Source organism: Celeribacter litoreus, assembly GCF_020165855.1.
Taxonomy (GTDB): domain Bacteria; phylum Pseudomonadota; class Alphaproteobacteria; order Rhodobacterales; family Rhodobacteraceae; genus Celeribacter; species Celeribacter litoreus.
This window is the reverse complement of sequence record NZ_JAIUFY010000005.1, coordinates 731243-786702: the sequence shown is the minus strand read 5'-3', so window position 1 is coordinate 786702 and position 55460 is coordinate 731243. Positions and strand designations below refer to the sequence as shown.

Annotated in this window: 55 protein-coding genes and 3 tRNA genes; 24 read left to right on the top strand and 34 right to left on the bottom strand. The window is 59.0% G+C overall.

Annotated features, from left to right (window positions below):
* Positions 1 to 83: 83 nt before the first annotated feature.
* Positions 84 to 935 (top strand): SDR family oxidoreductase, encoded by an 852-nt coding sequence (locus tag LA304_RS05890; protein WP_224502181.1) that lies wholly within the window; start codon positions 84 to 86, stop codon positions 933 to 935.
* Positions 936 to 995: 60 nt separating this feature from the next.
* Here LA304_RS05890 and LA304_RS05885 read toward each other — a convergent pair whose 3' ends face one another.
* The 4 genes from LA304_RS05885 to LA304_RS05870 form a co-directional block, all read right to left on the bottom strand.
* Complete coding sequence (locus tag LA304_RS05885) at positions 996 to 1289, bottom strand: HlyU family transcriptional regulator (protein ID WP_224502180.1); 294 nt, start codon at positions 1287 to 1289, stop codon at positions 996 to 998.
* A gap of 165 nt (positions 1290 to 1454) precedes the next feature.
* Complete coding sequence (gene rpoD / locus LA304_RS05880) at positions 1455 to 3455, bottom strand: RNA polymerase sigma factor RpoD (protein ID WP_224502179.1); 2001 nt, start codon at positions 3453 to 3455, stop codon at positions 1455 to 1457.
* Positions 3456 to 3717: 262 nt separating this feature from the next.
* Positions 3718 to 5670, bottom strand: a complete 1953-nt coding sequence (gene dnaG, locus LA304_RS05875) for a DNA primase (protein WP_224502178.1) — start codon at positions 5668 to 5670, stop codon at positions 3718 to 3720.
* Positions 5671 to 5743: 73 nt separating this feature from the next.
* The gene (locus LA304_RS05870; protein WP_224502177.1) at positions 5744 to 6226 is read right to left on the bottom strand and encodes a hypothetical protein; all 483 of its coding nucleotides are present in this window, start codon (positions 6224 to 6226) and stop codon (positions 5744 to 5746) included.
* A gap of 135 nt (positions 6227 to 6361) precedes the next feature.
* On the opposite strand from LA304_RS05870, the gene LA304_RS05865 reads away from it, so the two are divergent.
* From LA304_RS05865 to LA304_RS05820, 10 genes are all read left to right on the top strand, one after another.
* Positions 6362 to 6664 (top strand): hypothetical protein, encoded by a 303-nt coding sequence (locus tag LA304_RS05865; protein ID WP_224502176.1) that lies wholly within the window; start codon positions 6362 to 6364, stop codon positions 6662 to 6664.
* A 75-nt stretch (positions 6665 to 6739) separates the two neighbouring features.
* On the top strand, positions 6740 to 8050 hold the full coding sequence (locus LA304_RS05860; RefSeq protein ID WP_224502175.1) for a homoserine dehydrogenase: 1311 nt from the start codon (positions 6740 to 6742) through the stop codon (positions 8048 to 8050).
* 252 nt (positions 8051 to 8302) lie between these two features.
* Positions 8303 to 9274, top strand: a complete 972-nt coding sequence (gene glpX, locus LA304_RS05855; protein ID WP_224502174.1) for a class II fructose-bisphosphatase — start codon at positions 8303 to 8305, stop codon at positions 9272 to 9274.
* 116 nt (positions 9275 to 9390) lie between these two features.
* Positions 9391 to 11136 carry a single-stranded-DNA-specific exonuclease RecJ gene (recJ, locus tag LA304_RS05850; protein ID WP_224502173.1) on the top strand — a complete coding sequence of 582 codons (1746 nt, stop codon included), beginning with the start codon at positions 9391 to 9393 and terminating at the stop codon, positions 11134 to 11136.
* A 79-nt stretch (positions 11137 to 11215) separates the two neighbouring features.
* A tRNA-Glu gene (locus LA304_RS05845) sits at positions 11216 to 11290 on the top strand.
* Positions 11291 to 11596: 306 nt separating this feature from the next.
* Positions 11597 to 12904, top strand: coding sequence for an extracellular solute-binding protein (locus tag LA304_RS05840; RefSeq protein ID WP_224502172.1), 1308 nt, complete (start codon positions 11597 to 11599; stop codon positions 12902 to 12904).
* 70 nt (positions 12905 to 12974) lie between these two features.
* A complete protein-coding gene (locus LA304_RS05835; protein ID WP_224502171.1) occupies positions 12975 to 13856 on the top strand; it encodes an ABC transporter permease subunit in 882 nt (293 codons plus the stop codon).
* A gap of 11 nt (positions 13857 to 13867) precedes the next feature.
* On the top strand, positions 13868 to 14758 hold the full coding sequence (locus tag LA304_RS05830; protein WP_224502170.1) for an ABC transporter permease subunit: 891 nt from the start codon (positions 13868 to 13870) through the stop codon (positions 14756 to 14758).
* An 11-nt stretch (positions 14759 to 14769) separates the two neighbouring features.
* Positions 14770 to 15870: an ABC transporter ATP-binding protein gene (locus tag LA304_RS05825; protein ID WP_224502169.1), complete on the top strand. Its 1101-nt coding sequence runs from the start codon at positions 14770 to 14772 to the stop codon at positions 15868 to 15870.
* Positions 15871 to 15923: 53 nt separating this feature from the next.
* On the top strand, positions 15924 to 16874 hold the full coding sequence (locus LA304_RS05820) for an endonuclease/exonuclease/phosphatase family protein (RefSeq protein ID WP_224502168.1): 951 nt from the start codon (positions 15924 to 15926) through the stop codon (positions 16872 to 16874).
* Positions 16875 to 16935: 61 nt separating this feature from the next.
* Here the strand turns inward: LA304_RS05820 and LA304_RS05815 are convergent.
* The 5 genes from LA304_RS05815 to LA304_RS05795 all read right to left on the bottom strand — a co-directional run bounded on the left by LA304_RS05815 (position 16936) and on the right by LA304_RS05795 (position 19837).
* Positions 16936 to 17010 (bottom strand) — tRNA-Glu (locus LA304_RS05815).
* 124 nt (positions 17011 to 17134) lie between these two features.
* Positions 17135 to 18121 carry a GGDEF domain-containing protein gene (locus LA304_RS05810; protein WP_224502167.1) on the bottom strand — a complete coding sequence of 329 codons (987 nt, stop codon included), beginning with the start codon at positions 18119 to 18121 and terminating at the stop codon, positions 17135 to 17137.
* A gap of 3 nt (positions 18122 to 18124) precedes the next feature.
* Positions 18125 to 18709: a heme NO-binding domain-containing protein gene (locus tag LA304_RS05805; protein WP_318010678.1), complete on the bottom strand. Its 585-nt coding sequence runs from the start codon at positions 18707 to 18709 to the stop codon at positions 18125 to 18127.
* A gap of 119 nt (positions 18710 to 18828) precedes the next feature.
* A complete protein-coding gene (locus tag LA304_RS05800) occupies positions 18829 to 19551 on the bottom strand; it encodes an HAD family hydrolase (RefSeq protein WP_224502165.1) in 723 nt (240 codons plus the stop codon).
* Position 19552: 1 nt separating this feature from the next.
* Complete coding sequence (locus LA304_RS05795; RefSeq protein WP_224502164.1) at positions 19553 to 19837, bottom strand: DUF3572 domain-containing protein; 285 nt, start codon at positions 19835 to 19837, stop codon at positions 19553 to 19555.
* Positions 19838 to 19968: 131 nt separating this feature from the next.
* On the opposite strand from LA304_RS05795, the gene LA304_RS05790 reads away from it, so the two are divergent.
* A complete protein-coding gene (locus LA304_RS05790; protein WP_224502163.1) occupies positions 19969 to 21354 on the top strand; it encodes a diguanylate cyclase in 1386 nt (461 codons plus the stop codon).
* Positions 21355 to 21389: 35 nt separating this feature from the next.
* Here the strand turns inward: LA304_RS05790 and LA304_RS05785 are convergent, their stop codons facing one another.
* From LA304_RS05785 to LA304_RS05770, 4 genes are all read right to left on the bottom strand, one after another.
* A complete protein-coding gene (locus LA304_RS05785; RefSeq protein WP_224502162.1) occupies positions 21390 to 21917 on the bottom strand; it encodes a periplasmic heavy metal sensor in 528 nt (175 codons plus the stop codon).
* Between the two features lie 2 nt (positions 21918 to 21919).
* Positions 21920 to 22333: a hypothetical protein gene (locus LA304_RS05780; RefSeq protein ID WP_224502161.1), complete on the bottom strand. Its 414-nt coding sequence runs from the start codon at positions 22331 to 22333 to the stop codon at positions 21920 to 21922.
* Complete coding sequence (locus tag LA304_RS05775) at positions 22320 to 22910, bottom strand: RNA polymerase sigma factor (protein ID WP_224502160.1); 591 nt, start codon at positions 22908 to 22910, stop codon at positions 22320 to 22322. Before LA304_RS05775 ends, LA304_RS05780 begins: the two co-directional genes overlap by 14 nt.
* Before the next feature lie 85 nt (positions 22911 to 22995).
* Positions 22996 to 23748 (bottom strand): EF-hand domain-containing protein, encoded by a 753-nt coding sequence (locus tag LA304_RS05770; protein ID WP_224502159.1) that lies wholly within the window; start codon positions 23746 to 23748, stop codon positions 22996 to 22998.
* A 341-nt stretch (positions 23749 to 24089) separates the two neighbouring features.
* On the opposite strand from LA304_RS05770, the gene LA304_RS05765 reads away from it, so the two are divergent.
* Positions 24090 to 24512, top strand: a complete 423-nt coding sequence (locus LA304_RS05765; protein WP_224502487.1) for a DUF983 domain-containing protein — start codon at positions 24090 to 24092, stop codon at positions 24510 to 24512.
* On the opposite strand, the gene LA304_RS05760 is transcribed toward LA304_RS05765, so the two are convergent.
* Both LA304_RS05760 and ppk2 read right to left on the bottom strand, forming a co-directional pair.
* Complete coding sequence (locus LA304_RS05760) at positions 24507 to 24968, bottom strand: GNAT family N-acetyltransferase (RefSeq protein WP_224502158.1); 462 nt, start codon at positions 24966 to 24968, stop codon at positions 24507 to 24509. The genes LA304_RS05765 and LA304_RS05760 overlap by 6 nt on opposite strands.
* Positions 24969 to 25133: 165 nt before the next feature.
* Positions 25134 to 26138 (bottom strand): polyphosphate kinase 2, encoded by a 1005-nt coding sequence (gene ppk2 / locus LA304_RS05755; protein WP_224502157.1) that lies wholly within the window; start codon positions 26136 to 26138, stop codon positions 25134 to 25136.
* A 194-nt stretch (positions 26139 to 26332) separates the two neighbouring features.
* Between ppk2 and parE the strand changes: the two genes are divergently transcribed.
* The 3 genes from parE to LA304_RS05740 all read left to right on the top strand — a co-directional run bounded on the left by parE (position 26333) and on the right by LA304_RS05740 (position 29699).
* Complete coding sequence (parE, locus tag LA304_RS05750) at positions 26333 to 28288, top strand: DNA topoisomerase IV subunit B (protein WP_224502156.1); 1956 nt, start codon at positions 26333 to 26335, stop codon at positions 28286 to 28288.
* 99 nt (positions 28289 to 28387) lie between these two features.
* On the top strand, positions 28388 to 29122 hold the full coding sequence (locus tag LA304_RS05745) for an abortive infection family protein (RefSeq protein WP_224502155.1): 735 nt from the start codon (positions 28388 to 28390) through the stop codon (positions 29120 to 29122).
* Positions 29123 to 29261: 139 nt separating this feature from the next.
* The gene (locus LA304_RS05740) at positions 29262 to 29699 is read left to right on the top strand and encodes a hypothetical protein (protein WP_224502154.1); all 438 of its coding nucleotides are present in this window, start codon (positions 29262 to 29264) and stop codon (positions 29697 to 29699) included.
* A 69-nt stretch (positions 29700 to 29768) separates the two neighbouring features.
* On the opposite strand, the gene LA304_RS05735 is transcribed toward LA304_RS05740, so the two are convergent.
* From LA304_RS05735 to LA304_RS05725, 3 genes are all read right to left on the bottom strand, one after another.
* Positions 29769 to 30449, bottom strand: a complete 681-nt coding sequence (locus LA304_RS05735) for an ABC transporter ATP-binding protein (RefSeq protein WP_224502153.1) — start codon at positions 30447 to 30449, stop codon at positions 29769 to 29771.
* Positions 30442 to 31737 carry a lipoprotein-releasing ABC transporter permease subunit gene (locus tag LA304_RS05730; RefSeq protein WP_224502152.1) on the bottom strand — a complete coding sequence of 432 codons (1296 nt, stop codon included), beginning with the start codon at positions 31735 to 31737 and terminating at the stop codon, positions 30442 to 30444. Before LA304_RS05730 ends, LA304_RS05735 begins: the two co-directional genes overlap by 8 nt.
* Before the next feature lie 101 nt (positions 31738 to 31838).
* On the bottom strand, positions 31839 to 32345 hold the full coding sequence (locus LA304_RS05725; RefSeq protein WP_224502151.1) for a DUF2937 family protein: 507 nt from the start codon (positions 32343 to 32345) through the stop codon (positions 31839 to 31841).
* A gap of 240 nt (positions 32346 to 32585) precedes the next feature.
* Between LA304_RS05725 and LA304_RS05720 the strand changes: the two genes are divergently transcribed.
* Positions 32586 to 33101, top strand: a complete 516-nt coding sequence (locus LA304_RS05720) for a fasciclin domain-containing protein (RefSeq protein WP_224502150.1) — start codon at positions 32586 to 32588, stop codon at positions 33099 to 33101.
* A 76-nt stretch (positions 33102 to 33177) separates the two neighbouring features.
* Here LA304_RS05720 and proS read toward each other — a convergent pair whose 3' ends face one another.
* Positions 33178 to 34515: a proline--tRNA ligase gene (proS, locus tag LA304_RS05715; RefSeq protein WP_224502149.1), complete on the bottom strand. Its 1338-nt coding sequence runs from the start codon at positions 34513 to 34515 to the stop codon at positions 33178 to 33180.
* A 243-nt stretch (positions 34516 to 34758) separates the two neighbouring features.
* Here proS and LA304_RS05710 point away from each other — a divergent pair, with 243 nt between their 5' ends.
* From LA304_RS05710 to LA304_RS05700, 3 genes are all read left to right on the top strand, one after another.
* Positions 34759 to 35856, top strand: coding sequence for an AI-2E family transporter (locus tag LA304_RS05710; RefSeq protein ID WP_224502148.1), 1098 nt, complete (start codon positions 34759 to 34761; stop codon positions 35854 to 35856).
* Between the two features lie 3 nt (positions 35857 to 35859).
* Entirely contained in the window at positions 35860 to 36543 is a 684-nt protein-coding gene (locus tag LA304_RS05705) for a P-loop NTPase family protein (protein WP_224502147.1), read from the top strand.
* Between the two features lie 98 nt (positions 36544 to 36641).
* The gene (locus LA304_RS05700; RefSeq protein ID WP_224502146.1) at positions 36642 to 38201 is read left to right on the top strand and encodes a Ppx/GppA family phosphatase; all 1560 of its coding nucleotides are present in this window, start codon (positions 36642 to 36644) and stop codon (positions 38199 to 38201) included.
* On the opposite strand, the gene LA304_RS05695 is transcribed toward LA304_RS05700, so the two are convergent.
* The 5 genes from LA304_RS05695 to LA304_RS05675 all read right to left on the bottom strand — a co-directional run bounded on the left by LA304_RS05695 (position 38198) and on the right by LA304_RS05675 (position 41452).
* A complete protein-coding gene (locus tag LA304_RS05695) occupies positions 38198 to 38491 on the bottom strand; it encodes an AAA+ family ATPase (protein WP_224502145.1) in 294 nt (97 codons plus the stop codon). The genes LA304_RS05700 and LA304_RS05695 overlap by 4 nt on opposite strands.
* Before the next feature lie 31 nt (positions 38492 to 38522).
* The gene (locus LA304_RS05690; RefSeq protein WP_224502486.1) at positions 38523 to 39569 is read right to left on the bottom strand and encodes an endonuclease/exonuclease/phosphatase family protein; all 1047 of its coding nucleotides are present in this window, start codon (positions 39567 to 39569) and stop codon (positions 38523 to 38525) included.
* Positions 39569 to 40252 (bottom strand): molecular chaperone DjiA, encoded by a 684-nt coding sequence (locus LA304_RS05685; protein WP_224502144.1) that lies wholly within the window; start codon positions 40250 to 40252, stop codon positions 39569 to 39571. Before LA304_RS05685 ends, LA304_RS05690 begins: the two co-directional genes overlap by 1 nt.
* A 67-nt stretch (positions 40253 to 40319) precedes the next feature.
* The gene (locus LA304_RS05680; RefSeq protein ID WP_224502143.1) at positions 40320 to 40823 is read right to left on the bottom strand and encodes a GNAT family N-acetyltransferase; all 504 of its coding nucleotides are present in this window, start codon (positions 40821 to 40823) and stop codon (positions 40320 to 40322) included.
* Complete coding sequence (locus LA304_RS05675) at positions 40820 to 41452, bottom strand: VOC family protein (RefSeq protein ID WP_224502142.1); 633 nt, start codon at positions 41450 to 41452, stop codon at positions 40820 to 40822. The genes LA304_RS05680 and LA304_RS05675 overlap by 4 nt, the downstream gene beginning before the upstream one ends.
* Before the next feature lie 91 nt (positions 41453 to 41543).
* Here LA304_RS05675 and nhaA point away from each other — a divergent pair, with 91 nt between their 5' ends.
* Positions 41544 to 42776 (top strand): Na+/H+ antiporter NhaA, encoded by a 1233-nt coding sequence (gene nhaA, locus LA304_RS05670; protein WP_224502141.1) that lies wholly within the window; start codon positions 41544 to 41546, stop codon positions 42774 to 42776.
* A gap of 84 nt (positions 42777 to 42860) precedes the next feature.
* On the opposite strand, the gene scpA is transcribed toward nhaA, so the two are convergent.
* Positions 42861 to 44984: a methylmalonyl-CoA mutase gene (gene scpA, locus LA304_RS05665; protein WP_224502140.1), complete on the bottom strand. Its 2124-nt coding sequence runs from the start codon at positions 44982 to 44984 to the stop codon at positions 42861 to 42863.
* 107 nt (positions 44985 to 45091) lie between these two features.
* On the opposite strand from scpA, the gene LA304_RS05660 reads away from it, so the two are divergent.
* Complete coding sequence (locus LA304_RS05660; protein WP_224502139.1) at positions 45092 to 45526, top strand: DUF4174 domain-containing protein; 435 nt, start codon at positions 45092 to 45094, stop codon at positions 45524 to 45526.
* A gap of 132 nt (positions 45527 to 45658) precedes the next feature.
* Here the strand turns inward: LA304_RS05660 and LA304_RS05655 are convergent, their stop codons facing one another.
* The 7 genes from LA304_RS05655 to LA304_RS05625 all read right to left on the bottom strand — a co-directional run bounded on the left by LA304_RS05655 (position 45659) and on the right by LA304_RS05625 (position 51506).
* The gene (locus LA304_RS05655; protein WP_224502138.1) at positions 45659 to 47656 is read right to left on the bottom strand and encodes an acetyl-CoA carboxylase biotin carboxylase subunit; all 1998 of its coding nucleotides are present in this window, start codon (positions 47654 to 47656) and stop codon (positions 45659 to 45661) included.
* 160 nt (positions 47657 to 47816) lie between these two features.
* A complete protein-coding gene (locus LA304_RS05650) occupies positions 47817 to 48017 on the bottom strand; it encodes a hypothetical protein (RefSeq protein WP_224502137.1) in 201 nt (66 codons plus the stop codon).
* Between the two features lie 325 nt (positions 48018 to 48342).
* Positions 48343 to 48777, bottom strand: coding sequence for a hypothetical protein (locus tag LA304_RS05645; protein WP_396022173.1), 435 nt, complete (start codon positions 48775 to 48777; stop codon positions 48343 to 48345).
* A complete protein-coding gene (locus LA304_RS05640; RefSeq protein ID WP_224502136.1) occupies positions 48777 to 49184 on the bottom strand; it encodes a RidA family protein in 408 nt (135 codons plus the stop codon). Before LA304_RS05640 ends, LA304_RS05645 begins: the two co-directional genes overlap by 1 nt.
* 1 nt (position 49185) lies before the next feature.
* Positions 49186 to 49599, bottom strand: a complete 414-nt coding sequence (locus LA304_RS05635) for a DUF6497 family protein (protein ID WP_224502135.1) — start codon at positions 49597 to 49599, stop codon at positions 49186 to 49188.
* A complete protein-coding gene (locus tag LA304_RS05630; RefSeq protein ID WP_224502134.1) occupies positions 49596 to 49958 on the bottom strand; it encodes a hypothetical protein in 363 nt (120 codons plus the stop codon). The genes LA304_RS05635 and LA304_RS05630 overlap by 4 nt, the downstream gene beginning before the upstream one ends.
* Positions 49959 to 49973: 15 nt before the next feature.
* Complete coding sequence (locus LA304_RS05625) at positions 49974 to 51506, bottom strand: acyl-CoA carboxylase subunit beta (protein ID WP_224502133.1); 1533 nt, start codon at positions 51504 to 51506, stop codon at positions 49974 to 49976.
* Positions 51507 to 51737: 231 nt separating this feature from the next.
* Here LA304_RS05625 and LA304_RS05620 point away from each other — a divergent pair, with 231 nt between their 5' ends.
* Together LA304_RS05620 and LA304_RS05615 are read left to right on the top strand one after the other, a co-directional pair.
* Positions 51738 to 52958 carry a multidrug effflux MFS transporter gene (locus LA304_RS05620; RefSeq protein WP_224502132.1) on the top strand — a complete coding sequence of 407 codons (1221 nt, stop codon included), beginning with the start codon at positions 51738 to 51740 and terminating at the stop codon, positions 52956 to 52958.
* 78 nt (positions 52959 to 53036) lie between these two features.
* On the top strand, positions 53037 to 54434 hold the full coding sequence (locus LA304_RS05615) for a helix-turn-helix domain-containing protein (protein WP_224502131.1): 1398 nt from the start codon (positions 53037 to 53039) through the stop codon (positions 54432 to 54434).
* 4 nt (positions 54435 to 54438) lie between these two features.
* On the opposite strand, the gene LA304_RS05610 is transcribed toward LA304_RS05615, so the two are convergent.
* Positions 54439 to 55272 carry a DMT family transporter gene (locus LA304_RS05610; RefSeq protein WP_224502130.1) on the bottom strand — a complete coding sequence of 278 codons (834 nt, stop codon included), beginning with the start codon at positions 55270 to 55272 and terminating at the stop codon, positions 54439 to 54441.
* A gap of 111 nt (positions 55273 to 55383) precedes the next feature.
* Positions 55384 to 55460: transfer RNA gene (locus LA304_RS05605), tRNA-Asp, on the bottom strand.

The following is a 55460-nucleotide window of genomic DNA, read 5'->3' as shown; positions in this document are numbered from 1 at the left end:
ACGAAAAAGTGCCTCCTTTTCAGCAAAGCATAAAGTCTCTAAATGAGACCTATACGCGAAACGGAACCAAAAAGGAATACCCCATGGCGACCTATCTCATCACCGGCGCATCCGGCCAACTCGGCCAACTCGTCGTCGATCACCTCGCAACTCTCGTCGCAAAAGACGACATCATCGCCCTCGTCCGCTCCGACGCTGCCGCAGAGGCCTATGCAGCCAAAGGCATCGCAACACGTCGCGGCGACTATACAGACGCAGCCGCCCTCGAAGCCGCTTTCGCAGGTATTGACCGCCTCCTGCTCATCTCATCGTCCGAGGTTGGCCAGCGCGCAGTCCAGCACGGCAATGTCATCGACGCCGCCAAAGCCGCAGGCGTGGGCTTCATCGCTTACACCTCGATCCTGAATGCCGACACCGGCAACATGGCCCTCGCAGAAGAGCACCTCGCAACCGAAGCCAAACTCAATGAGAGCGGTATCCCCTTCACCCTCCTGCGCAACGGTTGGTATTCCGAGAACATCACCATGACGCTTGGTCAGGACCTCGAACTCGGCCAGCACTTTGGCGCCGCGAAAGACGGCAAACTCGCCACCGCATCCCGCAAGGACTTTGCAGAGGCAGCCGCCATCGTTCTCGCTGGTGGTCATGATGGGGAAGTGCTCGAGCTTGCAGGTGACGACGCCTACACCCTGACCGAATACGCGGCCCTCGTGTCCGAGCTGTCCGGCAAGCCTGTGAGCTACACCGATATGCCCGAAGCCGCCTTCACCGAAGCCCTCGTCGGCGCTGGCCTTCCGGAAGGTTTCGCAGCGGTCCTCGCAGACTCGGACGCGAAAGCCGCCGAAGGGTCGCTGTTCGATGATAGCAAAACGCTCTCGAACCTGATCGGCCGCCCGACCACGCCGATCGCGGACACGATCAAAGCCGGTCTTTAAGGCCTCTGATCCTCGCGATTTTCGCCCTGTCGCCTCTCGGCGGCGGGGCTTTTTCATACGTCAGTCGTTGAAAATCGCTTCACCCATCTGGTCGATAAAGATTTGCGCCTTGTGCAGACTCGCGACGCGCGCATCCTCCTCGGACGTAAACGTATCCGCACGGATCATGTGATGCTCTCGAGTGACACCGTCAAAATCCTTCTCGATCTTCGCGGCGACGCGATAACCGCTCGCCTCTTTGATAGGGTCGGGATAGATCAAGTAATCCGCGCCGTAGAGTTCGGGTTTCACATCAGAATTCGCAGCGGGCTTCGCGGCAGAGCCACCGCCGAAGAGTTTGGAGAAAAGGGACATAGGGGCCTCCTGTTTGGGAGGTAGTGTGAAGCGGGCTGAAGGAGAGTGCAAGCCGCGGATCGCCTGACCGAGGTATGGCGATGAGCGGCGACCTCTGGGCTTTTTCCGCGCTTTCTACAAGCCGTAGAACAAAAAACGCCCCCCTTTCGGGAGGCGCCTCTATCTTTACTGATCCAAGAAGCTTCTCAGTTTCCGCGACCGGCTTGGGTGCTTGAGCTTGCGCAGCGCCTTTGCCTCGATCTGACGGATACGTTCGCGAGTCACGGAGAACTGTTGACCCACCTCTTCGAGGGTGTGGTCGGTGTTCATCCCGATACCGAAGCGCATACGGAGCACGCGTTCTTCGCGGGGCGTGAGAGAGGCCAGCACGCGGGTGGTGGTCTCTTTGAGGTTCTCTTGGATGGCCGCGTCGAGGGGCAGAACCGCGTTCTTGTCCTCGATGAAATCGCCGAGTTGGCTGTCTTCCTCGTCGCCAATCGGCGTTTCGAGAGAGATAGGTTCCTTGGCGATTTTCATCACCTTGCGGACCTTCTCCAGCGGCATCTGCAGCTTTTCGGCCAATTCTTCCGGCGTCGGCTCGCGGCCGATTTCGTGAAGCATCTGACGACCTGTGCGGACCAGTTTGTTGATCGTCTCGATCATGTGGACCGGAATACGGATCGTGCGGGCCTGATCCGCGATGGAGCGCGTGATCGCCTGACGAATCCACCAAGTCGCATAGGTCGAGAATTTATAGCCGCGACGGTATTCGAATTTATCAACGGCCTTCATCAGGCCGATGTTGCCTTCCTGAATGAGGTCGAGGAATTGCAGACCGCGGTTGGTGTATTTCTTCGCGATGGAAATCACGAGACGCAGGTTGGCCTCGACCATTTCCTTCTTGGCCTGACGGGCCTCTTTTTCACCTTTTTGCACCTGTTGCACGATGCGGCGGAATTCGGAAATGTCGACACCGACATACTGACCCACCATAGCCATCTCGGCGCGCAGTTCTTCGACCTTGCCGGAGAAGCGCTCGGAGAACATCTGCCAGCCACGGCCCGGCTTTTCGGTCATCCGCTCCATCCACGTCGGATCGAGTTCCGATCCACGGTAGGCTTCGACGAATTCACGACGGTTGATGCGCGCCTGGTCGGCGAGCTTCACCATGGAGCTGTCGATCGACATGACGCGTTTATTGATGCCGTAGAGCTGGTCGATCAGGGCCTCGATCCGGTTGTTGTGGAGGTGAAGGGAGTTCACCAGCGTCACAATCTCGGAACGGAGCTTCTGATACTCGGCTTCATCGGCGTCAGAGAACGATCCGTCTTCATTGAGGGTCGCGGACATCCGCAAATCCTGCATTTCGGACAGGTTCGAGAAGTCATTGGAAATGCGCTCGAGGGTTTCGAGCACCTGCGGCTTCAGCGCAGCTTCCATCGCAGCGAGCGACATGTTGGCCTGATCATCCTCATCGTCATCATCATCAGACGAGATCGGATTGCCATCCGCGTCGTATTCCTGCTGCTTCTCTTTCGTTTCGCCGGAGTTGTTTTCGACGTTCAGACCGCCGACAACATTTTCCTCTTCCTCGTCATCATCGACACCGCCGCCAAAGGTCGCTTCGAGGTCGATCACGTCGCGAAGCAGAATGTCTTCGGACAGAAGTTCGTCGTGCCAGATCGTGATCGCCTGGAACGTCAGCGGGCTTTCACAGAGCCCGAGGATCATCGTGTTGCGACCGGCCTCAATCCGTTTCGCAATTGCAATCTCGCCCTCGCGGGAGAGCAGTTCGACAGAGCCCATCTCACGAAGATACATGCGGACAGGGTCATCGGTGCGGTCGAGTTTCTCGGTTTCGCCAGAGGAGGTCGCAAGTTCACGCGAGCCGCTCGTCGCGACGAGCTCACCGCCTTTGTCATCCGACTTCTGATCGTTGTCGTCATCTTCGACTTCTTCGTCTTCGATGACGTTAATGCCCATCTCGGAAAGCATAGACATCACATCTTCGATCTGCTCGGAGCTCACCTGCTCGGGCGGCAACACCTTATTGAGCTGATCGTAGGTGATGTAACCCTTCTCGCGCGCCTCGGCGATCATCTTCTTGACCGCTGCCTGGCTCACATCGAGCATTACGTCCTGGTCCTGATCGTCAGTCTTGGCGTCGTCGTTGTCCTTTGCGGCCATACGGCTCTCCCCTGATAGTCGGACCATGAGGCGAAATTTGCCTCGGGCCCGTTGAGCATCTGCTACCTCTCCGCCTGCACGGAGACTGGCATCCGAATCGTCTGCGCATTGCAGAGAATCGAATATCACTTCGAATCATGTCACGCGAATCGGCGATTCGCCACCCGATACCATTATTCCCGTCCGCTTAACTGCACCAGAGCCCAACGTACGCTGGGTTTCGCGCCACATACGCAACGGTTTCACCATCTACCTGATGTGCTTACTCCCTGTTCGGCGCAATCTTGTTCAGCAGTGCGCGGAACGCATCCCGTTCTGATCGGGACAACTCCAATCCATTTTCGGCCGTATCGAATTCGGTCCGGTCTTCGGCCTCGGCCTTGATGGCCCGATTACGGGCCTCTGCGGCGTGCTTGAGACGCCATGTAAGCTTTTCATCATCGGCGGCAAGAAGGTCGGCGACACTTTCGTCCACTTCGGCCTTCAAACCGCGCCGCGCCTTGAGCTTCGCCAATTCCTCGGTGAGGCACATCTGTGCCAAATCACTCTCGGGGCGTCGCACCGGCGGCGTAATTTGCACATGGGGATGCGCCATCAAACGATCAAGAGGGGCCGGGCCAATCATCGCAGAGATCTTTTCGCGCAAGGCGTCAGCCTCTTCCTCATCAACATGTGTCAGGAGCGCATGAAGGATCTGCCCGTGCTCTTCGGACTGCATGTGAAGCGCTTCGAGTTGCGACAAGAACTCGAGCGCAACGCCCGGGTTTGTCAGGCAAACAGCAAGGACGACGGCCTCTCGCATGAGATCTGCCTGAGTTTCGTCGCCGGACACGATGAGCGAGGCCTTCAAGCCTTCCGTCGGGATCGCTGGCATCTTGCCGAACTTGCCCCGTGCGGGACGCCATGCACGCCGCTCAACGGCTGCGGGGCGTTTGCCACGGAACAGCTCTCGCCGCATGTCATTCAGGATTTCGCCATAGTGGCGCTTGATCGACGGATCGGCGACAGTCTGGATCGAAGACTTCAGAGACTTATCGAGAGCGGCACGGCGCTCTGGGCTATCGAAAACTTTTCCCTCGGTCTCTCGTCGCCAAAGCAGTGCAACCATCGGGAGCGCCCCGTCGAGCACCTCTTGCATCGCCTCCGGTCCTTTGGCCTTGATCAGCTCATCAGGGTCCTGCCCTTCAGGCAAAATCGCAAACCGAAGCCCCTTGCCCGCCTCAAGCAACGGCATTGCGAGATCAATCAGACGGAACGCGGCGCGCAGGCCCGCCTTGTCGCCGTCCAGCGCGATCACAGGTTCATCCGACATCCGCCACATCAATTGCAGCTGTCGATCCGTGATTGCGGTCCCAAGCGGCGCAACCGTCGCCTCGAAGCCCGCCTCCGAGAGGGCGATCACATCCATATAGCCCTCGGCCACGACGAGCGTTTGACCGCGCCCGCACGCAGCTCGCGCAGGGCCGTGGTTGTAGAGCGCATTGCCCTTATCAAACAGGAGACGTTCGGGACCGTTGAGATATTTAGCCCGCGCATTCGGGTCCATTGCCCGCCCGCCGAACGAGATCAGCCGCCCCCGCGCATCGCGGATCGGAAAGACGATCCGGTCGCGGAAAAAGTCATAGGGCTCGCGGCCGTCATCTGGCTTGGCGGCGACACCGGCCTCAATCGCAGCTTCCGCACTGACGCCCTGATCCTTCAAGACACGAAGCAACGCATTCCCGGATGGCGCATAACCGATCTCGAACCGTTCTCGGGTCTCGGGCTTCATCCCCCGCTTGTCGAGATAGGCGCGCGCCTGTGCGCCGCCCTGTTGGCTCAGCGCCAAACGGAAAAAGCGGTTCGCGGCCTCATTGACGTCGGCGAGCTCTGCCCGCTTGTCCGATTTTTCTTGCGCGCGCGGATCACGTTTCGGAACGGGCATGCCCGCTTCCTGCGCGAGAATCTCAACTGCTTCCATGAAGCCGACATTCTCTGTCTCGCGCACGAAAGAAATGGCATCTCCCTTCGCGTGGCATCCGAAGCAGTAGTAATAGCCGTCCTTGTCATTCACGTGGAACGAAGCGGACTTTTCTTGGTGGAAAGGGCACGGGGCCCACATGTCGCCCTTGCCCTGATTGGACTTGCGCTGATCCCACATGACTTTTCGTCCGACGACATCGGTCAGCGACAAGCGCGTTCTAAGTTCATCCAAGAATCCGGGGGGCAGCGACATAAGGTCAATATTCTCCGAAACGCGTGGTCGCGTCTATAGCAAGTCGGCCTCTGTGCTGCCGCATTGGGCGCGATCAGGCGATACGGTCGCCACCTGCTACACGCGCGCCCAAAACATCAGCCATCGCTTTGCCCTCACCTGCCGGGGTGACGCCACCAACACCGATCCGCTTGCCAAAGCGCCACCAAAGTCCGGGAACCCAAGCACGCTGGCCCGACGTTTTGAGATGGATGACAAATCCGTTGGAGGGCTTGAAGGCAAACGTGCCGCGCTCAACCTTGGCAATGTCGGAGATACGGCAGATTTCGCGGCGGCTTCCGCCGTCTTCTTCTAGGAGCGCTTCTTCCGTCAGAACAAGGCGACGCGATGAGCCGCTCCAGACCATCCATGAGACAAAAAGCGATCCGCCCCCCAGAACCAACAGAAAAATGCGCCATCCGAATGTTGGCCCTTCCGGGCGTAACGCCACCCAGAGCACCAGAAGCCCGAGCACCCCCAACATCAGGGTCGCGGAGACGCGGCGCATTGCGGACGGGGTCAGGCTGAGTTCGGACATTGGGGTCTACCTCGGAGAAATGTGCTCCCTCCCCCTTTATCGCGCCCACCTCATGAGCGAAAGCCGCATTGTCCCGCGCGCCGCATCGGCGTAGACATGAACACCTATTCCGAGTGCGCCAGATCCGAGAGAGTAATGACGAAATCGATCCGCCATTTTGTTGCCGTCGCCCTGATGACTGGCGCTGCCGCTGTGAGCGGGTGTTCCCAAGAGCCGGACCTCACGAAACACATCTCCCACACAACAATCCAGAGCGAGTGGCCGGTCCTTTTGCCGCAAAGCGCGCTGCTTCCAGAGACCCCGGAGGCCCCGGAAACAACAGAACGGCGTCTGGAACTTTTGGCGCAGGCAGAGGTGCTTTTGTCGAAACCGGCACTGACTGCCTCAGAGCGTTCATGGCTCAGAGCCATATTGGCCGAACTCGAAGGCCTCTCCTGATCGATTCCCGCAGTTGCGCCGCTCGCGCATCAAGGCTATCAGGGCGTGCAAATCTGTTACCTGCGGAGCACCTCCATGTCCAAGTCACCGTCTTCCCAATCCCCCCTGCGCATCGGCATTGCAGGTCTGGGCACCGTTGGCACGGGTGTGATCAAAATCGTTCAGCGCAAAGCGAACCTCCTGGCACAACGCGCCGGTCGCCCGGTGGTGATTACGGCGGTTTCCGCACGGTCGCGTGACAAGGATCGCGGCGTCGATATTTCGGGTTTCGCTTGGGAAGATGATCCTGTTGCCCTCGCCGTCCGAGATGACGTTGATCTGTTCGTCGAGTTGATGGGCGGTTCTGATGGCCCTGCAAAAGCCGCGACCGAGGCCGCACTCGCGGCTGGCAAAGATGTCGTGACCGCGAACAAAGCCATGCTCGCCCATCACGGTCAGGCGCTCGCTGAAAAGGCAGAGGCCAAAGGAGCTGCGCTCCGGTTCGAAGCCGCTGTGGCAGGCGGCATCCCTGTGATCAAGGCTCTTACCGAGGGCCTCGCAGGCAACCGGATCGAGCGCATCATGGGCGTCATGAACGGCACCTGTAACTACATCCTGACCCGCATGGAAAACGAAGGCCTCGCCTACGAAGAAGTGTTTGAGGCCGCGAAAGCCCTCGGTTACCTTGAAGCCGATCCGACGCTCGACGTGGGCGGGATCGACGCGGGGCATAAGCTGGCCATTCTGGCGTCCATCGGCTTTGGCACGCAGGTCGATTTTGACAACATGGTGCTCGAAGGGATCGAGCGGATCACCATCGAAGACATTCGCCACGCCGCAGACATGGGCTACCGCATCAAGCTTCTTGGCGTTGCCCAGATGACCGGTCGCGGGCTGGAGCAGCGCATGACACCTTGCCTCGTTCCTGCGCTCTCGCCGCTTGGTCAGTTGGAAAACGCAACAAACATGACCGTGCTGGAAGGCGACGAAGTGGGTCAGATCGTTCTGCGCGGTGCAGGCGCTGGCGAAGGCCCGACTGCTTCCGCTGTGATGTCCGACGTCATGGACATCGCCCGCGGCATTCGCGTGCCGACCTTCGGCGTGCCTGCGGATGCACTCGAAAAAGCAACCCCCGCTGTCGCCGCGACCCCGGCGCCGTTCTACCTGCGCATGTCGCTGCTCGACAAACCGGGCGCTCTCGCAAAGATCGCAGCGGCTCTTGGTGATGCGGGCGTCTCTATCGACCGTATGCGCCAATACGGTCAGGACGCAGACCCCGATGTCGCACCGGTGCTGATCGTCACAGACGCCACATCGCGCGCCTCTCTGGATGCAGCGCTCGACGGAATGAAAGCGACGAACGTGCTTGCGTCCGAACCTGTTGCGATCCGCATTGAGCACGTCTGAGAAGACGCTCGAAATCACAAGATCAGAAAGAGCGCTGCCCCCAAAAGGAGCAGCGCTCTTTTCCTTTCCGAACAGCACAGTCCGATCCCGCGCCGAAACCAATTTGTTACAAATCCCTCAAATCACGCAATGTTAGCGCTAAAAAATTGATGTTAGCGCTGCGGCACCACCCTCACCCTTGCCCGAGCGCGGAACATATGGTCAGGAAGAGGGGTAATTACTTCCGTCCGCGCAAAAGGGACCAAAACTACCATGTCGCAAACGCCCACCTTCTACGATCGTATGCTCTCTCTCGGCCTCGCCCGTGTTGCAGAACAGGCCGCCATCGCCTCCGCCGACTACGTCGGCCACGGGGATGAGAAAGCCGCAGACCAGGCCGCTGTGAACGCAATGCGCGAACAGCTCAACTCTCTCGACATCCAAGGCGTTGTGGTGATCGGCGAAGGAGAACGCGACGAAGCTCCGATGCTCTACATCGGCGAGAACGTCGGCAACGGGAACGGTCCGGCTGTGGACATCGCACTTGACCCGCTCGAAGGCACGACCCTCACCGCGCTCGACATGCCGAACGCGCTGACCGTCATCGCAATGGCCCCACGCGGCACGCTCCTCCACGCACCGGACGTGTATATGGACAAACTCGCTATCGGCCCGGGCTACCCGACCGATGTCGTCTCCCTCGACATGACCCCGACCGAGCGCGTCGAAGCCCTCGCAAAGGCGAAAGGCGTTGCTCCGAAAGAAATCACTCTCTGCATCCTCGACCGTCCTCGCCATGAAGACATGATCGCGGAACTGCGCAAAACCGGCTGCGCGATCCGCCTCATCACTGACGGTGACGTGGCGGGCGTCATCCACTGCGCCGAAGCATCCACCGGCATCGACATGTACATGGGCTCCGGCGGTGCGCCTGAAGGCGTGCTCGCCGCATCCGCGCTCAAGTGCATGGGTGGCCAGATGTGGGGCCGCCTGTTGTTCCGCAACGACGACGAGCGTGGCCGCGCTGCGAAAGCCGGCATCACCGACCTCGACAAAATCTACTCCCGCGACGAACTCGTCACCTCAGACGTGATCTTTGCCGCAACCGGCGTGACCAACGGCTCCATCGTCGACGGCATCAAGCGTGAGCCGGGCTACCTGACGACGGAAACGATCCTTATGCGCTCCAAAACCGGCTCCATCCGTCGCATGACCTATCGCAACCCGACGAAGAAGAAAGCCTGATCCGCTTTCCAATAAAACGCTAAAGATATTAAGACGGCTCTCCACTCGGGGAGCCGTTTGCCATTTGAGGACCCAATTGAATTGCATCGACACCAAAGGTGAGAGATACATCTCCCATGCGTGATTTCCTCGATGTTTCCGCCTCTCTCACAGGTCGCCGATGGGTTGGCCCAAGCACTGACCTGATCCGTCAGGCCGAGTTCCTCGTCCAACAGACCGGTTTGCCTCTCGCACTCTGCCAAACGCTCGCGCGGCGGGGAGTAGAACCGTCGGAGGCAGAGAGCTTTCTCGAACCGAAGCTGAAAGACCTGTTGCCGGACCCGCTGTCGCTCAAGGACATGGGAACGGCGGCGGAGAGGTTTCTGCGCGGGGTTAAAGCCGGTGAAAAGATTGCTGTCTTCGCGGATTACGATGTCGATGGCGGCACCTCAGCGGCACTCCTGATCACATGGCTACGTCAGATGGGACGGCCCGCAACGCTCTACATTCCTGACCGGATTGATGAGGGCTACGGCCCCAACGAGCCCGCGATGGCGGATCTCGCAAAGGATCACGACCTGATTATCTGCGTTGACTGCGGGACGCTCTCACACGACGCAATTGCGGCCGCTGTCGGCGCCGATGTGATCGTTCTAGACCACCACCTCGGCGGCGAAACCCTGCCCGAGTGTGTCGCGGTTGTGAATCCAAACCGTCAGGACGAAAGCGGCGATCTCGCACACCTTTGCGCGGCCTCCGTCGTCTTCCTCATGCTCGTCGAAGCGGGACGCCAACTACGCGCGGAAGACGTGCGTGGGCCGGACCTGATGGCGATGCTCGATCTCGTCGCACTCGCGACAGTTGCGGACGTCGCACCCCTGATCGGCGTGAACCGCGCCCTCGTGCGTCAGGGTCTCAAGATCATGGCGCGTCGCGGCAGGATCGGCCTCCGTGCGCTGGCCGATGTCGCACGCATGGACACCGCCCCAACGTCCTATTCTCTCGGCTTCCTTCTTGGCCCACGCATCAATGCGGGCGGACGGATCGGGGCCGCTGACCTCGGCGCACGCCTCCTCTCGACCGAAGACCCGAATGAGGCGCAGGCCCTCGCGGAACGACTCGATGCGCTCAACACCGAACGGCGAGAGATTGAAAACAACGTGCGGGTCGAAGCACTCGCGCAGGCCGAATCCCTCGGAGAAAACGCACCGCTCATCTGGGCCGCTGGAGACGGCTGGCATCCCGGCGTTGTGGGCATCGTCGCTTCGCGTCTGAAAGAGGCCACGAACCGCCCGTCTGTTGTGATCGGCTTCGATGAAGACGGGATCGGGAAAGGATCCGGACGTTCCGTGTCCGGCGTTGATCTCGGCGCATCCATTCAAAGGCTCGCAGCTGAGGGACTTCTCGTCAAAGGCGGCGGCCACAAAATGGCCGCAGGCCTCACTGTGACGCGTGAGAACCTTGTCCCCGCGATGGATCGTCTCGCTGAACTCCTCGCAAAACAGGGCGCTGGAGAGATAGGGCCATCTGATCTCAAACTCGACGGGATGCTGATGCCGGGTGCCGCTCAGATCGACCTGATCAACCGCTTGGAAGCCGCTGGCCCGTTTGGCGCCTCCGCCCCCGCCCCGAGATTCGCTTTCCCCGATTGCGTGATCCATTTCGTGAAGCGTGTGGGCGAAAGCCATCTGAAAGTCAGCTTTTCTGACGGCACAGGTCCACGCATTGATGCAATCTGTTTCGGCGCATTCGATGGCCCTATCGGTCCAGCGATTGAGCGGCATGGCGGAAAGCGGTTCCATTTGGCGGGCCGTTTGGAGGTCAACATATGGGGCGGACGCCAGTCTCCCCAGCTCCGTCTCGAGGACGCGGCAGAGGCCTGACAAAAAATATTTCGAAACGCGCAGATTCCCCCTTGCGGAGGCGCGCGGGTTTTTCTACATACCCGCTCACACCAAGCGCGGTCCGTTCGTCTATCGGTTAGGACGCCAGGTTTTCAACCTGGAAAGAGGGGTTCGATTCCCCTACGGACTGCCACTTTTCCCTTACAATTATACGATATATACCCATTCGATTGCTCAGCAATTGCAGAGCGTTTTCTCGTGCTGTTTCGGCGGACGGCTCCGCCTTGCGTAGGTGGGCAGCTGTGAAAAAGATTGTCAGATCAGATTTTCAAGTTTTGTCTAACCGATAAAAAAACGTCACCTAACCATCACATATCTCCGGCATCAGGGCGCCAGTGTCGCCCGGCACAGCCTCAAAGCCATTGGGCTTTCTTGTCTCGGGCGGATGCAATCCAGACCCTTCGCCCGTTCACGGGCATGAGAAAAACCGGAGATACTGATGGATATGCTCAAATCCGCGGCCCTCACCGCCGCGTTCGCCCTCACGGGCACCACCGCATTTGCAGAAACCGAGATCACTTGGTGGCACGGCATGGGCGGTCACCTCGGTGACGTGGTCAACCAGATCGCAACCGACTTCAACGCCTCGCAAGACGATTACAAGATCACGCCGGTGTTCAAAGGCTCCTATGAGGAAACGCTGACCGCTGGTATCGCTGCGTTCCGCGCCAACGAACAGCCGAACATCATGCAAGTGTTCGACGCTGGCTCCGCAACTGTGATTGGTGCCAAAGGTGCGACCGTTCCGGTTCAGGATCTGCTCGTGGACAACGGCGTCGACTTTGACATCGAAGACTACATCTCCGGCGTTCGCTACTTCTACGCCGACAACAACGGCAAAATGATCGGCATGCCGTTCAACTCCTCCTCGCCGGTGATGTATTTCAACGAGCAAGCTCTCGAAGCCGCTGGTGTTGAAGCGCCAGTGACCTATGAAGAATTCGAAACCGTGACCGCTCCGGCTCTCAAAGCCGCTGGTTACGTGCCGCTCGTTCAGTCTCACCTGCCGTGGGAATTCTCCGAAAACTTCTTCAGCCGCCACAACCTGCCGTTCGCCACGAACGACAACGGCTATGCCGGCGCTGAAGGCACCAAGATCCTCGTGAACACCGAAGAGTTCGCGATGCACTGGACCCACGTCAAAGAGTGGCTCGACGAAGGCTACTTCGGCTACTACGGCACCGGTTGGAACGACAACCAGGCACAGTTCGAAGAAGGCAAAGTTGGCCTTTGGATCGGTTCTTCCGGCTCTTTCGGCGGCCTGATGGCGAAAGACCTGCCGTTCACCTTCTCCGCAACGAACTTGCCGTACTGGTCCTCCATCACCGAAGAGGGCTACCAGACTTTCATCGGCGGCGCGGCTCTGTTTGCAATGTCCGGAAAATCCGCTGAAGAAAACAAGGCGACTGCCGAGTTCTTCCGCTACCTGACCTCCTCGGAAGTCCAGTACATGTGGCACCGTGAAACCGGCTATGTGCCGATCACCGAAGCTGCTTACGAGATGGCAAAAGAAGACGGCCACTATGACCGCTTCCCGGCTGCTGAAACCGGCATCAAGCAGCTGATGCTCACCTCCGGCGAAAACACCCGCGGCTACCGCATGGGTTTCTACGTTCAGATCCGTGACATCGAGAACCGCGAATTCGGCCGCATCCTATCCGGCGAAACCTCCGTCGAAGACGCTCTCAAAGCGATCGAAACCGAAGGCAACGCACTTCTCGAGCGTTTCGCAAAAACCCAAGGCTAAACCCCTTGCATCGAACACCGCCAACGGCCGCCCTTTCGCGGCCGTTGGATCTTTTACGAAAGGCTGAATTATGAAACGTGCAGGTTTTTCCACGCGTTGGCTTCCGATCCTTCTGCTTGTGCCGCAGCTGTCGATCATTCTGTTGTTTTTCTACTGGCCCGCTGGTTACGCGATCAAATCGTCCTTCTATCTGCAGGATCCGTTTGGCTTCGGCCAAACCTTCGTCGGTCTGGAAAACTATACCTCGCTGACCGCTTCTTCTGAGTATCTCAAAGTCGCGCGTTTCACGTTGCTCTTCACGGTCCTCGTGACCTTCTTCTCCCTCGCGCTGGCGCTTCTGCTCGCTGTCAAAGCGGACAATGTCATCCGGGGCGCAAAGACTTACCGCACACTCCTCATGTGGGTCTACGCCGTCGCACCGCCCGTTGCGGGCTTCATCGGCCTGATGATGTTCAACCAGCGCTGGGGACCTTTGACCGAACTCTTCGGCGCACTCGGTTGGGATTACAATCTCGGCGTCGATTACTCTGATACGGCATTCGCGATGGTTCTCGTGTCCGTTTGGAAACAAGTGCCGGTGAATTTCATCTTCTTCCTCTCCGGCCTGCAAAGCATTCCCAAAGCTGTCCGAGAGGCCGCACTCATCGACAATCGCTCCGGCACGCGCCGCTTTTGGGATGTGACCTTCCCGCTGCTCGCGCCGACCGGTTTCTTCCTGCTGATCATCAACATCACCTATGCGCTCTTCGACACTTTCGGTGTGGTCGACACCCTCGTGAAGGGAGAGCCCGGCAACAACCCGATGACCCTCGTCTATAAGGTTTATGTCGACGGCTTCCGCGGCAATGACCTTGGCGGTTCGTCCGCGCAATCGGTCATCCTGATGATCCTCGTTCTCGCGCTTACGGTGTTCCAGTTCCGCATGGTCGAACGCCGCATCCACTACACCTGAGGCTGACACAGATGGCTGATATCACGTCTAAATTCACGCGCTCGCGGAGTCTTCCGCGCGTCAAGTGGTCCCAAGTTGTCGATCATGCGATCCTCATTGCAGGCGCGCTCTTTATGATCGTCCCGCTTCTCATGGTGCTCCAGACCACGACGACGAGCGACATCGAAACCATGCGCCATGGTCCGAGCCTCATGATCGGCACGGAGCTCGACGACAACTTCCGCAAAGCGATGTTCGAGGCCTCAGGCTTTTCCGGTGAGAATTCCGGCATGTCGATGCTCATGAACTCGCTGATCCTCGGGATCGGGTTCGCGGTCGGCAAGATCGTCATTGGCATGATGGCCGCCTACGCGATCGTCTATTTCCGTCTCCGGTTTGCGACCATGGCCTTCTGGCTCATCTTCACGACGCTCTTGCTGCCGCTCGAAGTGCGCATCCTGCCGTCCTACGAGATCACGCAGAAGCTCGGGTTGCTCAACACCTACACCGGCCTGATCGTGCCGCTCATCGCCTCCGCGACCGCAACGTTCTTCTTCCGTCAGTTCTTCCGTTCTGTGCCCGAGGAACTGGTCGAGGCCGCGCGCATCGACGGGGCGGGGCCGGTCAAATTCTTCATCGACGTTCTGGTGCCGCTCTCCCAAACCATGATCGCGGCCATGTTCATCATCATGTTCGTCTACGGCTGGAACCAATATCTCTGGCCGACAATGGTGACGACAGAAGAGAGCATGTACACGCTCGTGCGCGGCATCAAACAGATCGTCCAAGTTCTCGAAGGCAACGAAATCCCCCAATACGGGCGTGCGAACATGCTGGCGATCATCGCCGTCATCCCGCCGGTTGCCGTCGTCATTTTCTTCCAAAGCTGGTTCGTCAAGGGCCTGACAGACTCCGACAAGTAAGGAACACACACATGGCTCAAGTCACTTTGGACGCCGTCCGCAAAATCTACCCGAATGGCGTCGAAGCCGTCACACCCGCAAGTTTCACCATCGAAGACGGCGAGTTCGTCGTCCTCGTCGGCCCCTCAGGTTGCGGGAAATCCACTCTGCTGCGCATGATCGCGGGGCTTGAGGAAATCTCCGAGGGGGACCTCAGCATTGGCGACCGCATCGTCAACGATCTGGACCCCGCCGACCGCGACATCGCGATGGTGTTCCAGAACTACGCGCTCTACCCGCACATGACCGTGCGCAAGAACATCGGCTACGGCCTCAAAAACCGGAAGACACCGAAAGATGTGATCGAGGCGAAGGTTCAGGAGGCTGCAGCGATTTTGAACCTCACCGAGTATCTTGACCGCAAACCGGCTCAGCTCTCCGGCGGCCAGCGCCAGCGCGTTGCCATGGGCCGTGCCATCGTGCGCGACCCGGCTCTGTTCCTCTTTGATGAGCCGTTGTCGAACCTCGATGCGAAACTGCGCAACCAAATGCGCATTGAAATCAAGGCTCTCCAGCGTCGTCTTGGTGTGACCTCGATCTACGTCACCCACGATCAGGTTGAAGCCATGACCATGGCGGACCGGATCATCGTCCTGAACGGCGGCAAGATCGAACAGATCGGCACACCGTCCGAGATCTACCACGATCCGGCCTCGACCTTCGTGGCCTCTTTCATGGGCGCACCGCCGATGAACCTGCTGGCCGCTGAAATGATTGACCGTGTTCTGGTGTTCGCGGGACTCTCCGTTCCGATCTGGACGACCGCCCGTGGCCCCGTTCAACTCGGCATTCGTCCGGAAGACCTCCGCCTCGATCCCGAAGGACCGCTGCAGATGGAAGTTGATCTGGTCGAAGAGCTCGGCGCACACCGTCTGCTGCACGGTCACATTGATGATCAACGCCTCACCGTGCACCTCTCCGAAGACACCCCGGTCCAGACCGGCCCTATGCGCCTGTCCTGCCGCGTCGACAATCTCTGCCTGTTTGATCCTGAAACGGGACGTCGGCTCGTAACAGCGCTCCCTGACGCTGCAGAGAGCCCCGTAGAGGCCCAGAGCGAGACCGCGTGGTAATCCTGTCGGACTCTCAGCTCGCGCCCGTCACGGAGGCGCAACGGGCGCGGATCATGTCCGCGCCCAAGACGGCTGAGGCGCATCGCGAACTCTTGGCGGCTCTGCCCGCAATGAACGCAGTCCAAACAGGCGGCACGGCAAGTGCCGCCTCTCTTCCGGCTCAGATCCGTGCGGTTGCATGGAACGCTGAACGATGCCTTTTCCCAGAGGCCTCCGCCGCACTGCTCGCGGACTATCGCCCCGACGTCGTGCTTCTCTCCGAAGTGGACCACGGCATGGCGCGCACCGCTCAGCGGCATCCGACCGAGGTCATGGGGGCAGAGTTAGGTATGACCTACGCCTTCGGCGTCGAGTTTCACGAACTCGGGCTCGGCGGGCCGACCGAGCGCGGGTTTTGCACAGATGAATTCAATGAACTGGGCTGGCACGGGAACGCGATCCTGTCCAAAGTGCCCTTTGAGAAGGTGACGATGGTCCGGCTCGACGATCACGGGCATTGGTTCACACCGGAAAGCGGCGCCGCCGACCCAGAGCAGCCTCGCGTTGGCGGACGGATGGCGCTATTGGCGATCATACCGACCGAAACGGGCCGGATGTGCGTGGTGAGCACGCATCTCGAGAGCAACGCGGGCAGTGCGCATCGCGCAGAGCAGTTCAAACGCCTCCTCGATGCCATTGATGTCTTTGCACCGGACATGCCCGTCCTGATCGGCGGGGACTTGAACACCGGCAACCGACGGCCGCCCGACTTCGATTGGCAGAGCGAAGAGCTTTTCGAGAACGCAAAGGCCCGCGGCTACGACTGGTCCTCGACACCCGACGGCTTCACCACACGCCCGAGCCTGATTACCCCGCATCCAACGCGGAAGATGAAGCTCGACTGGTTTGCCACGCGCGATCTATCACCGGTCACGTCTGAACTCGTGTCCGCTCTTGATCCGGATGGAAAGCCCCTGTCCGACCATGATGCCGTTTCTTGCGAAGTCACAGTGCCGTCCGCATAAGGTCGGCACGAAGCACACAGGACATCTGTGAGCAGAGGAAGCACTTCAATGTCGGGGAAAGTGGCAGTCCGTAGGGGAATCGAACCCCTCTTTCCAGGTTGAAAACCTGGCGTCCTAACCGATAGACGAACGGACCGCGCTTGGTGTGAGCGGGTATTTATGAGATGCTGCGCCTACGCGCAAGCGGTTTTTCGATAAAAAAAATATTTCTGTCATGTGCGGGCTTCGGCGCAGCCGTTTCCTGCATCACTGGCGGCCTCCTAAACGCCGGAATGAAGCTCCGGATCAAACATGGTTGCCAGCGCGCGCCCTCCCCGCTTTGAGCTATAAAGCGCCAGATCGGCATCATGACTCATCTTCTCTGCCGTAGGATGGCGGTATTGCTCGGTTGTGGCGATGCCCACCGATCCGGAAATCCGGCAGAACGCATCATGGAACGGAATCGGCTCTTCAAGGCGTGCGATCAATCTCCTGGCCATGTTCAGAAGTCGGTCTGGCGACGTCAGGTTTTTCAAGAGAAAGACGAATTCATCTCCGCCGATCCTCGCGATGACATCTTCCTCGCGCGTCTCCTCATTCATGATCTTCGCGACTTCTCTTAGAACCGCATCCCCTGCCGCATGTCCGAGGCTGTCGTTCACGGATTTGAAGTAATCAAGATCAAGATGCATGAGCGCGAACGTTGTGCGACGGCGTAAGAATTCTTCAAACGCCTGATCAAACGCGCGCCGGTTTCTCAGTCCGGTCAACATATCTGTGCTCGCCTGTTCTTCAGCGGCGAAACGGGCGCTTTGAAGACGCAGGTTCAACTGCTTCGTTTCATGAAGGACTGCAGATTTCGCCTCGACAAGATACAGCATCTCGATCGCGAGATCGGTGTGCGCGAAATCCCCGGCCGTGAACCGATAATCCGCCACTGCGTCCACGATGGAGATACCGAACGAGAGATTCAAAACACTCAGGTCGGACTGCCGGACAGGCATCGCCATGCCTTTCAATTGCGTCGGGATACCCGTCCTGAATTTGATGTAGAGCTTCGCGTGGTGAGGCACCGGGCCCTCTCCCGTCCCGCGACCATCATCATGGATGGAAAAAATGTCGCTGAGAGAAGACCCCACGAACGGCACGCAGCGTCGCATCTTCTCCAACGTCGGCCCGATATGCAGAATTATGCCCTCAGAATCATAGAGCACATGCATCGGCATAAACGTGTCGAGAAATTCGGGCTGTAGGATCGTGTTGTTCATTGCTCAGCCCACCGCGCGACCGGCCAGTTCGAATTGGCGTCCCTCTGAATAGGTGGCCTCTAAAAGATTGATGGTGATGATCTCCTCGCCGGAATCCTTCCACCCCGCATGCTCCAGGAAGACCAACGCTCCGTAGTCATCTGCCATCGCGCGCATCACGCCGACCATGGCGTAGCCAACGCCCGGCATCGTGCCCATGCAGGTCATGCGAAAGGTTCCGTCCTTCAGATTCTCAACCTTGAGCGACGGAACTTCGAGGTCCGGCAGAGCGAGTTTCGCGCGACCTTCCAGATCATTTAGGGAGAAGAGAAATTCGACGAAGTTTTCGCCGCCAAAACGGAGCAATCTGCGAATGGCTTCAAGGTTGGGGTGGGAGACGAGATAGGTGCCCAGATCCTCGAAAAAGGTCTCGACCGGTTTTTTGAGTTCACGCGCAGCCTGACCAAGCACATCAAGCGTCAGTTGATCTCGATAATTGAGCATCGGCTCGAAGTTGGCAAACTCGAGCCCTGCGCTGTCGGTAACACGTTGCCAGGTCTGGACGCCGTAAGTGTCCGTCACAAAGCACTGAATCGCGCGATTTATCATCCCGTGCATATGCCCATCTCCCGTTCGCCGAGGACTGGAGTAGGCATATGGAATTAAAAAATTACCAACATTCCCAAAAGGCTCTAGAAATTTCCGCCAAAGCGCAACCAGAGCGAGTGTCAGTCGAGCGTGGACAACCAATCCGGCAACTCAGCAATGCTCTCAAGCACGACATCCGCATGCGCATCGAGATCGCCACGCGTCGCCACCCCCGTCAGAACACCGACGCACAGCATACCCGCCGCACGGCCCGCTTCGAGATCATGGAGGCTATCGCCCACCATCACGCAGGCTTCCGGCGCAATCCCTAGACGCGCCGCCGCGCCTCGGCACGGATCCGGCGCCGGTTTGCCACCGTAACCGCTATCGTAGCCGATCACTTCACGAAAATGCGTTTCGATCCCTATACTCACCAGCTGATCTTTCGCTGCAACTTCAAAGTCATTGGTCACAACAGCGAGCGACAGACCGCGGCCCGTGAGCCATTCGCACACTTCCGTGAGGCGCGGGACAGCGACAGGATTGAAATCCTCGGGCTGCGGCTCCAGCCACCGGAGAATTTCCGCGTCCGTCCTCTGAGGGAAACAGGGGGAAAGAAGCTCAAGCACGTCGTCGGGCGTCCCTGCGATCACACGGCTGTCCGCCAGAAAAGAGGCGTTCGCCATATCGACCCCGAGCACCTTTGCGACGCGCGTCTGGTGGTCGCGATCGTCTCCACACATGCGCTCGATTGCCTGCACGGCCCACGGCCCCCAGCTCGCCTGAAAATCGATGAGTGTTCCGTCTTTATCAAAGAGGATGGCTTGGATCGGCTGCTGCAATCCCGGGCGCGGATTTGACATATCAGGTCCAGTTAATCTCTGCTCCACCCGGCAGAGCCTGTCGCGCGCGCATCGGGTCTTCGGGCGCGAGACCAGTGTCTTCGGCACAGCTTTGAACCCATGCGTCATCCATCGTTACGAAATCGAGAACAGCGGAAAAGAGCTCTGTCTCCTGCGCCGCAAGACGCTCCCGCAACTCCTGCTCGGAAATTCCCGTGGACCCCATAAAAACAGGGAAAAGCTCATCCTTCGAGATGAGCCATGTCAGGACTTTGATACCGATGATTTCGGCGGTTTCTTGCTTCATGTCAGGGGGCCACTCGGTGCTTCGAAACAGTTTATTAACCTTTCTGGCCCAGTTTCTTAACCAAACGCAACAGCGTAACGCGAAAGTTGACAGTGGCGGGAACAGAGAACGACCGTTTCGGAGAGGACAGAATGGCTGGCAGGATCCTCATTGCAGATAATGTGCCAACGAACCGCATTATTCTGAAGGTAAAACTGGCTGCCGCGTTCTATGATGTGAGCCAGGCAGCGAGCGGCGCGGAAGTGATTGAGCGCGCCGAGAGCGAGCGCCCGAACCTCATCATTCTCGATCTGACGCTCGGTGACATGAGCGGTCTGGAGGCCTGCTCGCGTCTGAAATCAAACCCCGTCACCGCCCATATCCCTGTCGTCATCATCATCCCCGCCATCGACAGCGAAGCAAAGATTTCGGCCCTGAAAGCGGGCGCAGACGAATTCCTGATCAAACCGATTGACGACCTGACATTGACCGCCCGTGTGCGCGCGCTCGTGCGTGCCTCCGCGACGTCTGACGAACTCCGGCGCCGGATGGAGACCGCGCGCGCCCTCGGCTTTTCCGAAGCGCCGCGCGCGTTTGAGACGGCGGGTCGTATCATGCTCATCGGACATAATACCGAAGAGGCGATGATGTGGCGGGCTGGGCTGAAGGGGCTCATCCACGATGAAATTATCCTCGAGAAAGCAAATCGCGCGCTCGAGCGTGTTTCGAAAGGCGAAACAGCCGACGTCTATGTCATCTCTGCACGCGCGAGCCGGCGCGAGGGGTTGCGCCTGATCTCTGATCTGCGGGCCCGTGAGGCCGCGCGGAATGCGGGTATCATCGTGGTGCATGACCAAAGGCATCGTCGAGAAGCTCTCATGGCGCTTGATCTCGGAGCGAATGATCTGATCCCACACGGCGCCGATCCGGAAGAGATGGTGCTCCGCCTCCGGATGCAGCTTCGGCGCAAGCGGGAAAGCGATATGCTCCAACGGACGGTCGATGAGGGGCTGAAACTCGCGACGCAGGACAGCCTGACCGGCCTATCGAACCGTCGCTATGCGATGCCGCATCTGGAGCGGATCGCGCGCGAGGCACGGACACGAAATCAACCCTTCGCGCTCATGCTGATCGATCTGGACCGTTTCAAAAGCGTCAATGACAGATACGGACACAGCACCGGAGATGCCGTACTGATCGAGGTGGCGCATCGGCTCCGTGACAATCTGCGCGGCATGGATCTCATCGCACGTTTCGGCGGCGAAGAATTCCTCGTGTGTTTGCCCTGCACGACGTTAATGGAGGCCCGCGCCGTTGCTGAGCGGCTGCGCAATGAAATCTTCGCCATTCCTGTGGCCCACGCCCCCGACGGCACGCCTGTTTCCGTGTCGGCCTCAATTGGTCTGGTGATGGGGGACGCACTCCCGGACTCGTCGCCCGCCCCAATCGCTCACCTGATCGAAGTCGCGGATCGCGCGCTCTATGTGGCGAAAGCCGAGGGCCGCAATCAAGTGACCCTCGGCCCCTACGCCGCATAAGGTGAAAATCTTTCCACTGAGCGCCTCGACTTACCTCAGTCTCTTTCCGGCCCGTGATCTTTGTGGTCCCCTTTGAAAGAGGGCGCGCGCGGCGGACGTTTCAGGGCCTCATCGAGCCGGTCGGCATAGGCGCTCCGAGCTTCTGGTGTCATGTCCGAGATTTGCTCGGCCACCAGACGTGTGCCGATCTCCTGCCGGTCCGCGAAACCGGTCTGCAAGTCAAAGAGCAGCCCTTCGAATGCGCTCTGGTCAAACGGTTCGGTCCGCAGGACATCCAGCATTTCTTCGAAAAGCGCCTGCGCCTCTTGCCGCGCGGCGCGCGCGTCACCCGCGTTCCTTGCGAACGCGCGGCCAAGATCACGACGCTGTTCCGGATTGAAGGCGCCCATAAAGGGGCCGAAGCTCATATCGCGCACCTGAACCTCACGGGCGCGATCACGCCCCTCATCCCATCGCAGAGCTGCGCCACCGACGATCCCGAGGATCACGATGTTGAGGGCCAAAGAGCCAACCAGAACCACGCGGCTCCACCGGATGCCCGTTTTCTTCGTCTCATCCGTCATCATCATCCCTCCGCAGCGAGTTCATAGAAACTCGGAACCAGATCATCGAGACCATACCCGTTTACGGCCTCATCATAGACACTTGTCGTATCCGCATATCCTGTCGCGAGGCTCGTGACCGCTCCTGGTGCTCCGAGACCGATGGCGATGCCCGTGACACCTGCAGTTGCGAGGCCCGCAACGGCACGCCATCCGCCGAGCGCAGCCACCGCAGCCGCAATCAAAGGATGACGGGTTTTCGGACGTTGCGCGTCGCGTCGCGAAACCTCTTGCGCGTCTCGCGCGTCGATTTCCGCGTTCGCATCGCTCAGGATACGTGCCATCAATGCCTCGGACGGTGTTTCGACCGTCTGCTGCGCCTCTGCAAAGAGCGCATCTAGCATTTCGTTCATCTGTTTCTCGTCACGATCCGTCATCTTCGAACCCCAATCTTTCGCGCTCGGAGGCCAAGGCCTTTGCCAGCGCTCTCTTGCCTCGCGCGGTCAAACTTTCGACCGCTTCGACGCTGATGTCCAAGGCCTCGGCAATCTCCGGATTTCCAAGCCCTTCGATATGGCGCATCACAACTGCCTGCCGTTGTCGGTCCGGCAACGTTGCCAGCGCCTTTTCAAGAGCGGACAGACGTTGACGTGTCATAATTTCCGCCTCTTGGCTCGGCCGGTCGTCCTCCGGCTCCGCAATTTCATCTAGTCCCGTTCCGCGCGCTTTCCGCAAGCGGTCGGTGCACAGGTTTGTCACCACACGGTAGAGCCATGTTGTGACCTTCGCTTCGCCCTGCCGCCATTCCGGCGCAATCTTCCAGAGGCGCAGCATAGCTTCTTGGGCGACGTCCTCGGCCTCTGCCCGATCCTTGAGTATCCGCGCCGCATATCCCAAAACTCTCGGCGTCAACCGATAGGTCAGAACCCGCGCAGCCTCTCTGTCTCCGTTGCCAAAAGCAACGAGCAGGGCCTCATCAGAGACATCATTAAGGGCGTCAAATGGCATCTGCATTACCGGCTCTGGGTAACGGAAACCCTTTCAGGCGTCCATCGTCTAGGGTGGAGGAGAGGCAATCTGCCTCTCCTCTCCCGATTGCTTAGTTCGCGTCTTCAGCGGGCTGGTCCGGCTGGATGAGTGGCGGCTGGCCATTCATCGGGCCCGTTCCGTCCATCGGTCCCATGCCTTGTCCCATACCGGGAGCCATGCCTTGACCCTGCATCGGCCCGTGCGGGTGCTGGCCATACACCTGACCGCCCTGCGGCATCATCCGCTGACCGTGCATTTGGGCGAAGCGTTGGTGGTCATGCTGACCGCCCATCCGCTCCATGCCACGGCCCATTTTGCCACTGTTCTGGCCCATCATCGCGCCCATCCGGCGTTGCTGCGCATTGGCAAGTTCGTCCTCGGAGAGCGCGCCATCGCCATCTGCGTCCAGACGATCAAACAGGCTGAATTGCGGACGGTTCTGAAGCTCTTCCTGGCTCAGAACGCCGTCGCCATCGGCGTCACGGCTCGCGATCATTTGCGCGGCGCGGGCTTGCTGGCGGGCGATGCGCTGTGCTTCCTGATGCGCAAACAGCTCATCTGCATCGACAGTGCCGTTACCATCCGCATCAATCTCGGCGAAACGTGCCGCTTTCATAGCGTCGATTTCGTCCTGGGTGATCTTACCGTCTTCATTGGTATCGATAGACGCAAAATCGAATTGCGGGCCGAACGGCATGCCGCCCATGGCCTGACCTTGCTGCATTTGGCGGCCCTGCATCGGAGCGGCCTGAGCGATAGCGACAGTAGCGCCCCCAACAACGGCAACGAGCGCAAGCGCAGATACAAACATATGACGTTTCATTGTAGGTTTCCCTTTTCTAAAGCTACCCTTGCGCGGGCTCCGTAAACCCCGTGTCCCGCGCTTTGATACTCTACAAACGGACGGCAGCCGGATTTCCGTCGCTGGCTGTCATGAAAAATGTTCTGAACCGGTCACATGTTGTTCACGCTCTTGGCATCTACGGCGGAAATCGTCATAAGAGGCCGGAACGCTCCGGGAGGGTGGAGCGAAGGGGAACAGCTTGCAATTCGCGACATCGCGCCGCAAAGACAAACGCAGTGCAATGTTGGATGCTATGGGAGCATTTCAGCAACCGGGCGCATTCGAGAGGCAACACAGACATGACTGACATGAGCACTGCCATGATTGATCACGCATCAAGCCACACGACATCGCTCCCCGATGAGCTTCCCGAACGCGAATTGCGTCCGGCGCTGATGCGCGGGTGGAAGCGGCGCTGCCCGTCTTGCGGAGGTGGCCCAATGCTCAAGGGCTATCTCAAAGTGCGCGACGCCTGCCCTGTGTGCAGCGAGCCTCTCTATCACCATCGTGCAGATGACGGTCCGGCCTATCTGACGATCCTGATCGTGGGGCACTTGATGGCACCGATGCTCGGGTGGGTGTTTATGGAGTTCCGTCCGGACCCGCTCGTGCTCATCGCCATTTTCGCCACAGGCTGCGTCGCCCTGTCGCTTTATCTCCTTCCGAGATTGAAGGGCATGATTGTCGCCTTCCAGTGGGCCAAACGGATGCATGGCTTTTCAGGCGAAGCAGACGCGTCATAGCGCCTTCGAGTAATGCACCCGTGAATACCCGTCGCTTTCACCGCGATGGGTCTCTGTATAGCCGAGCTTCGGATACATCACTTGCGGCCCCGTCATGACGGCGTTCGTGTAGACCTTCATCTCACCGGCCTTAGCCTGACGCGCTTGATGCTCAGCCTCAGTCACGAGACGTGTCGCAACACCGCGACCACGCGCGGCCTCTGAAACAGCCAGAACATCGAGCATCGCGGCTCCGTCCTCTTCGAAATAGATGTAGACGATGCCAAGCAATGTCTGATCGTCCATGCAGAGGGTCACACGCCCCGTCTCAATCAGCTGCATATAATCATAGAAAACCGGCGCAGGCGGCTTGCCTATCAAGGGCGTGTAGATCGCAAACGCATCGCGAACCAACGCCGAAACGGCGTCGGCATCCTTCGGGCCTGCTGAGCGAATGGTGATTGAGATATCAGTCATGGGAGGGAACTTAGCGAAAAGTTCGCCGCTTGGCACAGAAACATGTCCGCATAGCGCCTATGCGTTGGATCGCGTCCAACACGCTCAAAATGGATAAGACCGGCCCAGCCGCCCCCCGGCCGGTCCGGTCTATCCCTATGCACGCTTCAGGGACTTGAAACGTGCTTAGTTGCCGTTCCTGCCCCGACGTGTATCGGGATGCAGGGACGTGGCGAGAATATGCTCGGACTTGTGAACCACATGTCCGGCGTGACCGACGATGAGCGGATCCGGCTCTCCGATAAGTTCAACGTCCTTATCGGGGTAATCAATCGTCGACAGGAAATGGCGCATACAGTTGATCCGAGCGCGTTTCTTGTCGTTCGATTTGATGATCGTCCACGGGGCGTCGGCCGTGTCTGTGTAGAAGAACATTGCCTCTTTCGCCTCGGTGTAGTCGTCCCACTTGTCGAGGGACGCTTTGTCGATCGGAGAGAGCTTCCACTGTTTGAGCGGATCGGTCTCACGCGCAGAGAAACGGCGTTGTTGTTCGGCCTGCGTCACGGAGAACCAGTATTTGTAAAGGCGCGTGCCGGAACGGGTCAGCATCCGTTCGAATTCCGGCGTCTGGCGCATGAATTCGAGATATTCGTTTGGTGTGCAGAAGCCCATCACGCGCTCAACGCCCGCGCGGTTGTACCAGGACCGGTCATAGAGCACGAATTCACCGCTGGTGGGGAGATGCTCGACATAGCGCTGGAAGAACCACTGCCCCTTTTCACGCTCAGAAGGTTTATTCAGAGCAACCACTCGGGCGTGACGCGGATTGAGATGCTCCATGAAACGCTTGATTGTGCCGCCCTTACCCGCTGCATCACGGCCTTCAAACAGAAGCACAAACTTCTCACCCGTTTGCTGCGCCCAAAGCTGCGCCTTCAGCAATTCCGCCTGAAGCGCCACCTTTGTGGCCTCATACTCGGTCCGCGTCATCTTTTTGCGGTAGGGATATTTCCCCGTCTCGAACGCCGCACGGATTTTGTCCGGCGTCACAGTCGGAAAGCGGCGCGGTCCGGGCTGCGCCGCTTCATCCGCAGGCTGAACAGTCGTCACGGCGTCGTCCTTCACGGCCTCGGCGGGCTTGATCTCATGGACAGAGGCGGATTGGGCGGCGGGCTTTGCAGGCGTCGTCATACAGGCATATCTCCAGATTTGGCAGGAACAGCGTTTTCGCTGCTGTCATATCCCTGTTACACGAAACCCGCGTCTCGGGCCTTGATCTGACGCAAGCTTTTCGCACGCCGTCGCACAACAGCTTGCGCCTTATCCCTCCGGATGGTCTAATCCTTGACCAACTCCACAACCACAAGAATCGAGCGCGAGTTTTCATGTCTGACGATCTTCTCGGCGGCCAAGATCCGGCCTACGACGCCTCCTCCATCGAAGTCCTCGAAGGCCTCGAACCTGTCCGCAAACGTCCGGGCATGTATATCGGCGGCACGGACGAGCGCGCGCTCCACCACCTCGTGGCAGAGATCCTCGACAACTCCATGGACGAGGCCGTCGCAGGCCACGCCAACCGGATCGAACTCACGCTCCACGCGGACTACTCCGTCACCGTCACCGACAACGGTCGCGGCATCCCCGTCGATCCGCACCCGAAGTTTCCGGACAAATCCGCGCTCGAAGTCATCCTCTGCACCCTCCACGCGGGCGGCAAGTTCTCTGGCAAGGCGTACCAAACCTCCGGCGGCCTCCACGGTGTTGGCTCCTCCGTCGTGAACGCGCTCTCCGACCTGATGGTCGTGCAGGTCGCGAAGAACAAGGAACTGTTCGAGCAACGCTTCTCCCGTGGCATTCCCGAAGGCCCCGTCGAGAAAATCGGCGCGGCGCCCAACCGTCGCGGCACCTCCGTCAAATTCCACGCGGACGAAGAAATCTTTGGCAAACACCGGTTCAAACCAAAGCGCCTCTTCACCCTCGCCCGCTCCAAAGCCTACCTCTTCTCCGGCGTCGAAATCCGCTGGAAATCCGAGATCGACGATGGCGAGACCCCGACAGAGGCCACCTTCCACTTCCCTGGCGGCCTCGCTGACTACCTGTCGGAAACGCTCGGCGCCGTCTCCACCTATGCCGACCGCCCCTTCGCGGGCACCGTCGAGTTCCAGCCGCGCTTTGGCGTGCCGGGCAAGGTCGAATGGGCCATCAACTGGACCCCGTCCCGCGATGGTTTCATCCAGTCCTACTGTAACACCGTCCCCACGCCGGAGGGCGGCACCCATGAAACCGGCTTCTGGGCCGCAATCCTCAAAGGCATCCGCGCCTATGGCGAGCTTGTGGGCAACCGCAAAGCCAAGGACATCACCCGTGACGACCTGATCACGGGCGGCTGCGCGCTTGTCTCCTGCTTCATCTCCGACCCCGAATTCGTCGGCCAGACCAAAGACCGCCTCGCGACCACAGAGGCCGCCCGCCTCGTCGAGAACTCTGTGCGCGACCACTTTGACAACTGGCTCGCCGCAGACACCAAATCCGCCGGCGCGATCCTCGACTTCCTCGTGCTCCGTGCCGAGGAACGGATGCGCCGCCGTCAGGAAAAAGAGACGCAGCGTAAATCCGCGACCAAGAAACTCCGCCTGCCGGGCAAACTCACCGACTGTTCGTCCAAGGACCGCACAGACACCGAGCTGTTCATCGTGGAGGGCGACTCCGCTGGTGGCTCCGCCAAAGGCGCGCGCAAACGCGAGACGCAGGCCCTCCTGCCGCTCAAGGGGAAAATCCTCAACGTGCTCGGCGCGGCGTCGAACAAACTGACCTCGAACCAGGAAATCAGCGACCTGTGCGAAGCGCTCGGCGTCGGCATGGGCACGAAGTTCAACGTCGAAGACCTCCGCTACGAACGCATCATCATCATGACCGACGCGGACGTGGACGGGGCGCACATCGCGTCGCTGCTGATGACCTTCTTCTACACCCAGATGCGCCCGCTTATCGACCAAGGCCACCTCTACCTCGCCTGCCCGCCCCTCTACCGCCTGACCCAAGGCGCGAAACGGGTATACTGCCTCGATGAGGCAGAGCGGGACTACTGGCTCGACAAGGGTCTCGGTGGCAAGGGCAAGATCGACGTGAGCCGCTTTAAAGGTCTCGGCGAGATGGACGCGAAGGATTTGAAAGAAACGACGATGGACCCGAAAACACGGAAATTGATCCGCGTGACCATCGACGAAGACGAACCCGGCGAAACCGCCGACCTCGTGGAACGCCTGATGGGCAAAAAGCCGGAACTGCGGTTCCAGTATATTCAGGCGAACGCGAAGTTTGTTGAGGAATTGGATGTGTGATTAGGGGTCTCGAAAGTCTTACTTTCGAGAAGTGGATTCATGAGAAGATATAAGTCTCTTTCGAATTCAAAGAGAGCGCGTATTGAAAAGCCTCTTAACATGGAAAAAGGATATGTGCTCGATTTCAGCAATCGCACAATTGAGGAATTTTTTGAAAAAGAATTCCAGATTGAATTTTATGATCCTCGTTTCAATGGAGGCGGCACCTCAAAAGCTAAAATACTTCGAGAGATTCTCGATACTGCGCCCCTCGCAATCACTGGACAAATTCTAAGGAAATTGTGGGACTATCGCGATACTCTTGATACAATTTACAAAGGCTGTGATCCAGATGAGGAAAAAACTCTGCGCGACAACTACTTTTCCGCCATCGCCGAGCTAGAGGGAGAAGAGGTGAGTGCTGACTTAGAAGCATTCACATTGCATTCAATAAGCGATGAAACGCTCGGCACCCTTCTCGAGGCTATTCAACGAGACATTCGCGACGACAAATATCCAGAAGCTATGGACCGCGTGCATACCTACTGCGTCAAGAAGTTTAGATTCCTCCTGCAAGAACATGGCGAAAAATCGGAAAAGTCGGAGCCACTGCATAGCCTCGTCGGAAAATACTCGAAAGTACTGGAAAAGAATAACAGTGCTGAGGAAATATCGCTTCAAATCCTGAGAATGAATATTTGCGTATTTCAAAAATTTAATAGCGTCAGAAACGACAAATCTCTCGCACATGACAACCATGCATTACTCGACGCAAGTAATGCTAGGTTCGTTTTTGATACAATATCTGCGGTTCTACGCTTCATTAAGTCTATTGACTCCAACTATGGCAGCTAATTTCGCGCTATCGGTTTACATAAATATCCAAGGCTCAATCAAAATCCCCCTCGGCACCCTTCCGCCCATCCCGAAAACGTGCGGAACACTTCCCTCTCCCCATCCGTTATTGTGTTGAAAACAGAAACGGAGGCAGATCATGTCACGCTTTACGAAACCGGCTCTTGTCGCCCTTATGGCCCTGACGGCCACGCCTGCACTGGCGAATAACGGGAATGGCAATGGCAACGGGAATGGCCATAAGGACAAGGGACCGAAGGTTCACCAGACCACGAACGTCTATGTCCCGCCGGGATGCACGCTTCCGCCGGGGATTCAGAAACAGATCGACTCGGGCAAGCGCACCTCGCTTCCGCCGGGGATTGAGAAGAACTGTGAACAAGGCAAAGGTTTTGCCAAGGGCGACGAGCTGCCTGAGGGCTATGTCATCATTGACGACTGGGTGCGCTACGGTCTCGATGCCCCGGATGACTACCGCTACGCTGTCTCGGGTGACACGCTCTACAAAATCGCCCGCGACGCGGCCATTGTGATCACCGTCGTCGGGATCGCCAACAACATCATGGCTGGCTACTGATCTCTGATCATCGGGTAGCTCTGAAAATTCGGGCGTGCGGTTACCCCGCGCGCCCTTTTTCTACTCCGCTTAGGTCGGGATCAGGCGACCTTCGTCAAGGCGGACAACGCGATCCATCTTGGACGCAAGCTCCATGTTGTGCGTCGCGATGAGCGCGGACAGCCCCTCCTCCCGCACGATCTCCATCAACACGTCAAACACACGGTCCGAGGTCGTCGGGTCGAGGTTGCCCGTAGGTTCGTCCGCGAGCAGCACGCCCGGCCTGTTGGCCAGAGCACGGCAGAAGGCGACACGCTGTTGCTCGCCCCCCGAGAGCGCGGCGGGACGGTGCGTGGCGCGGTCGGTGAGGCCGACTTTGTCGAGGAGGTAGAGCGCGCGCTCCTTCGCCTCCCGCTCCGGCGTCGCGTTGGCGAGTTGGGGCAGGACAATGTTGTCGAGCGCGGTGAACTCCGGCAGCAGGTGGTGGAACTGGTAGATAAAGCCGACCCCCGCCCGCCGCATCGCCGTGCGCGCGCGGTCGCCTTCGGTCGCCATTTCCTGACCTGCGATCTGCACGGAGCCCGCGTCCGGCTGATCCAGCAGACCCGCGATGTGCAAGAGCGTGGATTTCCCCGCACCGGACGGCGCAATGAGGCCCACGACCTCGCCACGGGCCAGCGTCAGATCAGCGCCGCGCAGGACTTTGATCTCGTTCGGTTTGCCACGGTTGTAGACCTTCTCGACGCCGTCGAGGTGCAACATATTACTCATAGCGCAGCGCCTCCACAGGGTTCATCCGCGCCGCACGACGGGCGGGCAGGATCGTGACGATGAACGAGAGGCCGAGCGATAGCGACACGGCTTTCATAATGTCGGCCAAGCGCAATTCGGCGGGCAACTCATAGATGCCACGGATTTGCGGATCCCACGCCCCGCCACCGGTGAACCAGTTCACGGCCGCGAGGATTTGGTCGATGTAGATGGAGAAGAGCGAGCCGAGGATGACGCCCATCACGGTGCCTATGACCCCTGTGAGCGCGCCACAGATAAAGAAGACGCGCAATATGGAGGATTGCGTGAGGCCCACGGTGCGGAGGATGCCGATGTCGCGGCCCTTGTTTTTGACGAGCATGACGAGGCCCGACACGATGTTCATGGAGGCGACGAGCACGATCACGGAGAGGATCACGAACATGACGTTGTCCTCGATGTCGAGCGCGCGCAGGAACGCCCCCGATGCGTCCCGCCATGTCCAGATGAGGCCCCTGTCGCCGACGGCTTCCAGAAGCGGATAGCTCAACTCATCGACGCGGTCGGGATTGGCGACCATGACTTCGATCTCGTCCGCTGCGCCCTCGAGGTTAAAGAACCGCTGCGCCTCCGCAAACGGGAGGTAAGCACGAGTTCGGTCGATGTCATAGCGACCGGCGGAAAAGACATAGACCACGTCATAGGACGACACCCGAGGCGTGGTCCCGAAGGCAGTTTTGGCCCCGTCTGGCGAGATGAGTTTGATCTTGTCCCCAACCGAGACGCCAAGTTCGCGCGCGACGCCGGAACCAATCGCAATCCCATTGTTGAAGTTGGTGACATCGCCGTAGGCCGCATCCGGTGAGATCGCGACGCGCGGGATGGTCATCAGGTCCTCAAAGTCGATACCAAAGACCTCAACGCCAGCGTTGGTCCCACTGTAGGAGGCCATGACCTGTCGCCGCACGAGGGGCGCCGCGCGCGTCACCCCCGGCACGTCCGAGAGGCTTGCGGCCCACTCGTCGTAGTCCGTGATCGCGCGTGAGGTTTTGCCGTCCTCAGACATATAAACCGTTGAATAGACCGTCACATGCGCGTTGGCGCCGAGGATGGTCGAAACGAATTCGTTGCGGAAGCCCGTCCGCACAGCCAGCGTGATGATGAGCGCCGCCACCGCCAGCGTGATCCCGACGAGCGAAATCCACGTCATCACAGAGACCCCACCCTCCTCGCGCCGCGCGCGCAGATAGGCAAAGGCGATTTTCCACTCGAAGCGGGAAAAAGGCTTGGTCGTTTTTGCCGCGTCCAACTGGCTGCTCCCTCAAGGATTTGCCAGACCATCTATGTTGCTTTGAGAAACGTCAAGCGCGCGGCCACGTCGTCGCCATGCACATCGCATCACGACTGTGTTCAGAAGGTGAGGCCCGCCTTCTGTTTGCGGCGCCTGAATGGCCAGGCCAGGAGGGCGAAGAGCCCGATCACGACACCATATCCGCCAATATACCCCGCGAAGGCCGAAATGCCGCCTGCGACCGAGAGCGGGAGCGCCGGGATGAAATCGTCATAGGTTGCTTGTGCCAAGGCGGTATCGGCGACGCGATGCGGCATGACCAGGCGTTCAAGCGGGCTCGCGCTTCGCAGGGCCGTGAGGTCTTCTGTCAACCGATCATAGCGCGCGATTGTCTCGCGCATGTCACGCCGTCTGTTTTCAAGAAACACGGAGCCGCCCATGGACGCCAGGGCTTCGTCGCGGGTCATATCTGCGCGCCTCGCCGAGGCATCAAAATCCTCGATAACCGTTTCGAGCGCCTCAACCTGACCGCTGAGACGTTGGGTGTATTGCTGGGTAAACTCTGGGAACTGGGAAACAACAGCGGCCCCCAACAGGCCACCTACAAGGGTGAGAACTCTCAACATTGCTGCCTCTTTTCCGTCTGATGCGGACTTAACAGCTTCGACGCTAACAGGATTCGTGAGATGCCCCAAACAGAACGCAGAGGCATTTCCGGAGATGTGCGGGTTTTCGCCATTGATTTGGCACCCATACAGTCTCGCGTTTGAAATTTGTGCACTTCACGCGCATTCACACAGTCGTGAGGTGGAAATCCGAAATCAGGCGAGGCGCGTAATTGGGGTAATTCATCAGAGGAGGACACGATGAAATTCACGCTCAAAACCACCGCCGCCGCCGCTCTAGTTGCGCTGACTGCCACCGCCTCTCAGGCTGAGACTGTTGTGGATATCGCCGTCGCAGACGAGCGCTTCTCCACGCTTGTTGCCGCTGTGCAGGCAGCCGGTCTTGCCGAAGCGCTGGCTGGATCTGGTCCGTTCACCGTCTACGCCCCCGTCAACGATGCCTTCGCCGCGCTCCCCGAGGGCACAGTTGAGACCCTTTTGATGCCGGAGAACAAGGATCAGCTGACAAACATCCTGCTTTATCATGTCGATGACCGGAACCTGCCCGCATCCGACATCCCGATGGGGTCCAACTACTTCAAACCGATGTTGGAGAGCGAACGCCTCTGCATCACCAAGGGCGCTGATGGCGTCATGATTTCTGACGGATCAGGCGATATGGCAAATGTCATTATTGCGGATATCAAGGCAGACAACGGCGTGATCCATGTGATCGACAAAGTGCTCCTGCCCGGCGACCGCCCGAGCTGTCACTAAACCCGTCACCTCCCCCCAGTGACAAAAAGCCCCCGAACTGTTCTTCGGGGGCTTTCTTTGTTCAGTGTCGTGTCGATCAGAGAGACGTGTAGATTTTCGCGATCTTCTCAATTGCGAGTTCCGGCGACAACTCTTCGCTTTCGCCGGTCTTGCGGCAGGTGACTTCGACCACACCGTTTTTCAGGCCACGCGGGCCAACGGTGATGCGCCACGGCAGACCGATGAGGTCCATTGTCGCGAACTTGCCACCAGCGCGTTCGTTGCGATCGTCATAGAGCGGCTCGAGACCGAGCGCCTCAAAACTCTTGTATAGGCTCTCACAGGCTGCATCTGCTTCGTCGTCACCTTGTTTCAGGTTTACGATACCAACGTGGAACGGGGTGACCCCCTCCGGCCAGATGATGCCTTTGTCGTCGTGGCTTGCCTCAATGATCGCACCGAGCAGCCGCGACACACCGATACCGTGCGACCCCATGTGAACCGGCACAGGTTTGCCATCCGGCCCCTGCACGGTTGCGCCCATCGCCTCGGAGTATTTCGTGCCGAAGTAGAAAATCTGGCCAACTTCGATACCACGCGCAACGCGGCGACGCTCTTCCGGCACTTCGTTGAACACAGCTTCGTCATGCGTTTCGTCCGTGCGGGCGTAGCGGGAGGTGAATTCCTCAAGCACGGCTTGGCACTGTTCCACGGAATCGTAGTCGATCTCGCGGCTACCAAAGGTCAGATCCGTGATTTCGCTGTCGTAGAACACCTCGGATTCGCCTGTTTCGGCCAGCACGAGGAACTCGTGTGTGTCATCCCCGCCAATTGGACCGGAGTCCGCACGCATCGGGATAGCCTGAAGGCCCATCCGCTCGTAGGTGCGCAGATAGCTCACGAGGTGACGATTATAGGCGTGGAGCGCGTCTTCTTTCGTCAGATCGAAAGTGTAGCCGTCTTTCATAAAGAACTCGCGGCCACGCATCACGCCGAAACGCGGACGGATCTCGTCGCGGAATTTCCACTGGATCTGATAGAGCGTCAGCGGAAGGTCCTTGTAGGACTTCACGTAGGAACGGAAAACGTCGGTGAACAGCTCTTCGGCGGTCGGGCTGTAGAGCATGTCACGGCCGTGACGGTCGGTGATGCGCAGAAGTTCGTCACCATAGGCGTCGTAGCGACCGCTTTCTTTCCAGAGGTCCGAGGACTGGATCGTCGGCATCAAGAGCGGGATGTGGCCTGCGCGCTGCTGTTCCTCGTGCACGATCTGCTCGATCTTTTTAAGCACTTTGAAGCCCAGAGGAAGCCACGAATAGATGCCCGCGGACTGCTGGCGGATCATCCCCGCGCGCAGCATGAGCCGGTGCGACACGATCTGTGCCTCGGCGGGTGTTTCTTTCAGAACCGGCAGGAAGTAGCGCGACAAACGCATGAGCAAAGCCCTCGACTGATCTTTTGTTTCGAACGGTCTATGCCATCGCACAGGCCCAGACAAGCCGCAGCACCCGCAAAACAGGCCATGGTCTACATACCGCAAATCATTTTGCTTTCACATGCGCCTTTCAGCAGGCTTTCGGACGCAGGATCAGGCTGCACAGGGCAGTTCCCCTTGAAACCCTCGCGCGCGCGGGCGATATGGAACAGAACGCAAAGCGATCAGCCCGGGGGAGACGGAATGGCGCTACCAGCCCGCGACCAAGTGAAATATTGGGGCGTCGCCACGGCGACCTTTCTCGGCTTTTTGTGGCTTATGGGGGATGTGATCCTCCCCTTCGTTCTCGCAATGGCGGTGGCCTACATGCTCGACCCGGTTGCGGACCGGTTGGAAAGCTGGGGGCTGAGCCGTATCGCCGCGACCGTGGTGATCACCGGCGTGGCGGTCATCCTGTTCATACTCACCGCGCTGCTCGTCATTCCGACGTTGATCAAACAGGCAACGGACCTCGTCAATGTGGCGCCAGAGCTGTTCAGTAATCTTCAAGCCTTCCTGACCGAGCGGTTTCCGGTCCTTCTGGATTCCAATAGCCAGTTGCGCCAAACGCTCGCGCAGATCGGTGAGACCGTCCAATCGAAGGGCGGCGAATTGCTCTCTGGCGCACTGGCCTCTGCTCTCAGCGTGTTCAACGTGCTGATGCTCTTGGTGCTCGTTCCTGTCATCACCTTCTACTTGCTGATGGACTGGGATCGTATGACAGCGAAAATTGACGGGCTTTTGCCGCGTGACCATGCGCCCGCGATCCGTCGCCTCGCAGGCGACATCGACCGCACCCTCGCCTCCTTCATCCGCGGACAGGGCACGGTCTGCCTCATCCTCGGCGCGTTCTACGCGACCGCCCTAATGCTCGTCGGGTTGAAGTTCGGCCTCGTGGCCGGTGCGATTGCCGGCGCTCTGACCTTTATCCCCTACGTGGGGGCCATTGTCGGCGGCCTGCTGTCCATCGGCCTCGCGCTCTTCCAATTCTGGGGCGAATGGCAGTGGATCGCCGCAGTCGTTGCGATCTTCGCGGTCGGGCAATTCTTTGAAGGCAATATCCTGACGCCGAACCTCGTCGGCTCGTCCATCGGCCTGCATCCTGTCTGGCTCATCTTCGCCCTCTCTGCGTTTGGCACAATGTTCGGATTTGTCGGGATGCTTGTGGCTGTTCCGGTCGCTGCGGCACTCGGTGTGATTGCGCGCTTCGCCCTCGACCAATATAGAGACAGCCGACTCTATAGGGGGCTCTCGGGCCAACTCGTCTCGCCCGAAAAAGACCAAGACAACGACGCGACCTGACTTATGGCCAAACAACTCATCTTTGACCTGCCCACGCGCGAAGCACTGGGCCGCGATGCTTTCTTCGTGTCTCCCTCCAATGCCGTGGCGCTTGCGACCCTCGACATGGCGGACACTTGGCCGTCTGGCAAATTGGCACTTGTTGGTCCGTCTGGCGCAGGCAAGACACACATGGCCCATGTTTGGGCGGCTGAGCGCAAGGCCGTGATCGTCAACGCGTCTGATCTGCCGAACGCCGATATTCCCGAACTCGCCAGCCATCGCGCGGTCGTCGTCGAAGACGCTGATCAACTAGACGGCACGCCCAATCAACGGCCCGCAGAAGAAGCCCTGTTCCACCTTCACAATCTGACGCTCGCGGAGGGGGGCCGCCTCCTCGTGACCGCGCGGCGTGCGCCAAACCATTGGAGCCTGACCCTCCCTGATCTCGCCTCACGGATGCAAGGGACGACTGTCGCCAAAATCGACGCGCCGGATGACTCTCTGCTCGCCGCGATGCTCGTGAAACAATTTCAGGATCGTCAGATCGCTGTGCCTGCAACCCTTATTCCCTGGCTCGTCAAACGCATGGAACGCTCCGCCTCCGCTGCGCGTTCGATTGTAGACAAACTTGATAAGGAAGCGCTGCGGAGTGCAAAGCCTGTGTCCCGCACACTGGCGGCCCAACTCCTTGAAGCTGAGGAATAAATCGGAAACCTACGGATCGCGAACAGCAAAAGCGCGATTGACGCCGCTGGCACGCTTTGGCAGTGTCAGCGTTGAAGAGGGGATGCGACTTGCCAGACATGTCTGACGTCACGCCGGCAGATTTGCCGCACGAAGATTGGGGTGTTTTCGGACGCCCTCTGTTTCTCGATGAAGAAGCCCGCGCACTGTCGCGGGTTGGCGTCGTGGACGTCGGGTCGAACTCTGTGCGCCTCGTCATTTTCGACGGCGCAGCGCGCAGCCCCGCCTATTTCTACAACGAAAAGATCATGTGCGGCCTCGGCGCCGGTCTGCGTGAAACAGGTCGCCTCAACCCTGAAGGCAAGATCCGCGCCATGTCCGCGATCAAGCGGTTTCAGAAACTGGCGAACGGGATGGGCATTCCGCCCCTGACCGCCGTTGCAACTGCTGCCATGCGGGAGGCCGAAGACGGGCCGGAGTTCCGCGAGGAGATTGAACGCGAGACGGGTCTCAACCTCTGGGTCATTGACGGAGAGGAAGAGGCGCGTTTGTCCGCGCAAGGTGTTCTGCTCGGCTGGCCCGAGGCAGACGGCCTCGTCTGTGACATTGGCGGCTCCTCTATGGAGCTTGCCGTCGTGTCGAACGGACAGGTCGGCAAACGCATCACTTCCCCGCTCGGCCCGCTCAAACTTCAGGGGATCAAAGGTGGTCGCAAAGGCCTCAAAGAGCACATTGCACCGATCATGGAAGAACTTGTCCAAACGATGGGCAGGACGCATAAGCGTATCTATCTGGTCGGTGGCTCATGGCGTGCGATTGCACGGATCGACATGGAACGACGGAACTATCCGCTCCATGTTCTCCATGAATACCGGATGTCGAGCCGCGCAGTAACCGATACGATCAAATTCATTCGCAAGAGCGATATGACCGAGTTGCGTGCAAAGACAGGCACGTCCTCTGCGCGTATGAGCCTCGTTCCGATCGCCTCCGAGGTGCTGCGCCAACTCGTGCGGAATTTCCACCCCAAAGAAATCTGTGTCTCCTCCTACGGCATCCGCGAAGGCATGCTCTACGAACAGATGCCGGACTCGATCAGGCAGCGCGACCCCTTGATCGAAGCCTGCCGCTTCTCCGAGCGCAAAGACGCGCGCATGCCGGGGTTCGGCCGCAACCTGCATGACTTCATCGCGCCGATCTTTCGGGCGCGTCACTACGAGAAAATGCGCCTCATCCGCGCCGCCTGTCTGCTTCATGACGTGACATGGCGCGCGCACCCTGACTATCGGGCCGAGGTCTGTTTTGACAACGCCACACGCGCGAACCTCGGTGGCCTCACCCACAACGAACGCATCTTCCTCGGGGTTGCTCTGCTCCACCGCTACAAGAACTCCCGCGAAAACACGCCGTTCAGCGATCTCATCGCGATGCTCTCGGATAAAGAGGTTCTGGAAGCAGAAGTTCTCGGGAAAGCGATGCGGTTCGGTGCTATGTTTACTGTCGCTCGTCCGCAAGATGTCGCGAAACTCGACTATTTCCCGAAGAAGAAGCTGCTCCGCCTTATGCTAGAGCCGGACGCAGAGGATCTTTTCGGCGAAGTGACAGAAGCACGTTTCAATTCGCTGGCCGCAAGCCTTGGTGCAGAGACCGAAGTCAAACTGCGTCGGAAACGGTCCTAAAGGTCGATTGCGTCCTCATCCTCAACCGGCGGCGGCGTATACTCCGGCGCATCGGGTTTGCGCCGGATGAGGATGTCACCATTCGGCAAAATGACGGGCGGCTCATAGGAATTGAGATCGACCATCAACCCCTGCAAATCTTCGAGCAGCGGCGACAGGTCGTCCATCAGGTCTTCAAGAAGCAACCGCCCCCCTTCCTGTAGCAAGTCCCAGCCATCCGGTTTCTCGGACGACTCCTGTGCCCAAAGGGGCGTGGCGACGAGGCTGGCGATGAGAGCGATATGTTTCATGCCCTCAATATAGGACACCGCAGACTACAATTCATCCCGGCAGCTCGAGATCAATCGACACAGGGAAATGATCTGATGCCACGAGCAAGGCGCGCTGCAACTCCGGCGTCTTGAAGCAAACCGGATCATCAAACGGGTGCCAGATGCGCCATTTCGCGTTAGGCCGAATTTCCGGCGAGACCATCACATAGTCCAGCAATGCGGAGAGATAGCGCTTGTCCTCTTCAATATAAAAACGCGCACTGGTCGGGCCCTGATTTCCGCGACGACAGAGCGCCTCTGCCGCATGGGGATCATAGAGACGCATCTCGGAAGGCACATCGGGATCTTCCCGTCCGAGAACGATTTCCACTCCCGAGCGCCCGAACAAATGCTCATATTCATCAAGGCCTGGACCATCGTTGAAATCGCCGAGCACGATGATCGGCTCTGCCTCCCGTAGATGCCCCTCTACCCGCTCACGCAACCAGATACACTGGGCGAGCTGTTTACGGCGGTTCTCAATGGAGATGCGGATGACATCATCGCGGGATCGGGCTCCGTGTGGGGCCTTGGATTTTACATGCACACCGATCATCCGGAATGCGAACCCTGTCTCGCGCACTTCCATCGCCAACTCCAAAGGCGGCTTCGAAAACCGCACCTCTTCGCGATCGCGGTCTGTGTCGAGATCGAGCCGATAAATGGAATTGAACGCAGGGGCCTCGAACTGATCGCCAAGATCAGCAGGCGCGCCGATCGGGTCGTGATGCGCGCTCAGCACAAGAGGATCATAAAGGAGCGCAATCTCTTGCTGCGTCTCGTTGATGAAACCGATCTCCACAGCCATCGCCCTGAGACCAGCCCAATCCGCAAATTGCTCAAGAGCACGGACAGTGTCGCGTCGGCGATTGGTGTCCGGCGCTTCAATGATCATGATGGCGTCGGCGTCCAGCGCGTTAAACACGATGCCAAGCGCCTCCAGTTGCATCTCGCGCGTGACATTGTGGCGGGCGGACCATTGGTCGTCTGCTTGAGGGCGTCCCACATTGTCGAACAGATTATCGAACCACTCGACATTATAGGTCGCGATGCGGATCACGGGACCCGCTCCGCTTCGATCTCTTCCCACGCGGCATTGATCTCTACCAGTCGATCAGAGGCGAGCTGCACGGCCTCTTCGGGCACACCGCGCGCAATCATGCGATCCGGATGCGTTTCACGCACGAGAGCGCGATATGCAGATTTGATCTCATCGAATGACGCTGTCGGCTCAACGCCCAACACATCATATGGGTCTTTCACCGCGTCCGGCACATAGCGTGCGCGCATCGCCCGAAATGCGCGCGGGTTCACATCAAAAATTTCGGCGACGCGCGTCAGGTATGCATCTTCGCCCGGATGATATTCCCCATCGGCCATTGCAATGTGAAAGAGCCCGTCCATGAGATCCATGAGCGGACGGCATTCATCGCCATACATCTTTTTGACGCTCGTCGCGTAGTCCTCAAAACCAGCGACATCCTGACGGGCCAGATTAAAAACGCGCGCTGCCGCCGCCTCATCCTCCTTCGCGATCTTGAAGACCTCGCGGAATGCTGTCACCTCATCGCGCGTAACGAGGCCATCTGCTTTCGCCATCTTGGCGCCGAGGGCGATCACAGCAATGGCAAAACCAACCCGACGCTCGGGTTCGGACCGAAATTGGTCGAAGACCGTCGCAAGGCTTTCGCCTGCACGGAGCGCTTTGAGTGCCTCGAGTATTCTGGACCAAATCGACATAGGATCACTTTACCCGCTGCGCGCGCCGGTGTCAGGCGACAATTCCTCGCAGTTTCCGACAATTGCGTTACAGCATCTTCTGCATGAACAGAACGTCGAGCCAACGGTCGAATTTGAACCCGGCTTGCGGAATGCGCCCCGCCTCTTTGTAGCCAAGCGCCTTATGGAACGCGATGGAGGCCACATTGTCGGCGTCGATCGCGCCAATCATCGAATGATGTCCGGCTTCCCGCGCGTGCTCCTCAATTGTAAGCATCAGAATACGCCCGAGGCCGTGCCCCTGCGACGCATCCGAGAGGTAAACGGAATGCTCCATTGTAAACCGGTAGCCGTTGTTTCCGGGCCGGAATTGATCATAGGTCGCATAGCCAACGACCTCCCCCGCCAGCTCAGCCACATAGAACCCCCGACCGCGCGACAGGCGGTCTTCCACCATTGCCGCCCATGCCTCCTCACTTCGCTCTTCTGACGAAAACGAGGCGGTAGACCCCGCGATCACGGGGGCCATAATGGCTTTCAGAGCGGCTGCGTCGGACGTGCGTGCGTCTCGCAAAAATGTTTTCTCTGTCATGCGATCCAAATCTCCCCCGATGGTGTGCCAATCTCGGCCATCAGACCCGGCGCGTCTGCCTGAACGATACGAACGGTCTCCATCGCCGCCACAAACGGAGACAAGGCGTCGCGAAGCCCATCCGCGTCCGGATGGGAGATTTTCAACCGTCGGAAGGTCAGACCCTGATCCGAAAGCGCTGGCGCAGGATGATCGGAATGCCACTCGATCAATGCCGGAAAACAGTTATCGAATGGCAGCACACCGGTCTCCGGCACAATCATCCGCCACGCATAATCTCCCCGACGGAACGACATGATCCGTCCTATTCCTGCCGGAGCAAATTCCAGAGCTTCTTCCAAATCCGGACAGGAAACGACCCAATTCGTCAGTCGCGCAACACCCCCGAAATTGTCCAGATCGAACCACCTCGGATACACTGGGCGCGGCGCCGCCGGATCAGGCGCAATCACTTCGAGATAGGATGCGTCCCCATCCGAGCCACGCATCCCAACGAGACGGTTTTCCGTCGCCATGTCCTCATGCTTGCCAACTGGGCCGAATTCTATATCCAACAGCCCTTCGATCGCGTCGCGCCCTTGCTCGAGATCGCCTGCGGAAACCACCAAATGGTCAATCCGATAGGTCATTCATCTTGTCCTTATTGAAACGCGCCGGAAAATCCCCATCTCCATATGACGCACCTTTATATCAACTTTTAGGAAAGAACAGAAAAAGACAATGCTCCTACGCAAATTGGAACAGTTCTTCGACAGTGAGATCTCCGGCGGCATCGTCCTCATGGTGGCCGCCGTCGCTGCCATGTTCGTGGCCAATTCCTCGCTTTACCCGTACTACGATGGCGCGTTGTCCTCGTATTTCTCCGTGAAAATCAATGACACAGGCCTCGCCAAGCCATTGATTCTCTGGATCAACGACGGCCTGATGGCTGTCTTCTTCCTCCTCGTGGGCCTTGAGCTCAAACACGAGTTGATGGAAGGCAAACTCAAAAACCCGCGCGACGTCATCCTGCCAGGCATGGCAGCTGTCGGCGGCATGGTCATGCCTGCCGTGGTTTATTTCGCCCTGAACATCTCCTCGCCTGAAACGCACTCCGGCTGGGCTATTCCTGCGGCGACCGACATTGCCTTCGCGCTCGGCATTCTTGCGCTCGTGGGCGACCGTGTTCCGTCCTCTCTTAAGGTCTTTCTGCTGACGCTTGCGATCCTCGACGACCTCGGGGCCATCCTGATCATCGCTTTCTTCTACACGGCAGAACTGCATCTGGATTACCTGTTCCTTGCGGCTATCCCGCTCCTGATCATGTATTTCCTGAACCGCGCAGGCATCCACCGGATCGCTCCGATCATCCTTCTTGGCACCGTCCTCTGGGTTCTCGTCCTGAAATCTGGTGTCCACGCGACCCTCGCAGGCGTGATCACAGCCTTCTTCATCCCGATGAAGGACAAGTGGGGCAAATCCCCGCTGCACGCGCTTGAGCACGCCCTCTCGCCGTATGTGTTCTTCATGATCGTCCCGATCTTCGCGTTTGCGAACGCGGGCGTGGTTCTCTCCGGCGTCACCCTCGGTGATGTGTTCTCCCCGCTGCCGCTCGGCATCGCACTCGGCCTGATCCTCGGCAAACAGATCGGCGTTTTCGGGATGACCTGGCTTCTGGTCAAATTCGGCGTCGCAAAGAAACCGTTCGGGGCCACCTGGCTTCACATCTACGGCGTCGCGGCTCTCGCAGGTATCGGCTTCACGATGTCGCTCTTCATCGGTGGCCTGTCCTTTGAGGACGCGTTCTACATGAACGAAGTTCGCATCGGCGTGCTCTCCGGCTCCGTGATCTCTGCGATCATCGGCTTCACGGTGCTCAAACTGGCGCCGTCCGCCGAAAAGATGCCGGTCAAAACCGCGAAGGAAGAAGATGCCAAAATCCTTCCTGACGCGGAACCGGTAAAGAATAGCTAAATCTAGGACACTAGAAAAACGAAAGGGCCGGAGGCAGATCGCTTCCGGCCCTTCTTCTTGGCAAAAATACTCAAAAACCCTGCGTTACTCGGTCGAAATCAGATCGAGGATCTGGCGCGCCGCTGCCGGAATATTGGTACCCGGACCGAAGATCGCCTTCACGCCGGCGCCATAGAGGAAGTCGTAGTCCTGCTGCGGAATCACGCCGCCACAGATCACGATGATGTCCTCGGCGCCCTGCTCTTTCAGCGCTTCGATCAGCTTCGGTGCGAGGGTCTTGTGACCAGCAGCCTGCGACGAAATACCAACGATATGCACGTCGTTGTCGATCGCATCCTGCGCGGCCTCTTCCGGCGTCTGGAAGAGCGGACCAACATCCACGTCGAACCCAATGTCGGCAAAGGCCGTCGCGATAACCTTCGCCCCGCGGTCGTGACCGTCTTGACCCATCTTCACCACAAGCATCCGCGGACGGCGGCCCGCTTTCTCGGCAAAGGTTTCAACGTCTTTCTGGATTTGGGCGAAGCCCTCATCACCCTCATAGGCTGCGCCATAGACACCCGCGAGCGTTTTGACCTCCGCGCGGTGACGCCCGAATGCTTTCTCCATCGCCATCGAAATTTCTCCCACGGTTGCACGGGCACGGGCGGCTTCGACCGCCAGCGCGAGGAGGTTGCCCTCACCGGATTGCGCCGCAGCCTCAAGCGCGCCAAGCGTCTCTTCGACTTTGGCGGCATCACGAGAGGCTTTGATCTTGTTGATCCGAGCGACCTGAGATTCCCGCACGGCCACGTTATCCACATCGAGAATGTCGATCGGGTCTTCTTTGTCCTTGCGGTACTTGTTCACACCGACGATCACTTCGTCGCCACGGTCGATATTCGCCTGACGTTTCGCAGCGGTTTCCTCGATGCGGAGCTTCGGCATGCCGGAGTTGACGGCCTTGGTCATGCCGCCCATCTCCTCGATCTCTTCCATGAGTTCCCAAGCCTTGTCGGCGAGCTCTTTGGTGAGGCTCTCGACGTAGTAGGAACCAGCGAGCGGATCGACCACGTTCGTGATCCCCGTCTCTTCCTGCAGGATGAGCTGGGTGTTACGGGCGATGCGGGCCGAGAATTCGGTCGGCAGTGCAATCGCTTCGTCAAGTGCGTTGGTGTGAAGGGACTGCGTGCCGCCCAGTGCCGCAGACATGGCTTCGTATGCGGTGCGGATCACGTTGTTGTACGGGTCCTGCTCCTGCAGGGACACACCGGACGTCTGGCAGTGGGTCCGCAGCATTTTGGATTTCTCGAGCTTCGGCTCGAACTCTTCCATCACGCGGGTCCACAGGTAACGCGCGGCGCGCAGCTTCGCGGCCTCCATGAAGAAGTTCATCCCAATCGCGAAGAAGAAGGACAGACGGCCCGCGAACTTATCGACGTCCATGCCCGCCTTGATCGCGGTGCGAACGTATTCGCGCCCGTCTGCGAGGGTGAAGGCAAGCTCTTGCACGAGGTTCGCACCCGCTTCCTGCATGTGGTAGCCGGAGATCGAGATGGAGTTGAACTTCGGCATCTCGTTCGACGTGTACTCAATGATGTCCGCGATGATCTTCATCGAGGGTTCCGGCGGATAGATATAGGTGTTGCGCACCATGAACTCTTTCAGAATGTCGTTCTGAATGGTCCCGGCGAGAACGGATTTGTCATGCCCCTGCTCTTCGCCCACCACGATGAAGTTGGCGAGCACGGGGATCACGGCGCCGTTCATGGTCATGGAGACGGACACTTTGTCGAGCGGGATGCCGTCGAACAGGATTTTCATGTCCTCAACGGAGTCGATGGCCACACCGGCCTTACCGACATCACCAACCACACGCGGGTGGTCCGAGTCATAACCACGGTGCGTCGCGAGGTCGAATGCGACCGACACACCCTGCTGACCGGCGGCCAGAGCCTTGCGGTAGAAGGCGTTGGATTCTTCAGCAGTGGAGAAGCCTGCATATTGGCGAATGGTCCATGGACGGCCCGCATACATCGTCGCCTTCACACCACGCGTGAACGGGGCGAGACCGGGGGTATTGCCGAGGTGCTCCATCCCGTCGAGATCGTCCTCCGCGTAGAGCGGTTTGACTTTGATCCCCTCAAGCGTGTCCCACTCGAGCGCCTCGAGCGGCTTGCCTCTGAGCTCCTTCGTGGCGATCTCTTCCCACTTTTTCCTGTCCGTCATGGTAGGACTCCTCTCCTTGGCGTGCCCATTTGCCCCACTTGGTGGACGGGCTTTGTCTTGGTTTGGTCCTCCCTGTCCCCTATATGTAGAGATAGTTGGGAGGTCCGATGAAACTCACTCAAATTCTAGCACTTACCGCGCTTTTTATGGCCCCGCTGGCTCCTGCAGTCGCGCAGGATAGCGAGATTGTCTTTGCGCAAGAGGCGGGCGAAGCCACGCTCTCTGATTTCAAATGGACGGCGCGTGTCCTGATGGTCTTCGCGGACACGCCACTCGACCCGAATTTCCGCGAACAGATGCTGCTCCTCGCAGACCGTCCCGACGCATTGATCGAACGCGACGTGGTGGTCCTCACCGACACCGATCCGGATGCGCGCAACCCGATCCGCTTGGAATTGCGGCCGCGTGGCTTTGCCCTCGTCATCGTGGACAAGGACAGCCGCGTCATGCTCCGCAAACCGTCGCCATGGGACGTGCGCGAGATCACCCGCGCCATCGACAAGACACCGCTGCGCCAGCAGGAAATCGAAAGCGGGCTGTAATCCGCCATCTTCGTAGGCGTGAGATCGGGCCAACGCGCCTCAGAGCACGAACCGGAGCATCCTGAAGCGGATGCCCCTGCACTCGTGCCTCGTATCGAGGCTTTCTCTGCTAGCCCGACCAAGGTCATGCGATCACTCGAATTCCATGATCACTTCGTCAACGGCGAGGCTGTCACCCGGCGCCGCATTGATCTTGGACACGATACCCTTGCGCTCTGCGCGCAGGATGTTTTCCATTTTCATCGCTTCAACGGTGCAGAGCGCCTGCCCTTCCTGAACCTCATCACCTTCTTCCACGTTGACCTTCACGATCAGACCCGGCATCGGGCACAGAAGCAGCTTCGATGTATCCGGCGGAAGTTTTTCGATCATGTATTGGGAAAGCTCGGCGGCTCGCGGGCTACGGACGTAGACCTTCATATCCGCGCCACGGGTCCGCATCCGGAAACCACCCGGGATCTTACCGACCTTGAGCGTCAGGGAGCCACCCGTCATACCGATGACAGCGAGGCTGTCGCCCGGCGTCCAGTCGCTCTCACAACGGATGGATTTGTCGCCGATGAGGACGGTGGATCCGTCCTTATCCGCTTCAACGGTCACAGGGAAATTATGCGCGCCGATCTGAACGACCCATTCGGAGCCCACGGTGCGCTCATGGTTGTCCATACGCCCCGACACGCGGGTGCGGCGGATTTCGGCAACGCGGTACATCGCGGCAGCGGCAGCGGCGACACGCTCCAAATCAGCTTCTGGCAGTTCAACGCCTGCAAACCCTTCGGGGTATTCCTCTTCGATGAAGGCAGTGGTGATGTTACCCGAGACGAAACGCGGGTGATCCATCACGGCGGACAGGAACGGCAGGTTGTGACCGATGCCCTCGACTTCGAATGCATCGAGCGCGTTGCGCATGTTCTCAATCGCGGACTCGCGGGTTTTGCCCCATGTGCAAAGCTTTGCGATCATCGGGTCGTAATACATCGAGATCTCGCCACCCTCGTAGACACCCGTATCGTTGCGCACGATGTCATCCTCGGTAACGATTTCTTCCGGCGGACGGTATTTCGTCAGGCGACCAATGGACGGCAGGAAGTTCCGATACGGGTCTTCCGCGTAGAGGCGCGACTCGATGGCCCAACCGTTGATGCCCACATCGTCCTGAGTTATGGAAAGCGGCTCACCGTTGGCGACACGGATCATTTGCTCCACGAGGTCGATGCCGGTGATCAGCTCGGTCACAGGGTGCTCCACCTGCAGACGGGTGTTCATTTCGAGGAAGTAGAAGTTCTTGTCCCCATCTACGATGAATTCGACAGTGCCTGCCGAGGTATAGTCCACGGCTTTTGCCAATGCGACAGCCTGTTCGCCCATGGCTTTACGGGTCTCGGCATCGAGGAACGGCGACGGGGCCTCTTCGATGACTTTCTGGTTGCGGCGCTGGATGGAGCACTCACGCTCGTTTAGCCAGATGCCGTTGCCATGCGCATCGCAGAGAACCTGAATTTCGATGTGACGCGGCTGCGTGACAAATTTCTCGATGAAGATACGGTCATCGCCAAAGGAGCTTGCAGCCTCGTTTTTGGAGGACTGAAAGCCTTCGCGGGCCTCTTCGTCGTTCCATGCAATCCGCATGCCCTTACCGCCGCCACCAGCGGAGGCCTTGATCATCACCGGATAGCCGATCTCGTTGGAAATTTTGACGGCTTCGTCGGCATCCTCGATCAGCCCCATGTAACCGGGAACAGTGTTCACGCCGGCCTCTTTGGCGAGCTTTTTGGACGTAATCTTATCGCCCATGGCCTCAATCGCACCTTTCGGCGGGCCTACAAAGGCGACGCCCTCGGCGGCCAGCGCCTCGGCGAATTTGGAGTTCTCGGAGAGAAAGCCATAACCCGGGTGCACAGCCTGCGCGCCAGTCTGACGGATGGCGTCCATCACCTTGTCGATGACGATGTAGGACTGGTTCGCCGGCGGCGGGCCGATGTGCACCGCTTCGTCGGCCATTTTCACATGCAGAGCGTTCCGGTCGGCATCGGAGTAGATGGCGACAGTTTTAATCCCCATCTTCTGAGCCGTCTTCATCACCCGGCAGGCAATCTCGCCTCGGTTCGCAATCAGGATCTTGTCGAACATGTCCTGTCCTCTCCCTTTTTAAGTCAGTCCCGCGCGGACGCCTGCCCGCACTCGGTTCGTCAGTTTCAAACACGAAAAAGCTCCCCGCGCGCGGTCGCACGGAGAGCTTTCAACAACAGTCTCGGAACGGCGCGCGAGGCGACCGTTCAGACGATCAGTATCAGTTACAGATGCCTGCGTCGTCGCAGTAGGTGCCAGCGAGGGCCCCGAGTGCTGCACCCGCAACGCCGTTTTCGTCGAGGGCATCCGCGACGATTGCACCAGCGGCTGCACCTGCGAGCGCACGTTCACCATCGGTTTGCAGACACGCGGTGAGCGCGCTTGTGGCGACGAGGGCGAGAAGAAGGATAGATTTACGCATTGGACTGCTCTTGCTTTCAGTTGAACTGAGCCAAGATTATCCCACTTGTTCAAAGCGGCATAGCCAAAACGACGATCGCAGCGACGATCGGCGGAACCGTGCGCATCCTTCGCGTAAAAAGAGCGGCGAGACCCGAACTGGGTACGAGAGGGCCTCGCCGAAGGGGAAGGGTAACGGTTTTCAGAACCGGCCGGAGCAACAATATCGACCAGCCTGTCTGCAACATGGAAGCTCTCCGCCATGCCCTCAAGGCATATGGCATTCTGACCGCCCTCCTCGGCGGCAGATTGCGCAAGCGCACTTATGCCAAGCGGAAAGCCGCGCATCAGTCGTCATACCCTTCGTTGTCGCCGTTCCACATCGCATCCCAGTCGGGCATTTCCTCTTCGCCCTCGGGCTCCGCGAACACCTCTGGGAACGAGGCCATGGCCTTCTTCAGGTCGATTTTGAGAAGCGCCTCATAGGACGTCGGATCAAACTCGTCAGGGTCGGCGGGCACAACTTCGCGGCCGAACAGCCAGGAGAGGCGTCCTGCATCGAGATTACCGCGCTCGAATTCTTCTTCACCGAAATAGGTCCAAAGCGCCGACATGAAGGCGACATCTGCCCGCTTGTCGACGGATTTACGGTCCTTGTAGCGTTCCAACCCCTTCAACGGCGTCACACCTTTAGGGTTCGCACGGCGAATGGTGAACTGGAAATCAGTCCCCGGCAGTCGCCCCGGAAACCCTTTGTGTTTTGTCATATAATCGCGTGCCATCAGCTCTCTTCCTCATTAGGTCTGCGGGCGATCAGGTCGATCTCGACCAATGCCCCGACGGCCAACGCGGTCACGCCCACTGTGGTGCGCGCCGGAAGCCTGTCAGAGGGGAAGTAGCTTTTGTATGTCTCATTGAACAGGGCATAGTCGCGTTCGAATTCCGTGAGAAAACAGCGGCATTGCACGATGTGCTCGGCTCCGAGGCCCAATTCGCCAATGATGAGCAGGAGATTGTCCATCACGCGGCGGGTCTGTGCCTCGATCCCTTCCGGCAGAGGCGCGTCAGGCGCGGCCGGATCAGTGGGCATCTGACCCGTCAGAATGACCCAGCCATCATCCTCGACCGCGTGCGAAAACGGGGCGACGGGGCGCGGACCGTTGGAGAACATGTGAAACTTTGGTGCCATTTTAAAATGCCTCCCATGCACAACCGGTGTCCTCGGGGCGATAGGCCTCGAATACCTGTGTGACCTCTGGTGCACTCTCTCCAAAAGGAACCTCTTCGGAGGACAGTGAAATGATGACCATCGACGGGCGCGGATTTGCCAGACGTGGCAGGGCATAATCGTTGCACAGGGCTGCGAGATCGGCCTCGACCTCCTCATAGGGCAACCGCGTCAGATAGGCTGGCAGCTCCGGTGCAAGAAACCGGAACCGCGCGGTCAGCCCCATGGCCGGACGGTCCATAATGCTCTCGAAGAATTCGACCGGCTGGCCAGACGGCACCACCAATTCCTGCGCCTCAATCGGGGTCAATTCCGCAGACGCCGCGAGCGCCATACAAACGGTGAGAGCCGCGACGGCGGACACTTTGGCAATCATGGCTCTCTCCTCTTGATCTGGCTGTGACGCGTCCAGCGCGCACGGTGGTTCGGGTTGTCGAGCACGCCGCGCAGTCGCGTCGTCGCATCCTCTTTCGGGTATGGACCGGCAATCGCGCCGCCGGCCGTAATCTCGATATCCGCCCCCACTTCGGACACACGCACCACCGGTGCAAATCCTCTGAGGGTCTGAAGCGCGCGCCACATGTCCTGCCGGACCTGTCGTGCGAGACGTTCTTTGTGGAGCCCCGCACCGCCGGGAATCACGGTCGACACCGAGAGGTCGAACCGAGCCGGAAGCTGGCGCGCCAATGTCAGCGCGCCGTCTTCCTTCAAGATATGCCAGCGATCACGCGCCATACGCTCATCCGCAGTTTAGAGCGGAATGTTGTCGTGTTTTTTCCACGGGTTCGACAACTTCTTGTTACGCAGCGCCGCAAAGGCCCGCGAAACACGACGGCGGGTGGAGCGCGGCTGAATCACTTCGTCGATAAACCCGCGTTCTGCGGCCACGAAGGGGTTAGCAAAGCGGTCTTCGTAGTTTTTCGTATGCGCTGCAATCTTGTCCGGATCACCCAAATCGGCACGATGGATGATTTCGGTGGCGCCTTTGGCCCCCATCACAGCAATCTCCGCAGACGGCCACGCGTAGTTGAAGTCACCACGCAGGTGTTTGGACGACATCACGTCATAAGCACCACCATAGGCTTTGCGCGTGATGACAGTCACTTTCGGGACGGTCGCTTCGCCATACGCAAAGAGAAGTTTCGCACCGTGCTTAATCACGCCACCGTATTCTTGCGAAGTGCCCGGAAGGAAGCCCGGAACATCGACCAGTGTCAGCACAGGAATTTCGAAGCAGTCGCAGAAACGCACGAAACGGGCCGCTTTCTTGGAGCTATCGATATCGAGACAGCCCGCGAGAACCATCGGCTGGTTCGCGACAACACCTACGGTTTGACCTTCGAGGCGGATGAAGCCAGTGATGATGTTTTTCGCGTGGTCTGCCTGAATTTCGTAGAAGTCGCCCTCATCGCCAATCGTATGGATCACTTCCTTCATGTCATAAGGCGTGTTCGGATTGTCCGGGATGATCGTATCGAGCGCTTCGTCGATGCGGTCGACCTCATCAAAGAACGGGCGCACCGGCGGCTTTTCGCGGTTGTTGAGCGGCAGGAAGTCGACAAGACGACGCACCTCAACGAGCGCCTCGATGTCATTCTCGAACGCACCGTCCGCAACGGACGATTTCTTGGTGTGGGTCGACGCACCACCGAGTTCCTCTGCGGTCACGACTTCGTTCGTTACGGTCTTCACAACATCAGGGCCGGTCACGAACATATAGGACGTGTCTTTCACCATGAAGATGAAGTCGGTCATGGCCGGCGAATACACTGCACCGCCAGCACACGGCCCCATGATCACGGAGATCTGCGGAATGACGCCCGAGGCCTCAATGTTGCGCTGGAACACTTCTGCGTAGCCCGCGAGACTGTCGACACCTTCCTGAATACGTGCACCGCCCGAGTCGTTCAGACCGATGACCGGCGCACCGTTCTGGACAGCCATATCCATGATCTTGCAGATTTTCTGAGCGTGCGTTTCGGACAAGGAGCCGCCGAACACTGTGAAATCCTGAGAGAAGACATAGACCATACGACCATTGATCGTGCCCCAACCTGTAATGACACCATCTCCGTAGAATTTGGTGTCTTCCATGCCGAACTCGGTGCAGCGGTGAGTCTTGAACATGTCGAACTCTTCAAAGCTGCCTTCGTCCAAGAGCAACTCTACACGCTCACGCGCCGTCAGCTTGCCCTTGGCATGCTGGCTGTCGATGCGACGCTGTCCACCACCCAGGCGGGCCTCATCGCGGCGATCGTGAAGTTCTTTAATAATGTCTTTCACGGGTTTGCCTCCTCGTCATTTCGCGGACACCATACGAGAGAGCAATAATCTTTCAAAGAAGAGTCTGGCAGATTTGCAAATCATGCAAATGACCCCTCCAGCTAACTGCAAATGTGCAAATTAACGCAGATCAATTCGCACTGCATTCCTGCATAAAACTGTCAGGAGACCTGTGCGCAAACGTGCTCGCAGAGCGATAGACAGGCGCAAATCGCACACTATTGTAGCGCCATGTTGCAAAATTCGAATAGCCGCTTTCTCGACAGGACGACGCCTCCGCACCTCCTGACCCTCGTCCTCATGGCCGGGGTCGCTGCGATGACGATGAATGTCTTCCTCCCCGCCCTGCCTGAAATGACGGAACATTTCGGGACGGAATACCGTGTGATGCAACTGTCTGTCGCGATTTTTCTCGCGGTGAACGCGGGACTGCAACTCGTGATTGGCCCGCTTTCCGACAAATACGGCCGCCGTCCGGTGCTGATCGTGGGTATCCTCATCTTCCTCGCAGCAACGGTTGGAGCGATCTACGCACCATCGGCCGAGATGTTCCTTTTGATGCGCGCCGCTCAGGCGGGGGTCGTGACCGCCATGGTTCTGTCGCGCGCAATCGTCCGCGACATTGTTCCTGGCGAAGAAGCCGCTCAGATGATCGCCTATGTGACGATGGGGATGTCCCTCGTCCCCATGGTTGCCCCAACGGTTGGTGGCGTGCTCACGAGCCATTTCGGCTGGCAGAGCTCTTTCTGGCTCCTCTTCTTTGTGGGCGTCGGGCTCCTATTGATCGTCTATTTTGACGCCGGAGAGACCGCGCCGCGCACCGGCGGTTCCATGAAGGACACACTCAAGGGCTTCCCCGACCTCCTCAGATCCCAGCGCTTTCTCGGTTACGCGATCTCCGCCGCCACAGCATCCGGCGCATATTTCGCCTTCCTTGGAGGCGCTCCCTTCCTCGGCTCGAACGTGTTCGGCCTGACCGAGAGCCAGCTTGGCTTCTACATGGCTGCGCCCGCTGTCGGCTACTTTTTCGGAAACTTTATCGCAGGCCGCCTGTCCACCCGGCTCGGCATGAACGCAATGATTTTTATTGGCGCTGCGATCTGCTGCGCGGGCGTCCTCGCGTCGCTGATCCTATTCCTAATCGACCGCGCCTCTCCGGAAACCTTCTTCTTCTTCATCACGCTCCTAGGCCTCGGAAACGGCCTACAACTGCCGAACTCGATCGCAGGCTCGCTCTCCGTGCGTCCACACCTCGCAGGGACTGCGGCGGGCCTCGGCGGCGCAATGTATATTGGCGGTGGTGCATTCCTGTCTGCCTTCTCCGGCTCCGTCCTGACCGAGGAAGGCGGCGCAACGCCGCTCCTTGTGATCATGTTCTGCGCGTCCTTCGCGTCCATCCTCGCCGCAATTTGGGTTGTAAAGCGGGAACGCGCGCTCGCGATGCAAGGCTAACCCGCACCGCATTCCCCTCTGGACAGAGAGACTTTGCAATGGCAAATCTTGCTTTGCAAAACCGAGGGAGCGGCACTCATGACCCAGCAGAAACTCTATGCAGGCGCGAAACTGCGTGAGACGCGGACGCGGCTTGGCCTGACGCAACGGGCCTTTGCCGAAAAGCTCGGCGTCTCCTTGCCCTACCTGAACCAGATGGAGAACAACAACCGCCCCGTTTCAACGGGCGTTGTTCTCGGGCTTGCGCAGGAATTCGGGTTTGACGTCACGGAACTGAGTTCAGGTGACGCAGAGCGGATGGTCACGGACATGCGCGAGGCACTGGCCGATCCCGTCTTTAATGATGGCGCGCCGCCGCTCGCAGATTTGCGCCTCGCAGCTTCTAATGCGCCCGCGCTCGCCCGCGCCTTCCTCGAACTCCATCGCGCCTACCGCCAGACCACGGAGCGTCTCGCCTCGATGGACGAGGCTCTCGATCGCGAGAACAGCCCGGCGCGCCCCTCTCCATGGGAAGAGGTTCGCGACTTTTTCCACTACTGCGACAACTATATCGACGCTGTGGACCGTGCAGCCGAAAATTTCGCGAGACCCCATGGCGAGATGCGCGATGTCGAAAAGGCCGCTATTGCGGAGCTGGAGGCACGTGGCCTGAGCATCCGTGAGGGGACCGAAGGCCTTCGCCGCTTTGAACCGTCGACTGGAGTTCTCACGATTTCATCCCGCGCCTCCGGCCCGACGCGGCGGTTCCAACTCTTGCATCAACTCGCGCTCGTGACGCAGGGCAAATTGCTCGATGCAACACTCGACCTCGCCCGTTTTCAAAGTGAAGAAGCCCGCCAGATCGCCCGCATAGGCATGGCAAACTATTTCGCAGGCGCCGCGCTCCTCCCGTACACGCCATTCCTGCATGCTGCGCAGGAATGCCGTCACGACCTCGAAGTCCTCGCGGAACAATTCGGCGCCTCGATCGAACAGGTCGCGCATCGCCTCTCCACGATGCAGCGCCCCGGCGCGAAGGGCATCCCCTTCTATTTCGTGCGCGTCGATCAGGCGGGCACCATCACCAAACGCCACTCTGCCACACGCCTGCAATTCGCCCGCTACGGCGGCGCATGCCCCCTCTGGAACGTGCACCAGGCCTTTGAGCGCCCGGGCCACTTCCTGCGCCAACTGGCGGAGACACCGGACGGTGTGCGCTACCTGTCGATCTCGCGCGACGTTTCCAAGCCCGGCGGCTCGTTCCACGCGCCTGTGCGCCGCTACGCCATCGGCCTAGGGTGTGAGGTGACACATGCATCGGAACTCGTCTACGCAGACGATCTGGACGTAACCAAGCCCGCAGCTTTTGAACCGATCGGGATTTCTTGCCGCATTTGTGAACGCCGTGATTGCCATCAGCGCTCCATCCCGCCATTAGAGCGTCGCCTGAGCATCGATCCCAACAGCCGAGGCACGCTGCCCTACCGGATCGAGTGAGGCGCTATTTCCGCCCTGTGAGGAAGATACCGCCGAGGATCAACACCGATGCACCGAGAAGGCGGAGACTGAGCCCCTCGCCCAGAAAGAGCACGCCACCCACAGCCGTGATGAGCGGCACAGAGAGTTGCGCACTGGCCGCGAGGGGCACGGAGATCGACGGCAGCAGTCGATACCAGAGCATGTAGCCGAGCGCCGAGGTGATCGCGCCGGACGCAATAGCCAAAGCCCAGCCAGCAGACGTCAATTCGATGGGAAGAAAGAGCAGGAGCGCGAGCGCCAATGGCGTTGTGCCAACAAAGTTGCGCAGCGTGCGACCAGACGGATCACCGCCTCCCTGCCCCCACAAGCTATAGAGCCCCCACGATACACCGGCGGCAGCCATCAAGAGGGCTGCGCCGAGTGGTGGAGCAGACAGACCTGGCAGCAACAGCCAACTCAACCCCACAAAAGCCAAGAGCATGCCGAGCCCACCCATCATCGAGAGGCGATGCCCACGCATCTGCGCAACCCCGATCATGGTGATCTGAACCAAGGCAAAGAGGATCAGCGCGCCCGTAGCCGCAGAAATGGCACGATAGGCGAGCGAGAAGCAAAGCGCATAAGCAAAGAGCGCGAGGACGGAGGGAACATCAGAACGACGCGGCACCACCTGCGAGCGACTAAACACCGCAAGTAACACGAGCATCCCCGCGCCCGAAACCAAGCGAACCGCTGCAAAGCTCGCACCCGCATTCATCGGATCAACCAAGGCTGCGCGGGTTAGAACGGAATTACCTGCAAAAGCCACGAGCGTCACAGCGAGAAGAAGATAAGGGGTCGGTCGCGTCTGGGTCATGCCCCACGCTGCGCCGAAAGCAGCAGGTCAGGCAAGCAGGACTTCGTGGCAAACGCGCAAAATGACAGCCCGCTCGCGGGTTTGTCATCTAGAGGCGATGTTTTTGAAAAGTGGCGCGGTTGACGGGGCTCGAACCCGCGACCCCCGGCGTGACAGGCCGGTACTCTAACCAACTGAGCTACAACCGC

Excerpts from the sequence above, each read along its gene's own strand:
- LA304_RS05675 (WP_224502142.1), bottom strand. The coding sequence starts at position 41,452 with ATGACCTATCGGATTGACCATTTGGTGGTTTCCGCAGGCGATCTCGAG.
- LA304_RS05710 (WP_224502148.1), top strand. The coding sequence starts at position 34,759 with ATGGCGCTACCAGCCCGCGACCAAGTGAAATATTGGGGCGTCGCCACG.
- LA304_RS05840 (WP_224502172.1), top strand. The coding sequence starts at position 11,597 with ATGGATATGCTCAAATCCGCGGCCCTCACCGCCGCGTTCGCCCTCACG.
- LA304_RS05835 (WP_224502171.1), top strand. The coding sequence starts at position 12,975 with ATGAAACGTGCAGGTTTTTCCACGCGTTGGCTTCCGATCCTTCTGCTT.
- LA304_RS05640 (WP_224502136.1), bottom strand. The coding sequence starts at position 49,184 with ATGGCACCAAAGTTTCACATGTTCTCCAACGGTCCGCGCCCCGTCGCC.
- ppk2 (WP_224502157.1), bottom strand. The coding sequence starts at position 26,138 with ATGACGACGCCTGCAAAGCCCGCCGCCCAATCCGCCTCTGTCCATGAG.
- LA304_RS05725 (WP_224502151.1), bottom strand. The coding sequence starts at position 32,345 with ATGTTGAGAGTTCTCACCCTTGTAGGTGGCCTGTTGGGGGCCGCTGTT.
- LA304_RS05770 (WP_224502159.1), bottom strand. The coding sequence starts at position 23,748 with ATGAAACGTCATATGTTTGTATCTGCGCTTGCGCTCGTTGCCGTTGTT.
- LA304_RS05610 (WP_224502130.1), bottom strand. The coding sequence starts at position 55,272 with ATGACCCAGACGCGACCGACCCCTTATCTTCTTCTCGCTGTGACGCTC.
- LA304_RS05825 (WP_224502169.1), top strand. The coding sequence starts at position 14,770 with ATGGCTCAAGTCACTTTGGACGCCGTCCGCAAAATCTACCCGAATGGC.
- LA304_RS05655 (WP_224502138.1), bottom strand. The coding sequence starts at position 47,656 with ATGTTCGACAAGATCCTGATTGCGAACCGAGGCGAGATTGCCTGCCGG.
- LA304_RS05810 (WP_224502167.1), bottom strand. The coding sequence starts at position 18,121 with ATGAACAACACGATCCTACAGCCCGAATTTCTCGACACGTTTATGCCG.
- LA304_RS05700 (WP_224502146.1), top strand. The coding sequence starts at position 36,642 with ATGTCTGACGTCACGCCGGCAGATTTGCCGCACGAAGATTGGGGTGTT.
- LA304_RS05865 (WP_224502176.1), top strand. The coding sequence starts at position 6,362 with ATGACGAAATCGATCCGCCATTTTGTTGCCGTCGCCCTGATGACTGGC.
- LA304_RS05760 (WP_224502158.1), bottom strand. The coding sequence starts at position 24,968 with ATGACTGATATCTCAATCACCATTCGCTCAGCAGGCCCGAAGGATGCC.
- LA304_RS05765 (WP_224502487.1), top strand. The coding sequence starts at position 24,090 with ATGATTGATCACGCATCAAGCCACACGACATCGCTCCCCGATGAGCTT.
- LA304_RS05860 (WP_224502175.1), top strand. The coding sequence starts at position 6,740 with ATGTCCAAGTCACCGTCTTCCCAATCCCCCCTGCGCATCGGCATTGCA.
- LA304_RS05800 (WP_224502165.1), bottom strand. The coding sequence starts at position 19,551 with ATGTCAAATCCGCGCCCGGGATTGCAGCAGCCGATCCAAGCCATCCTC.
- LA304_RS05795 (WP_224502164.1), bottom strand. The coding sequence starts at position 19,837 with ATGAAGCAAGAAACCGCCGAAATCATCGGTATCAAAGTCCTGACATGG.
- LA304_RS05790 (WP_224502163.1), top strand. The coding sequence starts at position 19,969 with ATGGCTGGCAGGATCCTCATTGCAGATAATGTGCCAACGAACCGCATT.
- LA304_RS05705 (WP_224502147.1), top strand. The coding sequence starts at position 35,860 with ATGGCCAAACAACTCATCTTTGACCTGCCCACGCGCGAAGCACTGGGC.
- LA304_RS05780 (WP_224502161.1), bottom strand. The coding sequence starts at position 22,333 with ATGACGGATCGTGACGAGAAACAGATGAACGAAATGCTAGATGCGCTC.
- LA304_RS05745 (WP_224502155.1), top strand. The coding sequence starts at position 28,388 with ATGGAAAAAGGATATGTGCTCGATTTCAGCAATCGCACAATTGAGGAA.
- LA304_RS05740 (WP_224502154.1), top strand. The coding sequence starts at position 29,262 with ATGTCACGCTTTACGAAACCGGCTCTTGTCGCCCTTATGGCCCTGACG.
- LA304_RS05870 (WP_224502177.1), bottom strand. The coding sequence starts at position 6,226 with ATGTCCGAACTCAGCCTGACCCCGTCCGCAATGCGCCGCGTCTCCGCG.
- LA304_RS05680 (WP_224502143.1), bottom strand. The coding sequence starts at position 40,823 with ATGACAGAGAAAACATTTTTGCGAGACGCACGCACGTCCGACGCAGCC.
- LA304_RS05735 (WP_224502153.1), bottom strand. The coding sequence starts at position 30,449 with ATGAGTAATATGTTGCACCTCGACGGCGTCGAGAAGGTCTACAACCGT.
- LA304_RS05830 (WP_224502170.1), top strand. The coding sequence starts at position 13,868 with ATGGCTGATATCACGTCTAAATTCACGCGCTCGCGGAGTCTTCCGCGC.
- LA304_RS05695 (WP_224502145.1), bottom strand. The coding sequence starts at position 38,491 with ATGAAACATATCGCTCTCATCGCCAGCCTCGTCGCCACGCCCCTTTGG.
- LA304_RS05615 (WP_224502131.1), top strand. The coding sequence starts at position 53,037 with ATGACCCAGCAGAAACTCTATGCAGGCGCGAAACTGCGTGAGACGCGG.
- dnaG (WP_224502178.1), bottom strand. The coding sequence starts at position 5,670 with ATGTCGCTGCCCCCCGGATTCTTGGATGAACTTAGAACGCGCTTGTCG.
- scpA (WP_224502140.1), bottom strand. The coding sequence starts at position 44,984 with ATGACGGACAGGAAAAAGTGGGAAGAGATCGCCACGAAGGAGCTCAGA.
- glpX (WP_224502174.1), top strand. The coding sequence starts at position 8,303 with ATGTCGCAAACGCCCACCTTCTACGATCGTATGCTCTCTCTCGGCCTC.
- rpoD (WP_224502179.1), bottom strand. The coding sequence starts at position 3,455 with ATGGCCGCAAAGGACAACGACGACGCCAAGACTGACGATCAGGACCAG.
- LA304_RS05620 (WP_224502132.1), top strand. The coding sequence starts at position 51,738 with ATGTTGCAAAATTCGAATAGCCGCTTTCTCGACAGGACGACGCCTCCG.
- LA304_RS05650 (WP_224502137.1), bottom strand. The coding sequence starts at position 48,017 with ATGCGTAAATCTATCCTTCTTCTCGCCCTCGTCGCCACAAGCGCGCTC.
- recJ (WP_224502173.1), top strand. The coding sequence starts at position 9,391 with ATGCGTGATTTCCTCGATGTTTCCGCCTCTCTCACAGGTCGCCGATGG.
- proS (WP_224502149.1), bottom strand. The coding sequence starts at position 34,515 with ATGCGTTTGTCGCGCTACTTCCTGCCGGTTCTGAAAGAAACACCCGCC.
- LA304_RS05660 (WP_224502139.1), top strand. The coding sequence starts at position 45,092 with ATGAAACTCACTCAAATTCTAGCACTTACCGCGCTTTTTATGGCCCCG.
- LA304_RS05720 (WP_224502150.1), top strand. The coding sequence starts at position 32,586 with ATGAAATTCACGCTCAAAACCACCGCCGCCGCCGCTCTAGTTGCGCTG.
- LA304_RS05820 (WP_224502168.1), top strand. The coding sequence starts at position 15,924 with ATGTCCGCGCCCAAGACGGCTGAGGCGCATCGCGAACTCTTGGCGGCT.
- LA304_RS05635 (WP_224502135.1), bottom strand. The coding sequence starts at position 49,599 with ATGATTGCCAAAGTGTCCGCCGTCGCGGCTCTCACCGTTTGTATGGCG.
- LA304_RS05785 (WP_224502162.1), bottom strand. The coding sequence starts at position 21,917 with ATGACGGATGAGACGAAGAAAACGGGCATCCGGTGGAGCCGCGTGGTT.
- LA304_RS05645 (WP_396022173.1), bottom strand. The coding sequence starts at position 48,777 with ATGGCACGCGATTATATGACAAAACACAAAGGGTTTCCGGGGCGACTG.
- LA304_RS05630 (WP_224502134.1), bottom strand. The coding sequence starts at position 49,958 with ATGGCGCGTGATCGCTGGCATATCTTGAAGGAAGACGGCGCGCTGACA.
- LA304_RS05890 (WP_224502181.1), top strand. The coding sequence starts at position 84 with ATGGCGACCTATCTCATCACCGGCGCATCCGGCCAACTCGGCCAACTC.
- LA304_RS05885 (WP_224502180.1), bottom strand. The coding sequence starts at position 1,289 with ATGTCCCTTTTCTCCAAACTCTTCGGCGGTGGCTCTGCCGCGAAGCCC.
- LA304_RS05805 (WP_318010678.1), bottom strand. The coding sequence starts at position 18,709 with ATGATAAATCGCGCGATTCAGTGCTTTGTGACGGACACTTACGGCGTC.
- parE (WP_224502156.1), top strand. The coding sequence starts at position 26,333 with ATGTCTGACGATCTTCTCGGCGGCCAAGATCCGGCCTACGACGCCTCC.
- LA304_RS05775 (WP_224502160.1), bottom strand. The coding sequence starts at position 22,910 with ATGCAGATGCCATTTGACGCCCTTAATGATGTCTCTGATGAGGCCCTG.
- LA304_RS05685 (WP_224502144.1), bottom strand. The coding sequence starts at position 40,252 with ATGTCGATTTGGTCCAGAATACTCGAGGCACTCAAAGCGCTCCGTGCA.
- nhaA (WP_224502141.1), top strand. The coding sequence starts at position 41,544 with ATGCTCCTACGCAAATTGGAACAGTTCTTCGACAGTGAGATCTCCGGC.